The 54961-nt window shown below is 73.6% G+C and carries 57 protein-coding genes (1 of these 57 cut by a window edge); 30 read left to right on the top strand and 27 right to left on the bottom strand.

Annotated elements, in window-relative coordinates:
• The 3 genes from ACFUC1_RS04905 to ACFUC1_RS04895 form a co-directional block, all read left to right on the top strand.
• Positions 1-74 carry the 3' portion of an ATP-binding protein gene (locus tag ACFUC1_RS04905; RefSeq protein WP_379117196.1) on the top strand. The gene continues 1138 nt to the left of window position 1, outside the view, so the window shows 74 of its 1212 coding nt (coding positions 1139-1212); the start codon falls outside the window, past its left edge; its stop codon occupies positions 72-74.
• A gap of 2 nt (positions 75-76) precedes the next feature.
• Positions 77-628 (top strand): sugar O-acetyltransferase, encoded by a 552-nt coding sequence (locus ACFUC1_RS04900; RefSeq protein ID WP_379117194.1) that lies wholly within the window; start codon positions 77-79, stop codon positions 626-628.
• A 63-nt stretch (positions 629-691) separates the two neighbouring features.
• A complete protein-coding gene (locus tag ACFUC1_RS04895) occupies positions 692-1297 on the top strand; it encodes a GNAT family N-acetyltransferase (RefSeq protein ID WP_379117192.1) in 606 nt (201 codons plus the stop codon).
• On the opposite strand, the gene ACFUC1_RS04890 is transcribed toward ACFUC1_RS04895, so the two are convergent.
• From ACFUC1_RS04890 to ACFUC1_RS04880, 3 genes are read right to left on the bottom strand one after another with little or no spacing between them, the layout of a single operon-like run.
• Positions 1266-1892, bottom strand: coding sequence for a DUF664 domain-containing protein (locus tag ACFUC1_RS04890; RefSeq protein ID WP_379117190.1), 627 nt, complete (start codon positions 1890-1892; stop codon positions 1266-1268). The genes ACFUC1_RS04895 and ACFUC1_RS04890 overlap by 32 nt on opposite strands.
• Positions 1889-2758, bottom strand: a complete 870-nt coding sequence (locus ACFUC1_RS04885; protein ID WP_379117188.1) for a DinB family protein — start codon at positions 2756-2758, stop codon at positions 1889-1891. The genes ACFUC1_RS04890 and ACFUC1_RS04885 overlap by 4 nt, the downstream gene beginning before the upstream one ends.
• On the bottom strand, positions 2755-3333 hold the full coding sequence (locus ACFUC1_RS04880; protein ID WP_379117186.1) for a dienelactone hydrolase family protein: 579 nt from the start codon (positions 3331-3333) through the stop codon (positions 2755-2757). Before ACFUC1_RS04880 ends, ACFUC1_RS04885 begins: the two co-directional genes overlap by 4 nt.
• A 57-nt stretch (positions 3334-3390) precedes the next feature.
• Between ACFUC1_RS04880 and ACFUC1_RS04875 the strand changes: the two genes are divergently transcribed.
• Positions 3391-4371: a helix-turn-helix transcriptional regulator gene (locus tag ACFUC1_RS04875; protein ID WP_379117184.1), complete on the top strand. Its 981-nt coding sequence runs from the start codon at positions 3391-3393 to the stop codon at positions 4369-4371.
• Positions 4372-4400: 29 nt separating this feature from the next.
• Here ACFUC1_RS04875 and ACFUC1_RS04870 read toward each other — a convergent pair whose 3' ends face one another.
• Both ACFUC1_RS04870 and ACFUC1_RS04865 read right to left on the bottom strand, forming a co-directional pair.
• Positions 4401-5534 (bottom strand): DNA glycosylase AlkZ-like family protein, encoded by a 1134-nt coding sequence (locus tag ACFUC1_RS04870; RefSeq protein ID WP_379117182.1) that lies wholly within the window; start codon positions 5532-5534, stop codon positions 4401-4403.
• A 1-nt stretch (position 5535) separates the two neighbouring features.
• Positions 5536-5844: a DUF1905 domain-containing protein gene (locus tag ACFUC1_RS04865; RefSeq protein WP_379117180.1), complete on the bottom strand. Its 309-nt coding sequence runs from the start codon at positions 5842-5844 to the stop codon at positions 5536-5538.
• 126 nt (positions 5845-5970) lie between these two features.
• Between ACFUC1_RS04865 and ACFUC1_RS04860 the strand changes: the two genes are divergently transcribed.
• A complete protein-coding gene (locus ACFUC1_RS04860) occupies positions 5971-6606 on the top strand; it encodes a DUF421 domain-containing protein (RefSeq protein WP_379117178.1) in 636 nt (211 codons plus the stop codon).
• Between the two features lie 117 nt (positions 6607-6723).
• Here the strand turns inward: ACFUC1_RS04860 and ACFUC1_RS04855 are convergent, their stop codons facing one another.
• Both ACFUC1_RS04855 and ACFUC1_RS04850 read right to left on the bottom strand, forming a co-directional pair.
• On the bottom strand, positions 6724-7332 hold the full coding sequence (locus ACFUC1_RS04855; protein WP_379117175.1) for a methylated-DNA--[protein]-cysteine S-methyltransferase: 609 nt from the start codon (positions 7330-7332) through the stop codon (positions 6724-6726).
• Positions 7329-7814 carry an RNA polymerase sigma factor gene (locus ACFUC1_RS04850; RefSeq protein ID WP_379117172.1) on the bottom strand — a complete coding sequence of 162 codons (486 nt, stop codon included), beginning with the start codon at positions 7812-7814 and terminating at the stop codon, positions 7329-7331. The genes ACFUC1_RS04855 and ACFUC1_RS04850 overlap by 4 nt, the downstream gene beginning before the upstream one ends.
• 100 nt (positions 7815-7914) lie before the next feature.
• Between ACFUC1_RS04850 and ACFUC1_RS04845 the strand changes: the two genes are divergently transcribed.
• The 5 genes from ACFUC1_RS04845 to ACFUC1_RS04825 all read left to right on the top strand — a co-directional run bounded on the left by ACFUC1_RS04845 (position 7915) and on the right by ACFUC1_RS04825 (position 12471).
• Positions 7915-8757 (top strand): glycerophosphodiester phosphodiesterase family protein, encoded by an 843-nt coding sequence (locus tag ACFUC1_RS04845; RefSeq protein ID WP_379117170.1) that lies wholly within the window; start codon positions 7915-7917, stop codon positions 8755-8757.
• A 37-nt stretch (positions 8758-8794) separates the two neighbouring features.
• Positions 8795-9262: an ATP-binding protein gene (locus tag ACFUC1_RS04840; RefSeq protein WP_379117167.1), complete on the top strand. Its 468-nt coding sequence runs from the start codon at positions 8795-8797 to the stop codon at positions 9260-9262.
• Positions 9263-9331: 69 nt separating this feature from the next.
• Entirely contained in the window at positions 9332-10222 is an 891-nt protein-coding gene (locus ACFUC1_RS04835; RefSeq protein WP_379117164.1) for a DUF5926 family protein, read from the top strand.
• A gap of 1 nt (position 10223) precedes the next feature.
• The gene (locus ACFUC1_RS04830) at positions 10224-10961 is read left to right on the top strand and encodes a glycosyltransferase (RefSeq protein WP_379117163.1); all 738 of its coding nucleotides are present in this window, start codon (positions 10224-10226) and stop codon (positions 10959-10961) included.
• Between the two features lie 13 nt (positions 10962-10974).
• On the top strand, positions 10975-12471 hold the full coding sequence (locus ACFUC1_RS04825; protein ID WP_379117161.1) for a hypothetical protein: 1497 nt from the start codon (positions 10975-10977) through the stop codon (positions 12469-12471).
• On the opposite strand, the gene ACFUC1_RS04820 is transcribed toward ACFUC1_RS04825, so the two are convergent.
• Entirely contained in the window at positions 12395-14629 is a 2235-nt protein-coding gene (locus tag ACFUC1_RS04820) for a hypothetical protein (protein WP_379117158.1), read from the bottom strand. The genes ACFUC1_RS04825 and ACFUC1_RS04820 overlap by 77 nt on opposite strands.
• A gap of 41 nt (positions 14630-14670) precedes the next feature.
• On the opposite strand from ACFUC1_RS04820, the gene ACFUC1_RS04815 reads away from it, so the two are divergent.
• The gene (locus tag ACFUC1_RS04815; protein ID WP_379117156.1) at positions 14671-15957 is read left to right on the top strand and encodes a glycosyltransferase 87 family protein; all 1287 of its coding nucleotides are present in this window, start codon (positions 14671-14673) and stop codon (positions 15955-15957) included.
• Between the two features lie 209 nt (positions 15958-16166).
• Here ACFUC1_RS04815 and ACFUC1_RS04810 read toward each other — a convergent pair whose 3' ends face one another.
• A complete protein-coding gene (locus tag ACFUC1_RS04810) occupies positions 16167-16796 on the bottom strand; it encodes a TMEM165/GDT1 family protein (RefSeq protein ID WP_379117154.1) in 630 nt (209 codons plus the stop codon).
• Between the two features lie 111 nt (positions 16797-16907).
• Here ACFUC1_RS04810 and ACFUC1_RS04805 point away from each other — a divergent pair, with 111 nt between their 5' ends.
• The gene (locus ACFUC1_RS04805) at positions 16908-17924 is read left to right on the top strand and encodes a prephenate dehydratase (RefSeq protein WP_379117151.1); all 1017 of its coding nucleotides are present in this window, start codon (positions 16908-16910) and stop codon (positions 17922-17924) included.
• A 14-nt stretch (positions 17925-17938) separates the two neighbouring features.
• Here the strand turns inward: ACFUC1_RS04805 and zwf are convergent, their stop codons facing one another.
• The 4 genes from zwf to ACFUC1_RS04785 form a co-directional block, all read right to left on the bottom strand.
• Positions 17939-19387, bottom strand: coding sequence for a glucose-6-phosphate dehydrogenase (gene zwf / locus ACFUC1_RS04800; RefSeq protein ID WP_379117213.1), 1449 nt, complete (start codon positions 19385-19387; stop codon positions 17939-17941).
• Between the two features lie 133 nt (positions 19388-19520).
• Complete coding sequence (locus ACFUC1_RS04795; protein ID WP_379117149.1) at positions 19521-20228, bottom strand: phosphatase PAP2 family protein; 708 nt, start codon at positions 20226-20228, stop codon at positions 19521-19523.
• Positions 20165-20872, bottom strand: a complete 708-nt coding sequence (locus ACFUC1_RS04790) for a phosphatase PAP2 family protein (protein WP_379117147.1) — start codon at positions 20870-20872, stop codon at positions 20165-20167. The genes ACFUC1_RS04795 and ACFUC1_RS04790 overlap by 64 nt, the downstream gene beginning before the upstream one ends.
• Entirely contained in the window at positions 20872-21984 is a 1113-nt protein-coding gene (locus ACFUC1_RS04785; protein ID WP_379117145.1) for a diacylglycerol/lipid kinase family protein, read from the bottom strand. Before ACFUC1_RS04785 ends, ACFUC1_RS04790 begins: the two co-directional genes overlap by 1 nt.
• A 51-nt stretch (positions 21985-22035) precedes the next feature.
• On the opposite strand from ACFUC1_RS04785, the gene ACFUC1_RS04780 reads away from it, so the two are divergent.
• Positions 22036-22623: a DinB family protein gene (locus ACFUC1_RS04780; protein WP_379117143.1), complete on the top strand. Its 588-nt coding sequence runs from the start codon at positions 22036-22038 to the stop codon at positions 22621-22623.
• Between the two features lie 27 nt (positions 22624-22650).
• Here ACFUC1_RS04780 and ACFUC1_RS04775 read toward each other — a convergent pair whose 3' ends face one another.
• A complete protein-coding gene (locus ACFUC1_RS04775) occupies positions 22651-23289 on the bottom strand; it encodes a LysE family translocator (protein ID WP_316007071.1) in 639 nt (212 codons plus the stop codon).
• 141 nt (positions 23290-23430) lie between these two features.
• Here ACFUC1_RS04775 and serS point away from each other — a divergent pair, with 141 nt between their 5' ends.
• The 7 genes from serS to ACFUC1_RS04740 all read left to right on the top strand — a co-directional run bounded on the left by serS (position 23431) and on the right by ACFUC1_RS04740 (position 30033).
• On the top strand, positions 23431-24693 hold the full coding sequence (serS, locus tag ACFUC1_RS04770; protein WP_379117141.1) for a serine--tRNA ligase: 1263 nt from the start codon (positions 23431-23433) through the stop codon (positions 24691-24693).
• 150 nt (positions 24694-24843) lie between these two features.
• Entirely contained in the window at positions 24844-26055 is a 1212-nt protein-coding gene (locus ACFUC1_RS04765) for an alpha-hydroxy-acid oxidizing protein (protein ID WP_379117139.1), read from the top strand.
• A gap of 9 nt (positions 26056-26064) precedes the next feature.
• The gene (locus tag ACFUC1_RS04760) at positions 26065-26862 is read left to right on the top strand and encodes an HAD family hydrolase (RefSeq protein WP_379117137.1); all 798 of its coding nucleotides are present in this window, start codon (positions 26065-26067) and stop codon (positions 26860-26862) included.
• Between the two features lie 166 nt (positions 26863-27028).
• Positions 27029-27370 (top strand): thioesterase family protein, encoded by a 342-nt coding sequence (locus ACFUC1_RS04755; protein ID WP_379117135.1) that lies wholly within the window; start codon positions 27029-27031, stop codon positions 27368-27370.
• A gap of 185 nt (positions 27371-27555) precedes the next feature.
• A complete protein-coding gene (locus ACFUC1_RS04750; protein WP_379117133.1) occupies positions 27556-28380 on the top strand; it encodes a TrmH family RNA methyltransferase in 825 nt (274 codons plus the stop codon).
• 48 nt (positions 28381-28428) lie between these two features.
• Complete coding sequence (locus ACFUC1_RS04745) at positions 28429-29064, top strand: VOC family protein (protein WP_379117131.1); 636 nt, start codon at positions 28429-28431, stop codon at positions 29062-29064.
• A gap of 312 nt (positions 29065-29376) precedes the next feature.
• Positions 29377-30033 (top strand): hypothetical protein, encoded by a 657-nt coding sequence (locus ACFUC1_RS04740; RefSeq protein ID WP_379117129.1) that lies wholly within the window; start codon positions 29377-29379, stop codon positions 30031-30033.
• Here ACFUC1_RS04740 and ACFUC1_RS04735 read toward each other — a convergent pair.
• Both ACFUC1_RS04735 and purB read right to left on the bottom strand, forming a co-directional pair.
• Entirely contained in the window at positions 30030-30389 is a 360-nt protein-coding gene (locus ACFUC1_RS04735; protein WP_379117127.1) for a DUF2568 domain-containing protein, read from the bottom strand. The two genes, ACFUC1_RS04740 and ACFUC1_RS04735, sit on opposite strands and share 4 nt — an antisense overlap.
• Before the next feature lie 104 nt (positions 30390-30493).
• On the bottom strand, positions 30494-31909 hold the full coding sequence (purB, locus tag ACFUC1_RS04730; RefSeq protein WP_379117125.1) for an adenylosuccinate lyase: 1416 nt from the start codon (positions 31907-31909) through the stop codon (positions 30494-30496).
• Between the two features lie 145 nt (positions 31910-32054).
• On the opposite strand from purB, the gene ACFUC1_RS04725 reads away from it, so the two are divergent.
• Complete coding sequence (locus ACFUC1_RS04725; RefSeq protein ID WP_379117123.1) at positions 32055-33086, top strand: aldo/keto reductase; 1032 nt, start codon at positions 32055-32057, stop codon at positions 33084-33086.
• A gap of 4 nt (positions 33087-33090) precedes the next feature.
• Here the strand turns inward: ACFUC1_RS04725 and ACFUC1_RS04720 are convergent, their stop codons facing one another.
• The 9 genes from ACFUC1_RS04720 to ACFUC1_RS04680 all read right to left on the bottom strand — a co-directional run bounded on the left by ACFUC1_RS04720 (position 33091) and on the right by ACFUC1_RS04680 (position 43126).
• Positions 33091-34620, bottom strand: coding sequence for an LLM class flavin-dependent oxidoreductase (locus ACFUC1_RS04720; protein WP_379117121.1), 1530 nt, complete (start codon positions 34618-34620; stop codon positions 33091-33093).
• Positions 34621-34664: 44 nt separating this feature from the next.
• Complete coding sequence (locus ACFUC1_RS04715) at positions 34665-35060, bottom strand: tetratricopeptide repeat protein (RefSeq protein ID WP_379117119.1); 396 nt, start codon at positions 35058-35060, stop codon at positions 34665-34667.
• 375 nt (positions 35061-35435) lie between these two features.
• Positions 35436-35957: a low molecular weight protein-tyrosine-phosphatase gene (locus ACFUC1_RS04710; RefSeq protein ID WP_379117117.1), complete on the bottom strand. Its 522-nt coding sequence runs from the start codon at positions 35955-35957 to the stop codon at positions 35436-35438.
• A gap of 48 nt (positions 35958-36005) precedes the next feature.
• The gene (locus tag ACFUC1_RS04705; RefSeq protein ID WP_379117116.1) at positions 36006-36860 is read right to left on the bottom strand and encodes a M56 family metallopeptidase; all 855 of its coding nucleotides are present in this window, start codon (positions 36858-36860) and stop codon (positions 36006-36008) included.
• A gap of 29 nt (positions 36861-36889) precedes the next feature.
• On the bottom strand, positions 36890-37333 hold the full coding sequence (locus tag ACFUC1_RS04700; RefSeq protein WP_379117114.1) for a BlaI/MecI/CopY family transcriptional regulator: 444 nt from the start codon (positions 37331-37333) through the stop codon (positions 36890-36892).
• Between the two features lie 7 nt (positions 37334-37340).
• Entirely contained in the window at positions 37341-38984 is a 1644-nt protein-coding gene (gene cydC / locus ACFUC1_RS04695; RefSeq protein WP_379117112.1) for a thiol reductant ABC exporter subunit CydC, read from the bottom strand.
• A complete protein-coding gene (gene cydD / locus ACFUC1_RS04690) occupies positions 38981-40627 on the bottom strand; it encodes a thiol reductant ABC exporter subunit CydD (RefSeq protein ID WP_379117211.1) in 1647 nt (548 codons plus the stop codon). The genes cydC and cydD overlap by 4 nt, the downstream gene beginning before the upstream one ends.
• A gap of 14 nt (positions 40628-40641) precedes the next feature.
• Entirely contained in the window at positions 40642-41667 is a 1026-nt protein-coding gene (gene cydB / locus ACFUC1_RS04685; RefSeq protein WP_379117110.1) for a cytochrome d ubiquinol oxidase subunit II, read from the bottom strand.
• 28 nt (positions 41668-41695) lie between these two features.
• A complete protein-coding gene (locus ACFUC1_RS04680; protein WP_379117108.1) occupies positions 41696-43126 on the bottom strand; it encodes a cytochrome ubiquinol oxidase subunit I in 1431 nt (476 codons plus the stop codon).
• A gap of 166 nt (positions 43127-43292) precedes the next feature.
• On the opposite strand from ACFUC1_RS04680, the gene ACFUC1_RS04675 reads away from it, so the two are divergent.
• A complete protein-coding gene (locus ACFUC1_RS04675; protein ID WP_379117106.1) occupies positions 43293-44084 on the top strand; it encodes a gamma-glutamyl-gamma-aminobutyrate hydrolase family protein in 792 nt (263 codons plus the stop codon).
• On the opposite strand, the gene galE is transcribed toward ACFUC1_RS04675, so the two are convergent.
• Together galE and paaI are read right to left on the bottom strand one after the other, a co-directional pair.
• Positions 44072-45088, bottom strand: a complete 1017-nt coding sequence (galE, locus tag ACFUC1_RS04670) for a UDP-glucose 4-epimerase GalE (RefSeq protein ID WP_379117104.1) — start codon at positions 45086-45088, stop codon at positions 44072-44074. The genes ACFUC1_RS04675 and galE overlap by 13 nt on opposite strands.
• 103 nt (positions 45089-45191) lie before the next feature.
• Positions 45192-45614 carry a hydroxyphenylacetyl-CoA thioesterase PaaI gene (gene paaI / locus ACFUC1_RS04665; RefSeq protein ID WP_379117102.1) on the bottom strand — a complete coding sequence of 141 codons (423 nt, stop codon included), beginning with the start codon at positions 45612-45614 and terminating at the stop codon, positions 45192-45194.
• 97 nt (positions 45615-45711) lie between these two features.
• On the opposite strand from paaI, the gene ACFUC1_RS04660 reads away from it, so the two are divergent.
• From ACFUC1_RS04660 to ACFUC1_RS04625, 8 genes are all read left to right on the top strand, one after another.
• Positions 45712-46092 carry a phage holin family protein gene (locus ACFUC1_RS04660; RefSeq protein ID WP_310152456.1) on the top strand — a complete coding sequence of 127 codons (381 nt, stop codon included), beginning with the start codon at positions 45712-45714 and terminating at the stop codon, positions 46090-46092.
• A 38-nt stretch (positions 46093-46130) separates the two neighbouring features.
• On the top strand, positions 46131-47240 hold the full coding sequence (hisC, locus tag ACFUC1_RS04655) for a histidinol-phosphate transaminase (RefSeq protein WP_379117100.1): 1110 nt from the start codon (positions 46131-46133) through the stop codon (positions 47238-47240).
• A 10-nt stretch (positions 47241-47250) separates the two neighbouring features.
• A complete protein-coding gene (gene mgrA, locus ACFUC1_RS04650; protein ID WP_379117098.1) occupies positions 47251-48297 on the top strand; it encodes an L-glyceraldehyde 3-phosphate reductase in 1047 nt (348 codons plus the stop codon).
• A gap of 116 nt (positions 48298-48413) precedes the next feature.
• Positions 48414-49892, top strand: coding sequence for a lytic murein transglycosylase (locus tag ACFUC1_RS04645; protein ID WP_379117096.1), 1479 nt, complete (start codon positions 48414-48416; stop codon positions 49890-49892).
• A gap of 207 nt (positions 49893-50099) precedes the next feature.
• Positions 50100-51299, top strand: a complete 1200-nt coding sequence (gene pdhA / locus ACFUC1_RS04640; protein ID WP_379117094.1) for a pyruvate dehydrogenase (acetyl-transferring) E1 component subunit alpha — start codon at positions 50100-50102, stop codon at positions 51297-51299.
• Entirely contained in the window at positions 51299-52273 is a 975-nt protein-coding gene (locus ACFUC1_RS04635) for an alpha-ketoacid dehydrogenase subunit beta (protein ID WP_379117092.1), read from the top strand. The genes pdhA and ACFUC1_RS04635 overlap by 1 nt, the downstream gene beginning before the upstream one ends.
• A gap of 17 nt (positions 52274-52290) precedes the next feature.
• Positions 52291-53865 carry a dihydrolipoamide acetyltransferase family protein gene (locus ACFUC1_RS04630; RefSeq protein ID WP_379117090.1) on the top strand — a complete coding sequence of 525 codons (1575 nt, stop codon included), beginning with the start codon at positions 52291-52293 and terminating at the stop codon, positions 53863-53865.
• A 233-nt stretch (positions 53866-54098) separates the two neighbouring features.
• Complete coding sequence (locus ACFUC1_RS04625; RefSeq protein WP_379117088.1) at positions 54099-54851, top strand: helix-turn-helix transcriptional regulator; 753 nt, start codon at positions 54099-54101, stop codon at positions 54849-54851.
• Positions 54852-54961 lie beyond the last annotated feature (110 nt).

The following is a 54961-nucleotide window of genomic DNA, read 5'->3' as shown; positions in this document are numbered from 1 at the left end:
TCTACTCGGGCGAGCGCGGCCGGATCGCCTTCACCGTGCCGCACTTCGGCCGCTACCTGCGCACGACCGCCTGACCGTGCGCGGGGAACGACGGCTGCCCACCCGGACCCCCGAGTCGCGGGCCTTCGCCGAGCGCGTGGAGGTCGTGATGGGCCTGACCGCACGGCTCAACGCGCTGCGGTTCGACGACCTCGACGGCCGCCGGGCGCTGCTGGCCGAGATCTTCGGCGGCCCGGTCCCGGAGTCGCTCACCGTGCTGCCGCCGTTCCACTGCGACCACGGGCTCGGTGCCTCCTTCGGTGAGCGCGTCTTCATCAACCAGGGCTGCTACTTCCTGGACCTCGGCGGCATCACGATCGGCGACCGCGTCCTCATCGGCCCGCGCGTCACCCTGACCACGGCCGGCCACCCGGTCGAGCCGGCGGAGCGGTTCGACTTCATCACCTCCGCGCCGATCACGATCGAGGACGACGTGTGGATCGGCGCGGCCGCGACCATCTGCCCGGGCGTGACCATCGGCCGCGGCTCGGTCGTCGGTGCGGGCGCGGTGGTGGCGAAGGACGTGCCGCCGATGAGCGTCGTGACGGGTACCAGCGTGGTCGAGCGCCGGCGGCTGACGTCGCCCTGAGGCCGACGGAACTCGTCGGCGTCCAGGACGCCGAACGTCCGCGAACCCTCCTACCGTGACCCCATGACGCGGACGACGAAGGCGCCGGCCGTCGACCCGGGGGCACTGACGGTGAGGCCCCTCGACGCGGCGACCTGGCCGGCATACGCAGCGCTCATGGAGCGGCACAACGGGGTCTTCGGCGGGTGCTGGTGCACGTGGTTCCACACCATGGCCGCGGAGAAGACCCACGACGCGGACAGCAACCGTGCGCTCAAGGAGCGGCTGGTGCGCACCGGCCGCGCGCACGCCGCCGTCGTGCTCGACGGCGACGAGGCGGTGGCGTGGTGCCAGTACGGGCCGCCGTCGGAGCTGCCGAACATCTACCACCGCAAGGAGTACGAGGAGACGGGCGGACGCGAGCCCGACTACCGGATCACGTGCCTGTTCGTCGACAAGCGCTACCGGCGCTCCGGGGTCTCGGCCGTGGCCGTCCAGGGCGTGCTCGACCTCGTGGCCGCCGCGGGCGGTGGGGTCGTGGAGGCGTACCCGCACGCCAATCAGGGGAAGAAGGTCTCCGTGCTGTACAGCGGGACCCGCGCGCTGTTCGAGCGGGCCGGCTTCACCTACGACCGGCCCAAGGGCACGCGGAACTGCGTCATGAGCCGGGTGGTCGGCCCCGCCCGCTGACGGGCCGCCAGCCGGGCGGCGGGTCCTCCCCGACCCGTCCGTCCACCGCCTCGCGCAGGAGGTCGGCGTGGCCGGTGTGGCGGCCGTACTCCTCGACCATGTCGCACAGCAGCCGGCGCAGGTTGGCGTGCACCCCGGTGCCGGTCGCGGCGTGCACCTCCTGGTCCGGGCCGCCCTGCCGGAGGGCCGCCCCGACCCGCTCACGCGACCGGGCGACGGCGTCGTCCCAGTACGCGTACAGCTGCTCCGGCTCGTCCTGGTCGGCCGACGTGATCTCCCAGTCCGGGTCGTCGTCCCAGCCGTTGGCGTCCCACACCGCCGGCAGGGGCGACCCGTCGAGCTTGGTGTGGAACGCGTGGTCCTCCGCGACGGCCAGGTGCTTGAGCAGCCGGCCGATGGTCAGCGTCGACCGCCCGACCCGCTGGCCGAGCCCGGCGGTGTCGAGCTCGTCGGCCTTCCACCGGAAGGTCCACCTCAGCCGGTCGAGTGCCCCCAGCAGCGCCTCGGCCTCGGTCCCGGCCAGGGGTGGCTCCCAGGGCGTCTCGTCCGACCCGGGCACCGGGTCGGCGTGCGGGGTGCCGACGGATTCGGTCATCGGGTCTCCTCCGGGCTCGTGTCGTCCTGGCGGGTCTGCTCCTGCCGGGCTTCGAGCACGGCGAGGTCGCGCTCGGCGAACTGGCGGTGCCACCACTCCTCGTTGATGAGGATGTCGAGACACTGCGTGACGGGGAACCGCGACCCGGCCGGCGGCCAGCCCGTGCCCGTGAGCTCCGGGGTCTGCCCGGCCAGCTGCTCGTCGGTGAGGGTGGCGAGGTGTGCCGCGACCTCGCGGCTGCGGGTGAGGCGCAGCTCCAGCGCCTCGTCGAGCGACGGCCGGACCTCACGGTCGCGCGGCACGCCCGGGGTGTCGGGCATGGTGTCCCAGGGCAGCTCGAGCGGGTCCCACGGCGAGGGGTTGCCGAGGATGGCCCGGTGCAGCCACGAGCTCGTCGCGAAGGCCAGGTGGCGCAGCGTCTCGACGAACGACCACTCGCCGTCGACGCCCTCGTGCAGCAGGTCCGGGTCGACGGACCCCAGGCGCCGGGCCCGGTCGACGGTGTCGGCCCACAGGTCCTCCAGCAGCGCCCAGGCCTCGCGGTATCCGGCGGCGTCGGTGGGGCGCAGCCGGGTCCGCTCGGGGTGGCGGCGGTCCAGCTCGGCCGTGACGAGCGGGCCGATGTCGACGCCGTTGACCCGGACGTTCTCGAGCTCGCCGTTGATCTCGACGTCCTGCAGCTCCACGCCGCGCATCCTGACGTTCCGGAACGCGGTGTCCCGCACCTCCGCGTCGGCGAGGTCGACCATCTGCAGCCTCGCGCCGGTGAGGTCGACCCGGTCGAACCGCGCGCCGGTGAGGTCGACGTGCTCGAACGTCGCCCCCAGCAGCTGCTCGTCCCGGAACGCCCGGGCGACCTCGGTCATCGGCCGACCCGGGCGAGGAGCTCCAGCGACCGCTCGAGCACGAGCTTCGTGGCACCGGCGTCGTAGTCGGCCAGGGTGTTGTCGGCGAAGAGGTGGCCGTCGCCCGGGTACAGGAACAGCTCGACCTCAGCGTGGGCGTCCACGAACGGCCGCGCCGCCTCGAGGTCGCCCTCCTCGACGAAGAACGGGTCCGCGTCCATGGCGTGGATCTGCGCGGGCGTCCCCTCGGGCCAGACGCCGAACCAGGAGGGGTCGGCGAAGCCGTGGTAGAAGAGCCCGGCCAGCGCCCCGGGCCGCCCCTGCACCAGCTTCTGGGCGGCCATGCACCCGAGCGAGAAGCCTGCGTAGACCAGCTCGTGGGGCAGGTCCTGCACGGCGCGCACCCCGCGCTCGCGGACCTCCTCGAAGCCGACCTCCTGGCAGTACGCCTGCCCCGCCTCGATGGACTCGAAGGTACGGCCCTCGAACATGTCCGGCGTGCGGACGGTGTGACCCGCCTCGCGCAGCGCGTCGGCGAACGCGGCGACGCCTGAGGTGAGGCCCTGGATGTGGTGGAAGAGCACGATCTCGGTCATGGCGGACACGCTAGGACCCATTGCGGACGGTTCGCGTCCGCGTCGAGAATTCGTCGCGTGGATCCCGAAGCCGGCCCCACCGCCCGTGCCCTCATCACCCTCGAGCTCGTGCAGAGCTCGCCGGGCATCACGGCCGAGCGGATCGCCGAGCGCCTCGGGGTGACGCCGCGCGCGGCCCGGCGCTACGTCGCCACGCTGCGCGAGGCCGGCATACCCATCACCTCGGTGAGCGGTCCGGCCGGCGGGTACCGGCCCGGGCGAGGGCTGCGGCCGGCGCCGCTGGTCTTCACCCCGGCCGAGACGCTCGGCCTCGTGATGGCGGTGCTCGACGGCCACCACGACGCGGGCGACCCCTCGGACCCGGTCGGTGCCGCACTCGCCAAGATCTTGCGCACGCTGCCGGAATCCGTTGCGGCACAGGCGGAAGCGGTGCGACTTACGACCGCGCCGGCGCCGGACCGCGGCGCCGCCAGGCCGCAGCCCGAGACCACGGTGACCCTCGTGCGCGCGTGTGCCGACCACCGCCGCGTGCAGCTGGCGTACCGCACCGAGTCGGGCCGTGACCTGTCGCTCGAGGTCGAGCCGTGGGCCGTCGTCGTGCGGCACAGCCGCTGGTACCTGCTGTGCCACTCGGTCACCTCCGGTGCACCGCGCACCTACCGGGTCGACCGGGTGCTGGGGGTCGAGGAGCTCGACACGACGTTCGAGCCCCCGGCCGACCTCGACCCCGTGAGCGTCCTCGAGGAGCACCTCGGCGTCGGGTGGGAGTTCGAGGTGGAGGTCGTCGTCGACGCCCCGGCCGAGCGCGCCGCGCGGTGGCTGCCGCGCACGATGGGGCGCGTCGAGCCCGTGGACGAGCAGCGGTGCCGCCTGGTCGGGAGCACGAGCAACCCCGGTGGGTATGCCGCGGACCTGGCGCACCTGCCCGTGCCCTACCGGGTCGTCCGGGGCGAGGAGGTGCGGTCGGCGACCGCCGCGCTGGCCGAGCGCCTGCTCCAGGCGGCCGCACCGGACCGAGGGGCGGCCGCACCGGACTGACGGAGCGGACCGCCGGAGGGCGAGACGGATCAGCGCGCGGGCCCGGCCACCTCGAGGTCGAGCCACCGGGCCAGCTCCTCGACCTCGCGGTCCACCCGCTGCTCCAGCCCGGGGTCGAAGGTCACGTCGCGGTGCAGGGCGTCCACCCTCAGCACGCCGCGCTCGACGTCCGCCGTGCAGTCGAGCTTGCCGACGAACCGGTCGCCGTCGAGCACCGGCAGCGCCCAGTAGCCCCAGCGACGCCTCGCCACCGGCTTGTACATCTCCAGCTGGTACTCCCACCCGAACAGCTCGGCCAGCCGCCTGCGGTCGAACACGAGCCGGTCGAGCGGCGAGAGCAGCACCGTGCGTCCCTCGAACGGCTCGTCCACCCGGTCCAGCAGGTCCGGGTCCGCACGCCATGTCCCCCGCACCCCCTCGACGGCGACCTCCTCGCCGACCGGCCCCACGGCATACGTCTCGCCGGGCACCTCGGCCACGCGGGCGCGCGCGAGCCCCAGGGAGGCCAGCCGCCGGCGGGCCCGCTCCTCGAGCGCCTCGTCGAGGGGGACCACCCGGTCGTCGTCGGGGTGGACCCGCTCGGCGAGGTCCCACATCCGCTCGCGGCCCTCGCGGTGCGACACCGCGACCTCGCCGCGGCGCTCCATCAGGCTGACGAGCATCGTCACGTTGCGGTTGTTGTTCCACCCGCTCGACCGCCAGGGCCGCACGCAGGTGTCGGGCAGGTGCCGGACGGCAGTGGGCCCGCCTGATCGCAGCACGTCGAGGATGTCGAGCCGGCAGCCGTCGTTGTCCTCGACCCACTCCTGGAGCCGGACCTGCCACTCGGTGAGCGGCTCCGCCCCCGGCCACTGCGCCGTCTCCGCGCGGAAGAGGGCGAGGTCCTCCGCCGGCCGCAGCATGCCGTCGACCTCGATGACCTCGTGGGCGTCGAGCAGGTCGTCGAGGTCGTCGGGGTGGAACGCCCCACCCACCCGGCTCCAGCAGACGAGGTCGGCGCTCGGTGCCACCGCCGCCGTCAGGTCGACCTGGACCACGGTGAGGTGCCGCACCACGTCGAGCAGGTCGGTCGGCCGGGGTTCGGCGAGGAGCTGCGCGCGTACGGCGATGCGCCGGGCCTGCTCGCCGGTGAGCACCCGGGGCGACGGCCTGCCGTGCGCCACGTCAGGACTCCCGGATGCGCAGCAGCACCGAGGCCTCGTCGTCCACCTCGAGGTCCTCCGCCCGGCGCACGTGGTCGCGCAGCGGCAGGACGTACCCGCCGTCCTTGGGGAACAGCGACGTCGGCCAGGTCGTCCCGCCGATGCTCGCGGTCACCGGGATCATTCCCCAGCCGTAGCTCACGAACGACCACTCGTGCAGCTCACCGGCGACCCCCTCGGGCACCGTCACGAAGTGGTACGGCGACGGCCCCCGCCAGTACCAGACGGTCCCGCGGAACTCCCACTCGTCGTTCTCCGGCTGCTCCCGCACTGCCGTCCCCTCTCGCGCCGTGTCGCGCCATTGTGCCCGCACCAGTCCCACGGCGAGGCTCCCCGCGAACGTCGCGCCGGCGTGGTGACCTGAGGCATCCGTTCCCCGGAGACCCCAGGAGTCCCCGTGCCGCAGCTCGTCACCACCCTCACCGGTGCGTATGCCGACCTGGCCGCCGTCCACGCCGGCGCGGGCACCGACATGTTCGCGTTCGGGATCCCGCCGTGGGAGAAGGTGGCCCGCACCGTCCTGGTCTACGTCGCGATCCTGCTCATCATCCGGGTGGCGGGCAAGCGGCTCATGGCGCAGATGAACTCCCTCGACCTCGTGGTCGTCCTGCTGCTCTCGAACGTCGTGCAGAACGCGATCATCGGCAACGACAACTCGGTGACGGGCGGCGTGCTCGGGGCCGTGGTGCTCGTGGTGGTCAACACGCTGCTGGACCGCTGGGCCATGGTGAGCCCCCGTGTGTCCTGGCTGGTCGGCGGCCGTCCGACGGTGGTCGTCGCGGAGGGCGTGGCCGACCACCGCGCACTGCGCCGGCTCGGCATGACCGAGGCCGAGCTGCTCAACGCGCTGCAGCAGCAGGGAGCCGACGGGCTGCACGAGGTGCGGTCGGCCTCGATGGAGCCCGGCGGGACGCTGACGCTCCAGCTCGTGCCCGAGGCCCGGGACGCGACGGTCGCGGACCTGCGCCGGGCCGTCGACGCCCTCACCGCCAAGCTCGACACCCTCGGCGGCCCGGCCGGCCCGCGCGGCTGAACCACCCTCGACCCGGACCTTCCCCCCGAACCCGCAAGACAACGGTTGCCCGGCAAGACTCGGGATGTCGGCCCGCGGGAAGCCGCGCAACCGTTGTCTTGCGACGAGGCTGACCGGTCAGGCGGGGTCGGTGGCGTGTTCGGCCTCGAGGTCGAGGAGGTAGCGCTTGGCCGCCAGCCCACCGGCATACCCCGTCAGGGCTCCGGAGGACGCCACGACGCGGTGGCACGGCAGGACCACGCACAGGGGGTTCGAGCCGAGCGCGGCGCCCACGGCCCGTGCTGCGCTGGGCCGCTCGACCGCCCGGGCGAGCTCGCCGTAGGTCGCGCGGTGGCCGTAGCCGACGCTCTGCGCGAGCCGGGGCAGCACCACCCGCTGGAAGTCCGACGCCAGCGCCAGGTCGGTGCGCAGCGAGAACGCGTGCCGCCGCCCGGCGAGGAACTCCTCGAGCTCGCGGCGGGCCTCGTCCAGCTCGCGCGGCTGGCGCAGGATCCGCGGCGACACCCGCGCGCTGATCCGCGTCAGCACGCGGTCCTCGGTCACTGCGTCGGGCACGAACGACGAGGCCAGGAGGGCGCCGGAGTCGTTGCGCGCCAACAGCATCCGGCCGACGGCGGTGTCCTCGACGACGTAGGAGACGTCGGTGGGCGCGAGCCGCGGCGGCCGCACGTCGGGCCGGAACTCGGTGAGCAGGCGGGTGAGGTCCCTCAGGGTGGGGTCGGTCATGGCAGGTCCTTGCGCAGGGTGGCGAGCGCGTCGCTCACGAGCCGCCGGCTCATGGCTGGCGAGCAGCCGAGGGCGGCGGCGATGGTCGGGTGGTCGAGGTCGGCGACGTACTTGAGCACCACCGCCTCGCGCTGGCGCTCGGGCAGCGCGCCGACGCGGTGCCACAGGTCGGTGTCGGGCAGCGCCGCGTCCGCGGCGGCAGCGGTGGGCACCTCGCCCAACCGCCCGGGGTCGTCGTGGGGCACCGCGCGGCGGGCCCGGTGGCGGTGCGCGTCCATGGCACACCGGTGCGTGATCGTGAGCAGCCACCCGCGCAGGTTGGTGGTCGAGCGCAGCCGCGGGTATGCCGCGAGCGCCTGGGTCCACGCCTGCTGCGCCACGTCGTCGCCGTCCACGGGTCCGGCGAGCGCGTGCGCCAGCCGCGCGACGTCACGCCAGTGCGCGTCGACGAGGTGCTGGAAGGGAGGCAGGGTCACACCCATCGAACGCCGCACCTCCCGCACGTGTGAGCGCCACGGCGCCACCTCGGCGCCACGACCCGGTGGGCCCACTGTGCCAGCCGCCGTGTGGAAGCATGGTTGCGTGCCCGACGCCGTCGTCCCCGCGCAGCCCCCCGGCGACCGCGCCCGCACCCGCACCCCCCTCGTCGTCGCCCACCGCGGCAGCAGCTCGGCCGAGCCGGAGCACACGCTCAAGGCGTACACACGGGCGATCGACGAGGGCGCCGACGCGCTCGAGTGCGACGTCCGGCTGACCGCGGACTCCCACCTCGTGTGCGTGCACGACCGCAGGGTCAACCGCACCAGCAACGGGCGCGGCATCGTGTCCACCCTGGAGCTGGCCGAGCTCGAGGGCCTGGACTGGGGCTCCTGGAAGGCCCAGCACGGCGGCGAGGACGAGGTGCCCGACCGCAACCGCAACCAGCTGCTCACCCTGCGCGCCCTGCTGACGACGGTGACCCAGAGCGAGCGCCCCATCGGTCTGGCGATCGAGACCAAGCACCCGACGAGGTACGCCGGCCTGGTGGAGCGGCAGCTGGCGAAGGTGCTGGCCGAGTTCGGGCTCGACGGACCGCAGCGTCCCGGCCACCACTGGGTGCGCGTGATGTCGTTCTCCCAGATGGCGGTCCAGCGGATGCGCCAGCTGTGCCCCGACGTCGCGTCGGTCTACCTCGTCGAGGACTCGGTGCCGCTGCGGTTCCGCGACGGCTCCCTGCCGAGGGGCGTCCACACCGTCGGGCTCGACCTCAAGATCGTCCGGAAGTACCCCGAGACCGTGGGGCGACAGCACCGCCGCGGCCACGAGGTGTACGTGTGGACCGTGGACGAGCCGCAGGACGTCCAGCTGTGCATCGACCTCGGTGTGGACGCGATCATCACCAACCGCCCGAGCGCGGTCCTCGACGCTGTGCACGCCAGCAGGTAACCTCCGTCGCGTTCCCCAAGAACGGACAGAGCACGGCATGACAGCAGCACCCCAGTCGAACCGGCGCCTCCGGACGGCCACCGCGGCCCCCGTCCGCGACGCGTCGCGCACCATCCGCGTGCCCTGGCGCGCCGCCTCCGTCGCCCAGGTGCGCCGCGCGGTCGTCGAGGACCTCGAGGGCCGCGACGTCTCCGCCACCGTCGTCGACGAGGCCGAGATCGTCGCCTCCGAGCTGGTGTCCAATGCCATCCGGCACGCCCGACCCCTCTCCGACGGGATGCTGCGCGTGCACTGGAAGGTCAAGGCCGGCGTCGTCGAGGTCGAGGTGACCGACGGCGGCAGCGACACCACCCCGCGACCGGCGCCGCGCACCGTGTGGGCGCCGTCGGGCCGCGGGCTGCGGATCGTGCGCAGCCTCGCGCACGAGTGGGGCGTGACCGAGGACCGCACGGGCTCGACCGTCTGGGCCTCGCTCGGCGGCCCGTCCCGGCGCCGCAGCCACTGACGCCTGCCGACCCAGCGCGTCCCGCACGCCCGCCGCGGCAACCCGGCCCGACCCCCTAGGGTTTGCGGCATGGGTAAGGCATCACGGCGCCGCAAGGGCGCAGACACCGGCTCGCGTCCCGCTCGCGTCGAGCCCGCCCCGTTCGTCGCGCGTCCCTTCGAGGGGCTGCCGAACGAGACCGACTGGGTGGCCATGCGCGAGATCCTGCCGGCGGCGACCGCGACGGTCCGGTTCGCGAAGGGCAAGGCGCCCGAGGGCGCGCCCGAGGAGGTCACCGTGGCGACGGTGCTGCCGATGGCGTGGCCGGGCCTGCACCGGGCCGACGGCGCCGTGCTGTTCAGCACCCAGTCCGGTTCGGTCTCCGGCGACGCCTCCCGCGACCTGGCGACCTCCCTGCTCGCCGCCGCCGAGGCCGAGCAGGGGGTCCCCGTGGTGCACACGCCCGGCTCCACGGCCGACTCGCCGCGCCTGCAGGACCTGCTCGACACCACCGCCGAGCTGGAGGTGACGGTCCACGACGGCTTCGAGTTCTGGGTCGGCGACAGCGAGCTCGACGAGGCCGCGCAGGAGTCGCTCGACCGCGCCAACGAGTCCGTCATCCCCACGGTGCGCATGGCCGGCACCCCCTCGGCCTACTGGTGCCGGATCGGGGAGCGCACCCACATCCGCCTCGTCCTGCCCGACGACGAGGACGTCGCGACCGACGCCCTCGCGCGGCTGCGCGCCGCCGGCGACGACGCCGTCGGCGCCGGCACCCGGCTGCTGGGCGCGTTCCGCGCCTGCGGCCTACTCGTGCCCGTCTGGGACCTCGACCCCGACAAGGAGGCCGCGGACTACGAGGACGAGCTCGCCCGGTTCATGGAGCGGTATGCCGCGGTGCTCGGCTCCGACACGCCCCTCACCCCCGAGGAGCGCCGGGCCCGGTCCGGGCTGCTGAGCCGCCAGGTCACCCTGCGCTGACATGACCTCCCCCTCCGCCGGCGTCGCCGCCGTCATCCCGGCCAAGGACGAGGCCGACCGCGTGGCCGCCACCGTGCGGGCGGTCCGGGCCCTGCCGGGCGTGGACCTCGTCGTGGTCGTCGACGACGGCAGCTCGGACGCGACGGCCGAGGTGGCGCGGGAGGCCGGGGCCGAGGTCGTGCGCCACGCCCGCAACCGGGGGAAGGCGGCCGCGATGACGACCGGCGCCGGGTGGGTCGCCCGGCACGAGGCGGTCGAGGGACGCGTCGGCGGGTCGGACGAGCGGCGGCCGCTGCTCTTCGTCGACGCCGACCTCGAGGACTCCGCCGCGAACCTCGGGGTGCTGGTCACCCCCGTGCTCGAGGGTGCGGTCGACATGACCATCGCGACCCTGCCCCCGCAGCGGACCCCCGGCGGCGGCCGCGGCTTCGTCGTGCGCCTCGCCCGCGGCGGGATCGAGGAGCTCACCGGGTTCGTGGCGGCGCAGCCGCTGTCGGGCATGCGGTGCCTGACGCGGGCCGCGTTCGACGCGGCCAGCCCGCTCGCCCGCGGGTGGGGCGTGGAGGTCGGCCTCACCGTCGACGTCCTGCTCGCCGGCATGCAGGTGCGCGAGGTGCCGTGCGAGCTGCACCACCGCGTCACCGGCACGGACCTGCGCTCCCAGCTGCACCGTGCCGCGCAGTACCGCGACGTGGGACTGGCCCTCGCCCGGCGCCGGGCGCGGCGCCGGTTCCGGTAGGGCCGTACCTCCCGTGGCGGCACGGCTCCGGCGGGGCGAGGGCTCCCCCGCGGACGCGGACGTCCCGTGGACGCCCAGGCGGGCGCTCGCGGCCGGCCTGCTCCTGTCGGCGGTCCTGCTGCTCCTGCTCGTCGGCATCGCCGGTCCCAGCGCGGCGAAGCCCCCGCTCGGCCCGGGCGGCCACGAGCTGCCGTGGGCCCCCGGGCCCTGGCTCGTCACGGTCCTGCTGTGGACGGCATACGTCCTCGGGACGCTCGGCGTGCACCTGCACCTGCGCTGGGGGCTGCCGACGCGCGGGCCGTGGACCTGGGTGCTCGCGCTGCCGGTCCTCGCGGTCGGCACGGGCTGGGTCACCGCGTTCGGGTCGGCCGACCACACGAACTACGCGGCCTACGGCCGGATCGCCGTCCTCGGCGGCGACCCGTACCTCACGCCGCCCAACGCCTGGCCCGGACACGACCCGGTCATCTCGGCCGTCCGACCCCCGTGGGACGGCACGCCGAGCATCTACGGCCCCTTCGCGACCCTGCTCCAGGAGGCCGCCTCCTGGGCGGGTGGCCCGCACCTGCGGGCCACGGTCGGCTGGTGGCAGGCCCTCTGCCTCCTGGCCTTCCTCGCCGTCGCTGCGCTGCTCGAGCAGTCCGGGGCGAGCCGCCCACGGGTGCTCGCCCTGTGGCTCGCCAACCCGCTGGTGCTCGGGCTCGCGGTGTTCGGGGCGCACGTCGACGTCGTCGCAGCGGCCCTCGTCGTCCTGACGCTGTGGGCGGCGCCCCGCAGCGCCGTGGTGGCCGGGCTCTTCGCCGGCATCGCCGTGTCGACCAAGGTGACGGCCGCCGTCGTGGTCGTCGGCGTGCTGGTCGCGTGGTGGGTGCACGAACGCCGCGGCTGGGGGTCGCGCTCGGCGCGGTTCGCCGGGGGCGTCCTCGTCACCGCGGTGCCGCTGCACTGGTGGGCCGGGCCGCACGTCTTCGACCAGCTCGAACGGGCCCGGCGCTCGATCTCGCTGGCGACCCCGTGGCGGCTGGTCTACCAGCTCGTCGACGGCCCCCTGGGCGGGTCGGCGGCACGCACCCTCGTGACGGTCCTGTCCGTCGTCGTGGCGCTGCTCCTCGTCGTCGTCCTCGGTCGGCTCACCCGTGGGCTGGCTCCCGCCACGGTGCTGGGCACGGCGACGCGCTGGACGTTCGTCCTGTCGACGGCATACGCCCTCTCCGCCGCCTACTCGCTGCCCTGGTACCTGCTGCTCACGTGGGCGACCCTGCCGCTGCTCGGAGCGAGCGTCCTCGACCGGGCGCTGCTCGTGCACCTGCTCGCGGCGACCCTCGCCTACGTGCCAGGGCGGGTCGAGGGAATGACCGCGACGGTCCAGCGCGTGACGCTGTGGGTGCGCCGGGTGCCCGTGCCGTATGCCGTGCTGCTCGTGTGGGCGTGGCTCACACGCGCCGCATGGAGCGGGTCGTCGCGGTCGAGCGCGCCTCGTCCTCCAGCGTCCGCACCGCCACGGCGATGATGAGCGGCACCGCGATGATCGCGCCGTTGGCCGGGATCGCGACTCCGGAGTCGTTGATGGCGAACCCGATCGTGAGCGTCACGAGCAGCGCGATCAGGCCCGGCCGCAGCGTCGGCAGCGCGTCGTAGGAGCGCTGCAGGGCCCGGGACCCCCACGAGGTCGGGCGGGCGAGGATGTAGATGACGAAGACCAGCGCGATGGGCACGAGCAGGGCGAGCCGGTAGTTGCCGAAGAGGATGCCGATGTTCTGGTCGAGCTTGCGCATCACGATGTCGCCGGCGGTGCCGTTGCCCAGCGCCTCGAAGAACTGGCCGAGGTGCGACTGCTTGTCAGCGGGCCTCAGCGAGTCGAGGAAGGCGACGAGCAGGAAGAGCCCGACGGTCACGCCGCCGACGAGCAGTGCCCGGCGCCACGTCATCCGGATCCCCAGGATGGCCAGGACGAGGTAGGCGAGCCCGGGCAGCAGGGCGGGCGGGCCGCCGCCGTCGGCGCCCCAGGCGGGCAGCCCGTCGACGACCACGGCGACGAGGCCGATCGCGGCCGCCGCGACAGCGGCGAGCCTGGTGTGGCCGCGGCGGACCAGCGAGCTGGAGGCTGCGGTGGCGAGAAGGAGCGCGGCCGTCGCGAAGAGCGCGAACGTCACGTTCCCCATGCCGTAGAAGCGGCCGCCGACCACGGGCTGCAGGCCCATCAGCGAGGAGTTCTGCAGCCTCGACCCGGTCATGACGTCGATCCCGAGCACGAGCATCGTCGCCAGCGTCACGACGGAGAGCGGCCCGGTGAGCCGACGCGACCAGGGACCGAGCAGGGCGACGGCTGAGATGGCGGCCGTGAAGACGCCGACGGCCGCCACCACCCCGACCATCGGCACCGGGAAGCGCCACCACGGGACGAGGTTGGCCAGGAAGGTCGAGGCCGGGACCGCCGCGGCCACGACGGCCACGCGACGGGTGATCCGCAGCAGCTTCAGTCGCAGCCCGATGGCCCCGAAGTCCCGCCGCCAGACGATCGCTGCGAGCAGGTAGATCGCGATCTGGGTGTAGACGACCGCGTTGAAGAACGGCGGCACGAGCGAATGCACCTCGTGGCTCGCGGCGTCGAAGTCGACGAGGTGCCGCAGCCGGTCGCGGGCGGCGGACTCGGAGTTCGACCCCTCCTCGCCACGGCTCAGGGCCTTGCCGCCGAGCCCGCTGGGGGTGTCCACCCCCGCTGCGGAGAGCAGGGTCACGGTGAGGTCGGCCGACTGGACCAGGCCGTTCTGGCGCGTCGACGGCGAGTACAGGGTGCCCGAGCCGTAGTGCGGGCCCTTGGCTGCGACGAGCCGCAGCCGTTCCTGCGACCCGGCGTCGGACAGGCTCGCCACGATGACGTCGGAGCCGTTCGGGGCCGCCTTGAGCACCTGGCTGATCCGGTCGTCGACCGCCTTCGCCTGCTGGGCCCGGTTCCCCGGCGTGCCCGGCGACTCGCCCTTCGGCAGCTCGGCGGGGTCCCGGACCGCGCCGACGTCGACGAGGGTCACCCGGCAGCGGGAGAGCAGGCCGGTGAGCTGCCCGGCGTCGTACGCGGCATACCGGGGCACGGATCCGGACGTGTAGGCGGCGCCGACCCCGGCGCCCGGCCCGATCGCCTGGACGCACTGGCCGCTCGTGGCGAGCGTCTCGCCCAGGGTCCCCAGGGTGCTGTCGAACTTGCGGGCGTCCGCTTCTCGCACGTACGAGTCCCAGCCCGGGACGACACCGCTGTCGACCTCCGGGATCGCCGGGCACGGGTCGGAGGTGCCGCGGTCGGCGCCCTTGGGCCCGGGTGCGGCGGCGCGGTTGCCGGCGGAGAGGCTGAGCCAGCCGTCGACCGGGCACGTGTTGGTGAAGACCGAGCGCACCGACAGGGCGGCCGTCGAGCCGTCGCGGAGCATCGACCACAGGGCCGGGGTGTTCTGCTGGTCGACGTCGGTCCAGGTCAGGCCGCCCGTGCCGACGAGGATGACCGGGCCGGTGGGGGTGCTGTCGGCGGAGGGCGTGGCTGCCGGTGAGGCGGAGGGTGAGGTGGCCGGCGCCGCCGGTGCGGCGGCTGGTGCGGCGCTCGCGGCCGACGCCGTGCCCGCGCCCACGACGAGCACCGTGAAGAGGCCGGCGAGCAGGGTCAGGGCGCGGCGGGTCACCCGTACAGGCTACGGGTCCGGTCACACGACAGAATGCGGGTGTGACTCCCCTGCGCCGCATCGCCGCCTGGCCCGCCCGAGCCCGGTGGGCGCTGGCCGTCGTGCTGGTGCTCCTCGCGGCGTCCATCCCGGTCCTGCGCTACCTCGTGTACTGGCCGGTCGACCAGTGGCAGGTCGACGTCGAGGTCTACCGCGAGGCGGGCGTCTCCATCCTCACCGGCCGGCCGGTCTACTCGGCGATGACCGAGTCGCCGCAGCTGCTGCCCTTCACCTACCCGCCGTTCGCGGCGGTGCTCGCGATCCCGCTGGCCTTCATCCCGTTCGGCGCGGTGGGCTGGCTGTGGACCCTCGCGCAGGTGGCCGCCACCACCGCGATCGTCTGGTATGCCGGGTGGCGCCTGCTGCACCGCACGGGTCCGTGGATGCCGATCGCCCTGGCGCTGCTCACCGCCCCGATGATCTGGCTGCACCCGGTGTCCGACGGCATCCGGTTCGGGCAGGTCAACGCGTTCATGGTGCTGGCCTGCCTGATGGACCTGCGCCAGCCGCGGCCGGGGGTGCTGCGACGGGTCCCGCCGGGCGTGCTCGTCGGCCTCGCGATGTCGATCAAGCTCACCCCCGGCGTCTTCGTCGTGCACTACCTGGTCAACCGGCGCTGGCGCGAGGCGATCACCGCGGTCGTCACCGCGGTCGTCGTGACCCTGGGGTCGTGGGTGCTGCTGCCCGAGGCGTCGTTCGCCTTCTGGGGCGGGGCGCTGCAGGACCCGACCCGGCTGGGCCCCAACGCCGGCACGTCGAACCAGTCGATCCGGGGCTTCCTGCTGCGGGTGGGCCCGGAGGGCCTCGCCGGCAACGTGCTGTGGCTCGTCCTCGTCGCCGTCGTGGGGACCATCGGCTACCGGCTGGCCCGTCGCGCCTACCGGGCCGGGGACTCGATCAGCGAGGTCGCGGCCGTCGGCCTGATGGCCGTGCTGCTGTCGCCCGTCGCGTGGATCCACCACCTGCACTGGATGGTGGTCGTCGTCTTCGCCGTGCTCGGGGCGAACCCGCTGCGCGACCGCCGCCGGATCTGGGCCGCCGGTGCGATCACCGGGTTCTTCCTGTGCCGGATGCCGTGGTGGGGCATCTCGTGGCTCAACCACCCCGACTGGCCGCGCTGGATCGGCCGGGTCCTGCAGAACGCCGACACCTTCGGCTCGCTCATGGCGCTGGGCCTGCTGTGGTGGGCGCTGCACCTGCGCGAGCCGGGGACGACCGGCGGCGACGAGGGCGACCCGGGCCGCGGGGCCGACGTCAGCGAGCACGAGGTCCTCACCGCCCGCACCTGAGACACGCTCGTCTGCGCACAGACCAGCGTGTCACTGCGCTCTGATCCGCTCCGCGCGCACTGCCACGCCCATGTGTGCACAGACGAGCGGGTGTGCCCCGGTGGCAGGGACGCTCGTGCGTGCGCAGACGAGCGGGTGTGCCCCGGTGGCAGGGACGCTCGTGCGTGCGCAGACGAGCGGGTATGCCGCGGCGCGGCCGAGCGGGCCCGTCAGGCGTGCGGGGCGGACACGACGCCGAGGATCTCCAGCGTGGTCAGGGCTGCGAGCAGGAGGCAGACGACACCGCCCACCCGGCGGATCGTCGTCAGGTGGACCCGCGCCAGCAGCGCCCGGCCGATCACGGCACCGAGCGCGGACACCGTGGCCAGGGCGAGGAACGCGCCGAGGAAGACCGACAGCGGCTGGTGGAACCGCAGCACCATGTTCGCGGTGAGGAGCTGGGACAGGTCGCCCCACTCGGCGAGGAACAGCACCGAGAACGAGACCGCGATCGCCTTGAGCCCGACGGCCGTCGCGGCGCCCTTGTGCGCGAACTCCTCCTCGGTCTCCTTCTCCTCCTCGTCGGCCTTCTTCGCGCCGCGCAGCAGGATCACGCCACCGGCGAGGAACATCAGGGCCGCGAAGACCTCGACCGGCCGCTTGGGGAGGTTCGCGAGCAGCCCGCCGATGACGACGGCCACCAGGGTCTGCACGAGGAAGGCCAGCGACACCCCGATCCACACGAACAGCGGGCGGAACCGAGTCGCGAGCACGAGCGTGGCGATGAACGTCTTGTCCGGCAGCTCCACGACGAAGATGGCGGCGAAGACGATGGCGATGGTGGCGAGGTCGAGGTCCATGGCGCGTCGACCCTATCCGGGTGGCGCCCCTACGCTGGCCGGTGTCCGCCGCACCGTCCGCGAGGTGGCCACGCCCGACGGCCACCCCACCGGATCCGAGAGGGTCGCCCCATGACGACGTACGCGTACCTCGGCCCCGAGGGCACGTTCACCCAGATGGCCCTGGCCGCGTGGGGGCCGTCGCAGGGGGCCACGCACCGGCCCTGCGGGTCGGTGGACCAGGCACTCGCCCTGCTGCGCTCCGGCGAGGTGGACGGGGCAATGGTGCCGATCGAGAACTCCGTCGAGGGCGGGGTCAGCGCGACCCTCGACGCCCTGGCAAGTGGCGACCCGCTCGTCGTCACCGCCGAGGTGCTCGTGCCGATCACGTTCGTGCTGGCCGCCCGACCGGGCACGCCGCTCTCGGCGGTGCGCGCCGTCGGCACCCACAGCCACGCGTGGGCGCAGGTCCGCGGCTGGATGGGCGAGCACCTGCCGGATGCCGCGTACGTGCCGACGCTCTCGACCGCCTCCGCCGCGGAGGGCCTGGCGCTGCACGGCGACCGGGACGGCGGACGGGGTAGCAGGGTCGGCCTTCGGGACGGCGGTCCGGACTCGGACACGGACCACGGCCCCACCGCCGGCGAGCGGCCGGCATACGACGCGGCGGTCTGTGCCCCCGTGGCGGCGAGCAACCACGGCCTGGAGGTGCTCGCGGAGGGGATCGGCGACAACGCCGCGGCGGTGACGCGGTTCGTCATGGTGGCGCGTCCGGGGCGGTTGCCCGAGCGCACCGGCGCCGACAAGACGACCCTCGTGCTGTTCCAGCGCGAGGACCACGCGGGTGGCCTGCTCGAGCTGCTCGAGCAGTTCGCCGTGCGCGGGATCAACATGTCGCGGCTGGAGTCGCGGCCGACCAAGGCGTCGATGGGCTCGTACTGCTTCTCGATCGACATCGAGGGACACGTGCTCGACGAGCGGGTCGGCGAGGCCCTGCTCGGGCTCAAGCGGGTCTGCGCGGAGGTGCGGTTCCTCGGCAGCTACCCGGCGGCGCACGGCACTGCGGTGCAGGTCAGCCCGCAGACGACCGACGAGGCGTTCGGCAGCGCCCGCGCCTGGCTCCGGTCCCTGCGCACCGGCGACGCGTGACCCCGACTTCCCGGCTACTTCTTCTGGCGCCAGGCGCGCTCGAAGGGAAGCCGCCACGCGTGCGGCGCGATGAGCTGGTGGATGGCGTTGGGACCCCACGAGTCGACCGGGTACGGCTTGGACTCCGGCGGGTCGTCGAGCAGCGGCTGCGACCGCTCCCACAGCGACTCGATGCCCTCGGCGGTCGTGAACAGGGTGTGGTCACCGCGCATCGCGTCGAGCATGAGCCGTTCGTACGCCTCGAGCACGTCGGCCGCACGGTCGGTCTCCTCGGTGGAGAACTGCATCGACAGCTTCTCCAGCCGCATGCCGGGGCCGGGACGCTTGCCGTAGAACGACAGCGACACCTTGGACTCGTCGGCCAGGTCGAAGGTGAGGTGGTCCGGCCCGGCCGAGCCGACCCCGGAGTTGTGCGGGAACATCGACCGCGGCGCCTCGCGGAACGCGATCGAGATGATCCGGGCGCCCTCGGCCATCCGCTTGCCGGTGCGCAGGTAGAACGGCACACCGGCCCAGCGCCAGTTGTCGAGGCCGACCTTGAGCGCGATGAACGTCTCGGTGTCGGAGTCCGGGGCCACCCCGTCGAGGCTGGTGTACCCGGCGAACTGGCCGCGCACGACCTGGTCGGGGTCGATCGGCAGCAGGGACCGGAAGACCTTGTTCTTCTCCTCCGAGATCGCCCGCGGCTCGAGGGCGGTCGGCGGCTCCATCGCGACGAACGCCATCACCTGGAACAGGTGGGTGACGACCATGTCCTTGTAGGCGCCCGTCGACTCGTAGAAGCCGGCCCGCTGGTCGAGCCCGAGGGTCTCGGGGATGTCGATCTGCACGTGGTCGATGAAGTTGCGGTTCCAGATCGGCTCGAACAGGCCGTTCGCAAAGCGGAACGCCAGGATGTTCTGCGCGGCCTCCTTGCCCAGGAAGTGGTCGATCCGGAAGACCTGCTCCTCGGCGAAGGTCTCGTGCACGGTGTTGTTGAGCGCGATCGCGCTGGCGAGGTCGGTGCCGAACGGCTTCTCCATGACGACGCGGGCGCGGTCGACGAGGTCGGCCTCCCGCAGCATCTGCAGCACGGCGACCGCGGCCTTGGGCGGCACCGACAGGTAGTGCAGCCGCAGCGTCTGCGGGCCGAGCTGCTGCTCGGCCTCCTTCACCGCCTGCGCCAGCCGGTCCGGGCCCGCGCCCTGCGGCACGTAGACGAGGCGGTCGTCGAACGCGTCCCACTGCTCCGCCGACAGCTTGTGCGAGCCGAACTCGTCGATCGCCTGCCGGGCGAAGGCGCGGAAGCTCGCGTCGTCGAAGTCCTCCAGGGAGGTGCCGACGACGCGGATGTCGGGAGCGAGGTCGCTCGTGACGAGGTAGGCCAGGCCCGGCAGCAGCTTGCGCCGCGCCAGGTCGCCGGTCGCCCCGAACAGGACGATGACATGCGGGTCGACGGGCTCCAGCGGGCTGCGGCTCGTCACCCGTTCCGTGGCCGGGTAGGAGATCGTCTGTGGGCGGGGCGGCGTGGCTTGCGGCACGCTGTCGATTCTGGCACCGCGCCCCCAGACGCGCAGGAGGGAGAGGGGGCGGTCAGGAGGCCGTGGAGCGGCTCCGTCAGGAGGTCACGGAGCGGGCGGCGTCGCGCACCCGCGCGCCGGCGCCGTCACGCTCCCGGGCTCGGTGGCGGTACCAGGCGTACGCGAGGAGGGCGCAGACGATGCCGTTGAGCATGCCGACGCTGACGTCGGTGACGTGGTGCATGCCGCGGTAGAGGCGGGCGTAGGTGACCAGCAGCGGCAGCAGCAGGCACACGACCGTGGTCAGCACCCGCAGCCAGGTACGCTCGATGCGCTGCGCCAGCAGCGCGAAGGTGAGGTACAGCGCGGTCGAGGCGCCCACGTGGCCGCTCGGGTAGCTCGACGTCGGGGGTGCCGGGTCGAGGTGGCTGACCTTGGGCCGGGGCCGGCCGATGACCAGGGTCGCGAGCACGAAGATGGTGGCCTGCAACGAGATCGCGATGACCGGGACGAGGCTGAACAGCAGGTCCTTGGTGCGCCACAGCAGGATCAGCGACACGAGGATGCACACCGCGATGACGTACTCGGTGTTCCCGATGTGGGACCAGAACATCGTGATGGTGTTCCACGTCGGCGTGCGGTCCGAGGCGAGGGTCTTGTTGACCGACTCCTCGCTCTTCGACAGCCCGGTCAGCGGGCCGGTGATCAGCAGGCCGAAGCCGACGATCGCCGCCCAGACGACTACGCCGGGTGCGACGGCCCGGGTGACGAGCTGGGTGAGGTCCTGCCGAGAAATCCGAGCCATGAGGAGAAGGTAGTGCCCACGCCCAGAATCCACCCGGCGACCACGTCCGAGGCGAAGTGGACCCCGAGGAAGATGCGGTCCAGCCCGACCACCAGCACCACGACGACGGCCACCGTGGTCAGGACCCGCCGCCCCGCCTCCGACAGCAGCGGCCACAGCAGGAACACCATGGCGGTCGCGATGATCGCGACGTTGGCGGCGTGTCCCGAGGGGAACGAGTACCCGGGGGCGTGCGAGATCGGGTCGTCGACGACCGGCCGCGCCCGTTGCACGACGAGCTTGGCGTCGAGGGCGAGGTTCCAGCCCACCATCATCGTGACGAACGCCCACAGCGCGCGGTTGCGCAGCTGCCGGGCCAGCCACGCCCAGAGGCAGACCAGCGTCGCCACGATGTAGAGGACCCACGGCTGGCTCACGGTCTGGAGGACGACCAGGGCACTGCCGGCACCAGCGGCCCGGGTCGCGTCGGTCGCGCGGTCGGCGATCGCGTTGTCGAGGTGCACCAGGGGGTCGAACTTCTGCCGCACGGCATACCCGAGCAGCACGAAGGGCACCGCGAACAGGACCATCGCCAGCGCGCCCCGGCCGAGGCGCACCGCCCGTGAGCGGCCGGCGGAGGCGGGGGCCCCGGTGGCGGTCGGCATCAGTCCGCCGAACCGACCCGGACGACCAGGGCGCCGGGCACGACCTCGGCAAAGATGGCGCGGACCTTGCCGATGGTGTCGCCGTCGACCTGGGCCTCCTGGGGCCGGTCCGCGCGCACGCGGATCTCGCGGCAGGTGTGGTGGTCGACGCGCTCGTGGCCCTTGCGGCGCTGGGTGAGGACCCGCCCGGCCACGGCCGCCCACCCGACGATCCCCTTGGGCGACAGGATGACCACGTCGAGGTGGCCGTCGTCGGCCTCGGCGTCCGGCAGCAGGACCAGGCCGCCGAGGAGCTTGCCGACGTTGCCCACCACCACGGTGCGGGTGCGGCGGGTGAACTCCTCGTTGTCGTCGACCTTGACGCGGACCTTGAACTGCGGCCCGCGCAGGTTGCGGGTGCCCGAGACCATGTATGCCGCGGGGCCGACCTTGGCCTTCAGCTTCTCCGGTGCGTCGGCCATGATCGCCGCGTCGAAGCCGAAGCCGGCCATGACGAGGAACACGTGGGTCTCGGGCCGCTGGTCCTCGCCGCTGGAGTCGACCGTCAGGCGGCCGACGTCGATCCGCTTGTTCTGGCCGGTGAGCGCGACCCGCAGCGCGTCGTCGAGGTCGTCGACCGGCAGGTCGAGGTTGCGGGCCAGCAGGTTGCCGGTGCCGCCCGGCAGGAGGCCCAGGGGGGTGTCCGTGCCGACGAGCGCCTCGGCCACCGCGCGGACCGTGCCGTCGCCGCCGAGCGGGCAGACGAGGTCGACGTCCTCACGCAGGGCCTGCTCGGCCTGGCCGCGGCCGGTGTCCTTGGCCGTCGTCTCGATGAAGAGGGGCTCGGCCCAGCCGTGGTTGACGACCTCGCGGGTGACGCGCTCCTTGACCGAGTCGAGGTCGTCGAACTTCGTCGGGTTGACGATGATCGCCACGCGACGACGGGGTGCCTCGGTCACGGTGCCCTCCGGCCGGAACTCGTTGCGGTGCGGCCGGCGGTCCCAGCGCCGGGCCCGGTGAGCTCCGCGTCGGCGACTGCTGCGCTCCCTCGACCAGGCGGCGATGCCGAGGGCTGCGAGGAGCACGACGGCGATCGCGCCGACCACCACCCACCCGGCATGTTGTTGGAGCACGGGCAGACGCTACCCCAGGGTAGGAGGGGGTGCTGCCATACCGTGGCGGTCATGGACGCCTCCCCCGACCAGCCCCAGGACGGCCTGCCCGATGTGTCCGGTCCGGTGCCGCCCGACACCAAGGACTGGACCTGGACGCTGGAGCACCCGTGCCCGGAGTGCGGATTCGAGGCGGCCGGCGTCACCGCCCCGCAGGTGGCCGAGCAGGTGCTGTCGCTGACCGCCCCGTGGCGCTCGGTGCTGGAGCGCCAGGACGTGCGGGACCGCCCCCGGCCCGACGTGTGGTCGCCGCTGGAGTACGCCTGCCACGTCCGGGACGTCTGCCGCGTCTTCGAGGGCCGGGTGCGCCAGATGCTCGCCGAGGACGGCGCCGGGTTCGCCAACTGGGACCAGGACCGCGCCGCCCTCGACGGCCGCTACGGCGAGCAGGACCCCGCGGTCGTCGCCGAGGAGCTCGTCGAGGCGGCCGTCGCCGCGTGCCGGGCCTTCGAGGAGGTCGAGGGCGACGACTGGCAGCGGACGGGGCTGCGCAGCAACGGCTCGCACTTCACCGTGCTGACCCTGGGCCAGTACATGCTGCACGACCTGGCCCACCACCTCGTCGACGTGGGGGTCGTCCCCAGCGCCGCGGACCGCTGAGCGGGGAGCCGGCGCCGGGCGCGGGTCTCAGGCCTTCTGCGGGTGCCCGGTCAGGGCGGCCGCGCCACCCATCACGAGGAAGATCGAGCCGGAGACGTACTTCTGCCGCTCCACCGCACGCGGGTGGCGGGCAAGCCACTGGCCGATGCCGCCGGCGCTGAGCGCGTAGACGCTGTCGAAGACGGCGCCGATGACGACGAAGATCGCCCCGAGGACGAGGACCTGCGACCACACCGGGCCCGACTCCCGGTGCAGGAACTGCGGGAAGAACGCCACGAAGAAGACGGCCGTCTTGGGGTTGGTGATGCCGACGAGGAACGCGTCGGCGAACGCCCGCCGGGGGTTCGTCACCGGGACGCGGTCGAGGGCGAAGTGGCCGCGGCTGCGGAACTCGCGGACCGCCAGCCAGAGCAGGTATGCCGCGCCGGCGTACTTCACGACGGAGAACGCGACGACCGAGGCGCTGATGACCGCCGACAGCCCGAACGCGGTCGCGACCACCATGAGGGCCGTCGCGGTCTCGATCCCGGCCATCGACGCCAGCGCCAGCCGGCGGCTGCCCTGCCCGATCCCGCGCGAGATGAGGAACAGCATCGCGGGGCCGGGCAGGAGGATCAGCGCGGTGGCGGCGAGGGCGAACGTGCCCAGGGTGGCGGCGGACGGCATACCCCACAGGATCGGACCCCACGCGCACGCGCGGCAACGGGGAATCACGGGGCGGACGCCGGATCGGGGGCGGACGCCGGATCGGGGGCGGACGCCGAATCACGTGGCGGACGCGGCCGACCCCCTCGCTAGGCTGACCCGGTGATCGACATCAAGCTCCTGCGCGAGGACCCCGACCGGGTCCGCGCGAGCCAGCGCGCCCGTGGCGAGGACGAAGGGGTCGTCGACGCGGTGCTGTCCGCGGACGACCGCCGGCGGGCCAGCCTCACCGAGTTCGAGCGGCTGCGCGCCGAGCAGAAGTCGATGGGCAAGCAGGTCGCGCAGGCGCAGGGCGAGGAGAAGCACGCCCTCCTGGCGAAGACCAAGCACCTCGCCGCGCAGGTGAAGTCGCTGCAGGCCGACGCGGACGCCGCCGAGGCGGAGCTCGGCACCCTCATCCGGCAGATCGGCAACGTCGTCGAGCCGGGCGTCCCGGTCGGCGGCGAGGACGACTACGAGGTGCTCGAGACGGTCGGCGAGGTGCCGACGTTCGACTTCGAGCCCCGCGACCACCTCGAGCTCGGCGAGATGCTCGGCGCCGTCGACATGGAGCGCGGCGCCAAGGTCTCGGGCTCGCGGTTCTACTTCCTCACCGGCGTCGGCGCGCGACTGGAGCTGGCGCTGCTGAACATGGGCATCGCCCAGGCGGTCGAGCACGGCTTCACCCCCGTCATCACCCCGACGCTGGTCAAGACCGACGTCATGGCGGGTGCGGGGTTCATCGACAAGCACTCCGAGGAGGTCTACCGGCTCGCCGACGACGACCTCTGGCTCACCGGCACCTCCGAGGTCGCCCTCGCCGGCTTCCACGCCGACGAGATCCTCGACCTGTCGAACGGCCCGAAGCGGTATGCCGGGTGGTCGGCCTGCTACCGCCGCGAGGCCGGGTCGTACGGCAAGGACACCCGCGGCATCATCCGGGTCCACCAGTTCCACAAGGTCGAGATGTTCACCTACTGCCGGGTCGAGGACGCCGCCGCGGAGCACCAGCGGCTGCTCGGCTGGGAGAAGGAGATGCTCGCCAAGATCGAGGTCCCGTACCGCGTCATCGACACGGCGGCGGGCGACCTCGGCGGCCCGGCGGCGCGCAAGTTCGACTGCGAGGCCTGGGTGCCGACCCAGGGCCGCTACCGCGAGCTGACGTCGACCTCGAACTGCACCACCTACCAGGCGCGGCGCCTCAACACCCGTGAGCGCGACCCGAACGGCCAGGGCACGCGAGCAGTCGCCACGCTCAACGGCACGCTCGCCACGACCCGGTGGATGGTCGCGATCCTGGAGAACCACCAGCAGGCCGACGGCTCGGTCGTCGTCCCCAAGGCGCTCCAGCCGTTCCTCGGCCTCGAGGTCCTCCGGCCCGCCTGACCCTCCCGCCGCTTGACCTCCCGCCGCTTGACCTCCCGGCGCTTCCCCGCAAGACGGCAGTTGCTGACGTGAAACGGGACTCCTGAACTGCCGTTTCGTGCCAGCAACTGCCGTGTTGCCCCTTTGTGGCGCGCGGCTAGGTTGGGTGGCGTGACGCAACGACAGCTGCCGAAGTGGTCCGAGCTCAAGCCGTTGCTGCGGCCCAAGCCGCTGCAGCTCGACCCCACGCGGCGACGGCTCGACTCGGCGCTGACCATCGCCGACCTGCGCGCGGTCGCCAAGCGGCGCACCCCGCGCTCGGTCTTCGACTACACCGACGGCGCCGCCGAGGGCGAGATCAGCCTGCGCCGCGCGCGGGGCACGTTCGCGAACCTCGAGTTCCGGCCGGCGATCCTGCACGACGTCTCGGCGATCGACACGACGACGTCCTTCCTCGGGCAGCCGTCCGCCCTGCCGTTCTCGTTCGCGCCGACCGGCTTCACCCGGATGATGCAGCACGAGGGTGAACGCGCCGTGGCCCGCGTCGCCCAGCGCACCGGCATCCCGTACACGCTCTCCACCATGGGCACGACGTCGATCGAGGACGTCGCAGCCGCCGCCCCGCAGGCCCGCAAGTGGTTCCAGCTCTACGTCTGGCGCGACCGCAGCGCCGGCGAGGACCTCATGCGCCGCGCGCGGCAGGCCGGGTACGAGGCGCTCGTCCTCACCGTCGACGTGCCGGTCGCCGGCGCCCGCCTGCGCGACGCCCGCAACGGCTTCTCGATCCCGCCCGCCCTGACGGTGCGCACCGTGGCCGACGCCGCGATGCACCCGGCGTGGTGGCTCAACCTGCTGACGACCGAGCCGCTGACCTTCGCGAGCCTGAGCTCGTGGGACGGCACCATCGCCGAGCTGCTCGACGCGCTGTTCGACCCGACGATGACCTTGGCCGACCTGGAGTGGGTGCGCTCGCAGTGGGACGGCCCGCTGGTCATCAAGGGCATCCAGACGGTCGACGACGCGCGCACCGTCTTCGACGCCGGCGTCGACGCGATCGTCCTGTCCAACCACGGCGGCCGCCAGCTCGACCGCGCGCCCGTCCCGCTGCGGCTGCTGCCCGAGGTGCGCGAGGCGCTCGGCCCCGACAAGGAGGTCATGCTCGACACCGGCGTCATGTCCGGTGCCGACGTCGTGGCAGCGGTGGCCCTCGGCGCGAGCAGCGTCATGGTCGGCCGCGCCTACCTCTACGGGCTCATGGCCGGTGGCGAGGCCGGCGTCCAGCGCGCGGTCGACATCCTCACCGCCGAGGTCCGCCGCACGATGGCGCTGCTCGGCGTCCCCACGGTCGCGGACCTGCGCCCGCACCACGTCCGCCTCCCGTAGGTTCGGGGCATGAAGCCCCACCTCGTCGCGCTCGACGTCGACGGCACCACCATCGACCACGCCGGCGTCCTGTCGCCGGCCGTCCGCGCCGCGGTCCGCGACGTCGTGGCCGCCGGCCACCACGTCATCGTCTCGACCGGCCGCTCGATCGTGGCGACCACCCCGATCCTCGAGGAGCTCGGGATCACGACGGGGTATGCCGTGTGCTCCAACGGCGCAGTGACGATCGAGCTGGATCCCGCCGAGGACAGGGGGTTCCGGGTGTTGGAGGCCGTCACGTTCGACCCGGCGCCGGCGCTCAACCTGCTGCGGGTCGAGTGGCCCGACGCGGTGGTCGCAGTCGAGGAGCTGGGTGTCGGGTTCAAGCTGAGCGCGCCGTTCCCCGACGGCGAGCTCCAGGGCGAGCTGCGCGTCGTGCCGTGGGACGAGCTGGTCGCTGACCCGGTGACCCGCGTGACCTTCCGTGCGCCCGAGGGCACGGCCGAGGACTTCCTCGCCCTCACCGAGCGGATCGGCCTGCACGGGGTCAACTACGCGGTCGGCTTCTCGGCCTGGCTCGACCTCAACCCCGAGGGCGTGTCGAAGGGCTCGGCGCTGGAGATCCTGCGTCGCCGCCTCGACGTCGAGCCGCGGTACACCGTCGCGGTCGGCGACCAGCGCAACGACGTCGAGATGCTCCACTGGGCGGCGCGTGGTGTGGCCATGGGCAACGCCCCCGACGAGGTCAAGGCGGTCGCCGACGAGGTGACCGGCCACGTCGACGACGACGGCCTCCTGCCGGTGCTCCTCTCCCTGCTCGAGGGGTAGCGCGCGAGCGCCGCACCCCCTGCGCCCCCCTGCACGGAGGTCTGCGAGCAGACGCGCGTCCTGCTGCGCGCAGAGCGGATCCGTGCGCAGTGACACGGAGGTGTGCGAGCAGACCCGCGCCCGGGTGACCGTGCCGCGCCGACCGCGCACTGGGTAGCGTGCCGGTATGCGCCACGTGGTGACGGCCGAGGACACGGCCCGGGCCCTCGGCAGCGGCGACGTCGAGGTCCTCGGGACGCCCCGGCTCCTGGCGTGGATCGAGGCGGCGACCGTCGAGGCGGCCGCGCCGCACGTGCCGCAGGGCTCGACGAGCGTGGGCCGGTCGGTCGAGCTCGCGCACCGCAGGCCCACCGCCGTGGGCGCCGCGGTCGAGGTCGTGGCCGACGACCCGGTGGTCGAGGGCCACAGCCTCGTGTTCGACGTCCGGGCGGTGGACGACGATGACCGGCTCGTGGCCGACGGCCGGGTCACGCGCGTCGTCGTCGACCGGGCCCGCTTCGACGCCTGACCCGGCCAGCCACCCGCCCCCGACGCCGACCCGGCAGCCCCCGGCATACGTGCACGCTCGTCTGCGCACAGACTCCCGTGTCTCTGCGCAGTGAGCGGATCCCTGCGCAGTGACACGCGGGTCTGTGCACAGACCCGGGGAGCGGCCACCCCGACCGGCGCGCACCTGACACACTGGGGCGCGCCATGGCTGACCTGCACCTCACCTCGCCCGCCAACCCGCGTCTGAAGTCCCTCGCCGCGCTGCGCCGTCGCCGCGGCCGCGAGGAGTCCGGCCGCACGCTCGTCGAGGGGTACGAGGAGCTGTCCCTCGCCCTCGACGCCGGTGTCCTGCCCGAGTCGCTGTACTACTGCCCCGAGCTGATGCTCGACCCGGCGAGGCAGACCCGCGTGGTCGACGAGGTTCGGGCCCGGGGCGTCGACACCGTGCAGGTGTCGCGGGCCGCGTTCGAGAAGGTCGCCTACCGCGAGGGGCCGGACGGGTTCCTCGCCGTGGTGCCGGCCGTGACCCGCACCTGCGCCGACCTCGAGCTCGGGCCGAGCCCCCTGGTCGTGCTCTGCCAGGGCGTGGAGAAGCCCGGCAACCTCGGCGCGATGCTGCGCACCGCTGACGCCGCCGGGGCCGACGCGGTCGTGGCGGCCGACCCGGTGACGGACTGGGGCAACCCCAACCTGGTGCGGGCGTCCAAGGGCACCGTCTTCAGCGTCCCGGTCGCCAGCGACAGCACCGGGGACACCCTCGCCTGGCTGGAGGCCCACGGCATCGCCCTCGTCGCGACGACGCCGGACACCGACCTGCTGCACACGGACGTCGACTACACCGGGCCGGTCGCGATCGCCGTCGGCGCCGAGAAGTACGGCCTCACCGACGAGGTGCTGGAGCGCGCGACGCACCGGGTCCGGATCCCGATGGCGGGCAAGGCGAACTCGCTCAACGTGGCGACATCGGCCGCCATCGTCATCTACGAGGCGGTGCGCCAGCGCGGCCTCGAGGGGGCCGCGTCACAGTAACCCCACCCGTGTCAGGAGCACTCCTGGGCGTGTGTCACGATGTCGGGTATGCGAGTTGACCACGTGTCGTATGCGGCGGAGCACGACGGTCTGCAGGCGACCGCGGAACGCCTGTCGAAGCTGATCGGCGTCGAGCCGGTCGACGGCGGCATCCACCCGCGGTTCGGCACTCGCAACGTGATCCTCCCGCTGGCGCACGACCGCTACGTCGAGGTCGTCGAGGTGCTCGACCACCCCGCCTCCGACAAGGCGCCGTTCGGCCAGGCCGTGCGTGCCCGGTCCGAGAACGGGGGCGGCTGGCTCGGCTGGGTCGTCGCCGTCGACGACATCGCGCCGGTGGAGAAGCGGATCGGCCGCCAGTCGGTCGAGGGCAACCGGCACCGCCCCGACGGCGTCGAGCTGCGCTGGCGCCAGCTGGGGGTCAAGGGCCTCATCTCCGACCCGCAGCTGCCGTTCTTCGTGCAGTGGCAGGACAAGTCCCTGCACCCGTCGGTCGGCGCCCACACCGACGTGACGATCGAGGGCCTGCAGATCGCTGGCGACCCGGCCCGCGTCCGCGAGTGGCTGGACCTGCCGCCTGAGGGCACCTCGACCGTCATCGACTTCACCTTCGTGGCACCGCACGGCACCCCCGGGCTGCTCGCCGTCACCTTCGCGACCCCGACGGGCCCCGTCACCGTCTGACGCGCACCCCTCCCGACGCCCCGCCCGGCTCGACCGGCGCGGGGCGTCGTCGTCTCCGGGGGCCGCCGACGCCCCTGATCGGACGTCTGCGCACAGACCAGCGTGTCATTGCGCATGGATCTGCTCAGCGCGCAGTGGTACGGACGTCTGTGCACAGACCAGCGTGTCCGGAAGGGACAGGCGCCGGCGACCGTGGCCTTGAGCCCCGCCTCTCTACGACGAACGCGCGACCCGGGGCGGTCCCCGTCGCCCTAGCGTGGGGAGGCCGGTCACGTGCCCCTGGCCGGCGCCAGCGCCCGAGCAGGAGGGGCCGTGGACGAGACACCCGCACACCCCGTCCCGCCGTCGGTGCGCGCCCAGGTCCTCGCCACCGAGCACTGGTCCCTGCTCGCGACCCGCAGCATGACGTGGTCGGAGGTCATGAGCCGCATCACGATCCACCTCACCGTGACCTCGGCCTCGCTCGTCGTCCTGGCCCTCGTCGCTCAGGCGACCGGGTTCGGGACCGGCTTCCGGGTCATGGCGATCGGGCTGGCGGCATACTCGCTCGTCCTCGGCACCCTCACCGCCGTCAGGGTCCACAACGCCAGCCACGACGACGCGGCCATGGTCATCGGGATGAACCTCCTCCGTGCCGCCTACCTCGAGCTGGACCCCGGCATCGCCCCCTTCCTCGTCGCCGGCACCACGGGGGACCGCGCGGGCCTCATGCGCACCTACCTCATGGGGTCGCGGCGCTCGACGTTCAGCCACGTCGTGGCGAGCACCGTGATGTTCATGAATGCCGTGAACACCATGGTCGCGGGCACGCTCGGGGCGCTCGTGGCGTATGCCGTCGGGGCCGGCACCGTCGGCACGACCGTGGCCGGGGTGCTCGCCGCCGTGGCCCACCTCGGCGCCATGGTGGAGTGGGGCCGCCGCACGTTCGGGGTGGACCCGCCCCGTGCCGGACCGGGCGGGGTCCCCTAGCTCGCGGGCGGCCGCTCCTGCTCGGCCACCAGCCCGCGGATCGAGGGCAGCTGCGCGAGCCCGTTGACGACCACGGAGAAGACGAGCAGTGCCAGCGCCCACCCGTGGTGGCCGGCCACCCACAGGCCCACTGACGCGAGGCCGAACACGAGCACCTTCACCACGCGGCGCACGACCGGGCCGCCCCACCGCGCGCGGGGCGACGCGAACGCCCACCACACCGCGACCACCACCACCGGTGCGAGGACGGCCAGCGGCCAGCCCCCGGCATGCGAGCCCCAGACCCCGGCGGCCACCGCGGCCAGGACCTCGTCGAGGAAGACGAGCGCCAGCACCATCCATCCCAGTGCGGCCACGCGCGTCCTCCTTCGTCCACCCGGCCCCGTCAGCCGATTCGTCCGGTCGTCCGGCCGGTACGTCGACCCGGCCCCTGGGCCGGCTCGTCGACCGGCTCCTGCGGTCAGTCGACGTCGAGCAGGTCGACCAGCTGCGGCGCCACGCCGACGTACGTCTGCGGGGTCATCGCCGAGAGCCTCGCGGCCACGTCGTCGGGCAGGCCGAGGCCGGCCACGAACGCGCGCAGGTCGTCGCCGGTGATGCGCCGGCCACGGGTCAGCTCCTTGAGCCGCTCGTACGGGTTCTCCATGCCCGGGACCCCTTGCGCCCCCAGGGCCCGCATGGCCGACTGCACCGGCTCCCCGAGCACCTCCCAGTTGGCGTCGAGGTCGGCGGCCATGGCGGCGGGCACGGCGTCGAGCCCGGCCAGGCCGCGCAGCACGTTGTCGAGCGCGAGCAGCGAGTGGCCGAACGCCGTCCCGATGTTGCGCTGCATCGAGGAGTCGGTGAGGTCGCGCTGCAGCCGCGACTGCACCAGCGTCGAGCCGAGCACGTCGAGCAGCGCGTTGCTGACCTCGAGGTTGGCCTCGGCGTTCTCGAACCGGATCGGGTTGACCTTGTGCGGCATCGTCGAGGACCCGACGGTGCCCTGGCCGCGCACCTGGGCGAAGTAGCCCATCGAGATGTAGGTCCAGACGTCGGTGCACAGGTTGTGCAGGACCCGGTTGAACCGGGCGACGTCGGCGTACAGCTCCGCCTGCCAGTCGTGGCTCTCGATCTGCGTCGTCAGCGGGTTCCAGCGGAGCCCGAGGGACTCGACGAACTCGCGGCTCAGCGCCGGCCAGTCCGCCCCGGGCACGGCGGCGAGGTGGGCCCCGAAGGTGCCGGTGGCGCCGTTGAGCTTGCCGAGGTACTCCGCGCCGCGGATCCGCCGCAGCTGCCGGCCGAGCCGGTGCGCGAGGACGGCGAGCTCCTTGCCCATGGTGGTCGGCGTCGCCGGCTGCCCGTGGGTGTGCGCCAGCAGCGGCACGTCGCGCAGGTCGGACGCCATCGTCGCGACGGCCTCGACGAGCTCCGTCGCCCGCGGGAGCCAGACCTGCTCGACCGCGCCCTTGACCATGAGGGCGTAGGAGAGGTTGTTGACGTCCTCGCTGGTGCAGCAGAAGTGGATCAGCTCGGCCAGGCCGCGGTCCTCCGGGGCGGGAGCGATCGCGGTCAGCCGCCTCTTGAGGAAGTACTCGACCGCCTTGACGTCGTGCTGGGTCTCGCGCTCGATCTCGGCCATTTCCGCGATCTCGGCCGCCCCGAAACCGTCGACGACCCCCCGCAGCGCGGCCTTCTCGTCGGCGGTGAGCGCCCGAACGCCCGGCACGACCCCGTGGTCGGTGAGGAACACCAGCCACTCCACCTCGACCCGCACGCGCTCGCGGTTGAGCGCCGGCTCCGAGAGGTGGTCGACGAGGGGTGCCACCGCGCCGCGGTAGCGGCCGTCGAGGGCGCCGAGGGCGATGGGCGGGGTCGCGTCAGCAAGCGAGGCCATGGCCCACAGTGTCCCAGAGCGCCGGAGCGCGTATGCCGCGAGGTGCCGGCTGTGGGACGGCCCGGTCCCGTCGTCGTCGACGGGCGTCTCGCGCCGCGGTCCGCTGGGGGTGCCGCGGGCGGGCACGCGGCATACGGTCGGGACCATGCGCTACACGACCCTCGGCAACTCAGGCACCGTCGTCTCCACCCAGTGCCTCGGCACCATGACCTTCGGGGCGGAGGCGGACGAGCAGACCTCGGGCCAGATCATGGACGCCTTCGCCGAGGCGGGCGGGACGTTCCTCGACACCGCCGACGTCTACAGCTCGGGCACGTCCGAGGAGATCATCGGCCGCTGGCTGAAGGCCCACCCGACCGAGGCCGGACAGGCCGTCATCGCGACCAAGGGCCGCTTCCCCATGGGCGACGGCCCGAACGACCTGGGCCTGTCGCGCCGCCACCTGCGCCGGGCCCTCGACGACTCGCTGCGCCGGCTCGGGGTCGAGCACATCGACCTCTACCAGATGCACGCGTGGGACGCGGTGACCCCGCTGGAGGAGACGCTGCGCTTCCTCGACGACGCCGTGGCCGCCGGCAAGATCGGCTACTACGGGTTCTCCAACTACCTCGGCTGGCAGGTCACCAAGGCGGTCCACGTCGCCCGCGCCCACGGCTGGGCTCAGCCGGTGACGCTGCAGCCGCAGTACAACCTGCTCGTGCGCGACATTGAGCACGAGGTCGTCCCCGCGTGCCTCGACGCGGGCATCGGACTGCTGCCGTGGTCGCCGCTCGCGGGTGGCTGGCTGACGGGCAAGTACCGGCGCGACCAGCAGCCCGAGGGTGCGTCCCGCCTCGGCGAGGACCCCGAGCGCGGGATGGAGGCGTGGGGTCCGCGCAACGAGCAGGAGCGCACATGGGCCGTGGTCGACGCGGTGCGCGAGGTCGCCGACGCGGTGGGGGCCACCCCGGCGCAGGTCGCGCTCGCGTGGGTCGGCGCCCAGCCGGCTGTCACCTCGGTCATCCTCGGCGCGCGGTCGGTCGAGCAGCTGCGCGACAACCTCGCCGCGGCCGACCTCGACGTGCCGAAGGAGCACCTCGACCGGCTGACCGACGTCAGTGCGCCGCGGGCCGACGACTACCCCTACGGCACCGCCGGCGTCGCCCAGCGCGAGCGGAAGCTCACCGGCGGGCGCTGATCCCTCAGTAGAAGCCGTACCGGTCCAGGGCCGGGACGAGCTCGTCCTCCTCGAAGGACAGGTGCTCGAGCAGGGTCTGCGACAGCCGGTCGACGACGCGCTGCAGCTCGGGGGTGCCGGACGCGCCCGACACCAACCCGACCAGGGCGTCGTCGAGCTGCTCGAGCACGTCGTGGATGACGAGGTGCTCCTGCTCGAGCCGGTCGAGCACCGGGGTGAGGGCGGGGTCGCTGCGCCGCAGATGCGGGAAGATCGACCGGTCCTCGAGGCCGTGGTGGCCGGTGACGAAGCGGCAGTACTGCTGGCAGTACGCGCCCAGCGTCCAGTTGTTCTGCCGCATGGTGAGCTCGTTGATGGCGTTGCGGGCCCGGTGGGCCTGCTCCTCGCCGGCCACGACCTGCTCGACGATGTCGCGCAGCCGTGCCAGCTCGGCGCGCAGCCCGTCGTGGACCTCGACGAGGTGGGCGCCCGCGCCCTCGTGCGCCGTGGCGTCGACCGTGGACCGGGACGGGGGCGCGTCGGGAGCCTGGTGTTCGCCGGACGCCCGGGCCGCGCCGGCCGCCGTGGCGGTCGTCGCCAGCGACTCTCGTGCCCCGGGGCCGACGTCGGCGGCCCCGCCTGCGTCGCCGCGCTCCGAAGCGTCCGCGCGGCCGGTGTCGGTCACCACGGGCCCGGCGGGCGCCGCGTCCCGCCGGGTGCGCTCGTCCTCGACGAGCTCACGGGTCGCCGGGGCCACCTCGGCGGCGAACCGCTGCACGTCCCGCACGGAGGCCACGGGGACGATGAAGGTGGACATCCCGTGCTCGAGCGCGAGCTCCGCCAGCTGCTCGGGCGAGGTGCCGGGGTCGACGTTGTAGAGCCGCCGGACGGCCACCGGGTCGCGGCCAGCGGCGCGCGCCGCCTCGTCGATCGTCGCGTTCATCGCCGGGAGCTCCGCGGGCCCGGCATACCCCATCGACGGGAGCCAGCCGTCCGCGAGCCGGCCGGTGAGGCGGAGCATCCGCGGCTTGTACGCCCCGAGCCAGATGCCGACGGGGTGGGCGGGCGCCGGGCCGGAGTGCAGGCCCTTCACGCGGTAGTGCTCCCCGTCGACGGACACCGCGCCCCGGCCGGACCACACGCCGCGGATGACGGCGATGGCCTCCTCGAGGGCGGTCGTGGCCTCACCCGGCGTGCGCCGCGGGCCGCCGGCGGCCGCGATCGCGTCCCAGAAGGCGCCCGTGCCCAGCCCGAGCTCGACACGCCCGCCTGACAGCAGGTCGAGCGTCGCGGCGCTGCGGGCCAGGACCACCGGCGGACGCAGGGGCAGGTTGGCGACGTTGAGGGCCACCCGCACCGTGGTGGTTCGCGCGGCGACGACTGACAGCAGGGTCCAGGCGTCGAGGTGCCGGGCGTTGTAGGGGTGGTCCTGCACGGTCACGAGGTCCAGGCCGCTGACGTCGGCGGCCTCGCTCATCTCCAGGACGAGGTCGGCCGCCGAGGCGTCAGGGGTCGGGAAGATGCCGAACTCCAGCTGGTGTCCGTAGTCCGTCACGAGGTCCTCCGCGTCGTCGCCGTCGGTCCGGGTGCGGGCCGGCGTCAGTCCGAGGTCGACGCCGGGGCCGTGGGCTCACCGTAGGCGCTGGGGCGCTCGTAGTCCCCCAGCACCTCGGCCAGGGCCAGGTGGCGGCGGGCGTCGTCGTGGCGCTGCTGGCGCTGCAGGGTGCGGCCGAGCAGGAGGTGCAGGTAGCCGTCCGCGGGGCGCTCCTCCACGAGCTCACGGAGCACTGCCTCGGCGCGGCCGAGCTGGGCGGAGCCGAAGTAGGCGCGGGCCAGCAGGACCCGCAGCTCGGTGGTGTCGTGCAGGACGTCGGCGTCGCGGGTCTCGGCGACGAGGTCGGCGAGCGCGCCGGCAGCGGCGATGTGGTCGCCGCGGTCGAACAGGCTGCGCGCCCAGGTGAGGCGGAGGGCGAACGGGCTGGTCGTGGTGGTCATACCCTCACAACATAGTTGCTAATTCAACTATTCCCATCACGGACCGGGCGGGACTGGCCCCCGAGGGTCCTCCGCCCGGCGGGTGCGGGCGTCGCACGGCTCAGGCCGGCGTGGCTCCGCTGCCGGACATCCGCCAGCCGCCGCGCAGGATGAGGTCGACGAGTTCCTGGCGCTGCTCCTGGGTGAGGACGCGCTCGTCGGTGGCGTGGGGCTCGTGCATGACCACGAGGGTACGAAGACCCCCGCCGACGACACGAACCGAGGAGGGGTGGGACGAGGGACTCCCGACCGAAGGGAGGAGGACGAGAGCGTCCGAACGTGGCCGAACCGGGCCGAACGGGCGGATTGCCGCCCCCGTCCCTCAGGACCCGGTGGTCAGGAGCGCCGCTCGAGCTCCCGGCGGACGTGCTCGACGACCCCGTCCGCCGCCGCGGTGACCTCGGCATACGTCTGGTCGAAGGCGGACTCGTCCTCGCCGTACCAGGGGTCGTCCATGTCCAGGGTCCCGGCACGCTCGGACTCGGGGTCGAACGAGCGGAGCATGTGGATCTTGTCGCGGTGCGCGTCGGTGCGTGCGAGCCGGCGCAGCTCGCGCGCGTGGCCGGAGTCGGCGGCGAGCACGAGGTCGACCTCGTCGAACCACGGCCGCTCGAACTTGCGGGCCACGTGGTCGGCCCCGCCGAAGTCCTCGTGGCCGTTGCGTGCGAGGACGGCGAGGGTGCGCGGGTCGGCCGGGTTGCCGACCTCCCAGGAGTGCGTGCCGGCCGAGTCGACCACCACCCGGTCGCCCAGGCCCGCCTCGGTGAACCGCTCGCGCAGGACGAACTCGGCCATCGGCGAGCGGCAGATGTTCCCGGTGCAGACGACGGTCACGCGGTAGGGGCGGGAGGCGGTCATGTCCCCATTCAACAGGGCGAGGGTGCGGCGCCGACGGGCCGCCCGGGGTCAGCGCAGCGCGAGCAGCAGCAGCGCGACCGGAGTGGCGAGGACGGCGAGCGCGAAGGCGGTCATGAGGGCGCGCAGCCACCGCGGCGCCTCCTGCTGGGTGAGCAGCTCCATCCGCGCCCGCGTCGCCGACGTGCTGGCCGGGTCGGCGGCCCCGAGCGCAGCGGAGGGGTGGTGCCCGCTGGCGAGCGTGACCAGCGCGCGGGCCAGCGGCACCTCCCCGACAGCCCGACGGGCGGCCCGGTCGGCGAGCACCTCGACGAGCAGGCGCACCTCCCGCAGTGCCTCGGGAGCCCGCAGCCGTTCCGGGGCCGAGCGGTGCAGCACCGTGAAGAACTCCAGCACGAGGTCGTGCCGGGCGCGCAGGTGGGCCTGCTCGTGCGCGAGCACGGCGGCCAGCTCCTCGGGTGGCAGCGCCTGCAGCGCCCCCTCGCTGAGCACCACCCGCCTGCGCAGCCCGGGCAGGCAGTATGCCGTGGGCGTGGGGTGCGCCAGCACGCGCAGCTCGCCGACGTGGCCGCCGGCCCGCACGGCGGCGCCGGTGCGCGGCGGCTCGGTGCCCAGCACGTCGACGAGCTGGCGGTGGCGCCGCCGGTCGGCCCGGATGCCGGTGCCGACCCGGTGGCCGGACCAGAGCAGCCGCGCCAGCACCGCGACCCCGATGAGGGTGGCGACGGGTCCCCACCACGACGGCCCGCCGGTCGCCCACGCCGCGGGCGCGACGGCGAGCGCGGACACCACCGCGGCGAGCGAGACCGCCTGCCACACGAGCAGCGCCTCGAGCGGGGCGCGCCGGAAGCGCACGAGCGGCGCCATCACCCGCGGGGCGGGTCCGGCCAGCAGGACGGCCAGCACGGCCAGGGCTGCCGGGACCAGGGCGTGGCTCAGCGCGACGCCCCCGCGCCTCGCCCCGGCGCGCCCGAGCCGGTGCCCGCGTGCCGGGCCTCGACCTGGGCGAGGGCCACCTTGAGGTCCGCGATCTCGTCCGCGGTGGCGTCGTCGAGGAAGTGCAGCATCGCGGCACGGCGGTCCTCGCCGGCCATGCCCTGGAGCTGCTCGCGCATGGTCGCCGCGGTGAGGGCCTCGCGGCTGCTCGCCGGGGCGTACCGGTACGCGCGCCCGCTGCGCTCCTGGGTGAGCAGGCCGGCGTCCGCGAGCCGTCCCATCACGGTCATGACGGTCGTGTACGCGATCCGGCGACGGGCGACGATCGCCTCGTGGACCTCGCGGACGGACACGGAGGGGTGGCCGGCGTCGACCGCGGACCAGATGGCGTCCATGACGGCGCGCTCGAGGTCCCCAAGCTGGTTGATGGCCTTGTGGGGCATGGCTACCTCATCCTCCGGTGACCGCAGGGACGCGGGCACCCAGGTCAATGATGCCGTCCGCACCCGAGAGGCCCTCGGGCCGGTGGCTCACCACGACGACGGTGCGGGTGCCGCGGGCGCGCAGGAGGTCCTCGAGCACCGCGACGGCGGTGGGGTGGTCGAGGTGCGCAACCGGCTCGTCGAGCAGCAGCACGGGCCGCGCGGACAGCAGCGCGCGGGCGATCGACAGCCGGGCGCGCTCGCCGCCGCTCAGGCCCCGACCCCCCGAGCCGAGCTGCGTGTCGAGGCCCTTGGGCAGTCCCGCGCGCCACTCGCGCAGGCCTGCCGCGTCGAGGGCCGAGTCCACCTCCGCGTCGGTGGCGCCGGGACGGGCGAGCCGCAGGTTCTCGCGCAGGCTGGTGGCGAAGACGTGCGGCTCGTCGTCGACGACGGCGAACAGCGACCGGACGTCGGCCAGCGGCAGGGCCAGGGCGTCGGCGCCGTCGACGGTGTAGCTGCCCGTCTGCGGGTCGAGCTGGCGGGCCAGCACCGCCAGCACGGTCGACTTGCCGCAGCCCGACGAGCCGGTGAGGGCGACGACCGATCCGGGTGCGAGGTCGAGGTCGACCGGGCCGGCCGCGCGGCGGTGCCCGTCCCACGAGGCGGTGACCCCGCGCAGCTGTAGGCGGGGCGGGGCCGGGGGCGCCGCTGCGGACGGGCTCCGATCGGTGGCGTCGCCGGTCGCGAGGGCGGCGGCCACGGCCGGTGCCTCGGCGGTCAGGGCGTCGAGCCGACGTCCCGCGGCACGCGCGCTCGCCAGGGCGCGGGCTGCGTCCGGCAGCGGGCTGAGCACCTCGGCGAGGGCGAACGGCGCCAGCACCACGAGGGCCAGCACCGGGGTGGGCCGGTCGCTGCCGGTGGCGACGAGGGCGGCCACGAGCGTCGCGACCGCGGTGGCGACGGGGATCGCCGCGGCGGCGCCGGCCCGGCCACGGCTCTGCCGCCGAACCGCGGCGGCGAGCGACTCGTGCGCCTCGCCCAGCCAGCGAAGCGCCGACGGCCCGGCGCCGACCGCGGCCAGGTCGAGGGCCTGGCTCGCGGTGAGCTCCGCGGTCGCCGTCGCCGTGGCGCGCGCCCGGACCAGGTCGTTGTGGCCCCGCTCCTCGACCCGCCAGGCGAGCCCGGTCGTGGCGGCGGCGACCACGAGCAGCCCGGCCACCGCGACCCCGGCCCAGGGCTCGACCACGGAGCAGAGCACCGCGGTGAGGACGCCGGTGACGGCCGTGGCGACGAACGGCACGGCCACCCGCACCTGGGCCTCGACGCGGTCGGTCAGGTCGTCGACGACCCCCGACAGCATGGCCGCCCGCCCGTGCCGCACCAGCCGGGCGGGCGTCAGCGGCACCAGCGCGGCATACAGGCGGGTGCGCTCGGTGGCCAGCTCCTCGAGCGCGGCGTCGTGCGAGCGGAGGCGCTCGGCATACCGGAAGACCGGGCGTGCGATGCCGAAGGTGCGCACCGCCACGATGGCGGTGAGCAGGGTGAGGATGACCGGTCGCTCGCTGGCCCGCACGATGAGCCAGCCCGAGGTGGCGGTCAGGGCCACCCCGGACGACAGGGCCGCGGCGCCGAGCACCCCGGCCACGACGGTGCGGGGGGTGAAGAGCCTCATCGGACGAGCACCGCGTGGGCCTCGGGGCGCTCCGCGCCGAGGTGGACGTGGGCGTCGGCGAGGGCCACGAGCTCGGGCCGGTGGGTCACGGCGACGACGCAGCGTGAGTCGGCCAGTGCGCGGATCGCGTTGTGCGCCAGAGCCATCGAGTCGTCGTCGAGGTGTGCCGTCGGCTCGTCGAGGAGCACGACCGGCGCGTCGCCGAGCGCCGCCCTGGCCAGGACGAGGCGGGCTCGCTGGCCTGCGGACAGGCCGCGCCCGTCGTCGCCGAGGCGGGTGTCGAGGCCCTGCGGGAGGGCGGCGACGACCCCGTCGAGGCCGACCGCCCGCAGCGCCGACCAGACGGCGTCGGCCGCGGTCTCGGGGCCGGTCCCGAGCGTGAGGTTCTCGCGCACGGTGCCCGCGGTGAGGAAGGGCCGCTGCGTGACGAGGTGCGTCGCGGGCGCCCGGACGACCCCGGCGTCCGGCGTGCGCAGCCCGGCGAGCAGCTCGAGCAGCGTCGTCTTGCCGATGCCCGAGGGCCCGGTGACCGCGGTGAGGCCGGGTCCGGCGTCGAGGTCCAGCCCGGTGAGGGTCGGGCGGTCCGCGCCCGGGTGGGTGTAGGTGAGGCCGCGCACCGAGATGCCCGGCACCGTGGGAGCGGTCGGCGGCGTGGCCGCCGCGGGGCGTGCGCGGCCGGACGTCGCCGCAGGGACGGCCTGCGGGTCGTCGCCGGCGAGCTCGCGGGTCGCGTCTGCGAGGGCCTGCGCACCGTCGGCGGCGTTGTGGAACTCGGCGCCCACCCGGCGCACCGGCCAGTACGCCTCGGGGGCGAGGAGGATCGCGAGCAGGCCGGTGGGCAGGTCGACCGTGCCGTGGGTCAGCCGGATTCCGACGAACACCGCCACGATCGCCACGCAGATGCTGGCGAGCAGCTCGAGCGCGGCCGAGCTGAGGAACGCGAGCCGCAGCGTCGCCATCGTGGCGACACGGTGCCGCCGGCTGACCTCGCCGACGACCTCCACCTGGCGCTCGGCCCGGCCGTAGGACACCAGGGTCGGCAGGCCGCGCACGACGTCGAGGAAGTGCCCGCTCAGCCCGGCGAGGGCCTGCCACCGCCGCCGGGTCGCGTCCTGCGTCGTCGCGCCGATGAGGGCGGCGAACACCGGCAGCAGCGGCAGCGTCAGCACCACGACGAGCGCGCTGAGCGGGTCGACCAACACCATGACCACGACCGCGAGGGCCGGGACCACCGCGGCGGTGACGAGCGCGGGGAGGAAGCGCGCGACATACGGCTCCACGCTCGCCGACCCCGACGTGGCGAGGGTGACGGCGGTGGCGGGGTCCGGTCGTGCCTCGACCGGCGCCCCGAGCCAGCGCGCGACGAGCCGGTGCCGCAGGGCCGAGCTCACCGTCGTGCCGGCACGGGCCGCGACCCGCTCACCGGCGTGGGCGAGCAGGCCGCGGACCACGAACAGGCCCACGAGGTATGCCGCGGGCTCCGCCAGGGAGGTGCCCCTCACCACCGCGACGACGACGGCGGTCAGGGCGAACGCGGTGGCCACGGTGGCCACGCCCGAGGCGATGCCGACCGCCGCGAGGACGGCGAGGGGCCGCCGGGCCTCGGGGACCGTGCGCAGGAGCTGGGGGTCGAACGGACGCATCGACACCCGGGCCTTCAGTGCATCGCCGGCGCTGGGATGTGCTGGGTGCCGATCCGCTTGCGGAAGACCCAGTACGTCCACGCCTGGTAGGCGACGACGAGCGGCGTGAAGACCACCGCGACCCACGTCATGATCGTCAGCGTCCGGTCGGTGCTCGAGGCGTTGGCGGTCGTCAGGGACCACGCGGCGTTCGTCGTGCTCGGCATGACGTCGGGGAACAGCAGGAGGAAGTACGTCGCCACGGCCATCGCGATGGTGACGAACGTGCCGGTGAACGCCCACCCCTCACGGCCCCGGGCGCCGGCTGCCAGCGCACCCAGGAGCGCGCCTGCTGCCAGCACGGTGGTCGCCCACGACCAGCCGTCGCCCTGCTGGACCCCGAGCACCCCGAGCAGCGCCACGGCGAGGACCGCGGTCACGGCGCCGGTGCGGATCGCGATGCGCCTGGCGTCCTGGCGGATGTCGCCGGCCGTCTTCAGCGCGGTGAAGAAGGCGCCGTGGGTGAGGAAGAGGCCGAGCGTCACCAGGCCGCCGAGCAGCGACAGCGGGTTGAGCAGGGTGAACAGGTTGCCCGTGAACTCCTTGTTCGCCGCGATCGGCAGGCCGCGCACGACGTTGGTCAGGGCGACACCCCAGAGCAGGGCAGGCACGACCGACCCGGCCACGATGGCGATGTCCCAGCGGCGGCGCCACTGCGCGTCGTCGCGCTTGCCCCGGTAGTCGAACCCGAGGTTGCGGACGATGAGCGCCACGAGGATGAGCAGCAGCGGCAGGTAGAACGCGCTGAACATCGTGGCGTACCAGTGCGGGAAGGCCGCGAAGGTCGCGCCACCGGCCGTGAGGACCCACACCTCGTTGCCGTCCCAGACCGGGCCGATCGTGTTGACCAGGACGCGGCGGCGCTTCTCGGTGTCCTCGGCGTCGCGGCCGCGGCCGAGGACCGGCAGCAGCATGCCGACACCGAAGTCGAAGCCCTCGAGGACGAAGTAGCCGGTCCACAGGACGGCGATGAGGATGAACCAGACGGTGCTGAGCTCCATGACGGATTCCGTTCTCTGCGTTGGGGTCTCAGTACGCGAACGCCAGCGGGGCGTCCTCGTCGGTGGACTCGGGCGTGGCGGGCTCCTCGAACGGCGGCGCGCCGGCCCGCAGGTAGGTGAGGAAGAGCTTGACCTCGACGACGGCCAGCACCCCGTAGAGCAGCGTGTAGACGACCATCGACGTGACGACCTCACCGGCCGACACCGACGGGGACACGCCCGTCGCGGTCGTCATCACGCCGAAGACGAGCCAGGGCTGGCGGCCGACCTCGGTGAAGATCCAGCCGAAGCTGTTGCCCAGCACCGGGAGCAGCGGCGCGGCGAGGACGAGCCAGTGCCACCAGCGGGCCCGCGGCACGCGGTCGCGCCGGGTGGTCCACAGCGTGGCGACGGCGATGAGCGCCGCCAGGACGCCGACGCCGATCATGAGCCGGAACGCCCAGTACGACAGGGGGATGTTCGGGGCGTAGGTCGCGTCCACGGTGAGCGGGTTGCCGGCGAACTGCGTCGCGTACTGCGCCTTGAGGTCGTTGATGCCCTGGACGCTGCCGTCGAAGCGGCCGGTGGCCAGGAAGCTCAGCAGTCCGGGGACGGTGATCGAGAACTTCTCCTGGCTGCCGTCGAGCGACCCGACGGTGAAGAGGCTGAACGGGGCGTTGCCGGAGGAGGAGGTGTAGAGCGCCTCGGCGGCAGCCATCTTCATGGGCTGGACCTCGGTCATGATCTTGCCCTGGATGTCACCGGTGACCGAGACCGCGAGGCCGGCGACCAGGGTCACCCAGGCGCCGAGGCGGGTCGAGCGTCGGTACATCGGGGCGTCCTCGCCGACGTCCGCCCGTCGCAGGTGCCACAGGGACACGGCCATCACCATCGCGCCGCCGACCATGTACGCCGCGGTGACGACGTGCGGGAACGTCACGAGCTGCACCTTGTTCGTCAGGACCGCGACGAAGTCGGTGAGCTCGGCCCGGTGGGTCTGCGGGTTGTACCGGTAGCCGACCGGGTGCTGCATGAACGAGTTGGCGGCGAGGATGAAGTACGCCGACAGCAGCGTGCCCACGTGCACGATCCACATCGTCGCGGCGTGCAGCTTCTCGGGGATCCGGCCCCAGCCGAAGATCCACAGCCCGAGGAAGGTCGACTCGAGGAAGAACGCGAGCAGGGCCTCGATGGCCAGCGGCGCCCCGAAGATGTCGCCGACGAAGCGGCTGTAGTCCGACCAGTTCATGCCGAACTGGAACTCCTGCACGATGCCGGTGACCAGCCCGAGCGCGAAGTTGATCGTGAAGAGCTTGCCGAACAGCTTGGCCAGCCTCAGGTCGTCCGGGCGGTGCCTGCGGACCCACGCCGTGTGGTACCACGCCACGAGGGCGGAGAGCCCGATCGTGATGGGCACGAACAGGAAGTGGTAGACGGTCGTGATGGCGAACTGCCACCGCGCCAGGTCGAGGTTGTCCATCGGACTCTCCGGAGGTCGTGGGGTCGGAAGCGACTGCGCTGGAGCCGTGCTACTACGCTCCGTAGTAAATACTACGCCTCGTCGTAGATGCTTCGGCAGGGCCGAAGGTCCCGGGCGGCTGTGACCTGCGGCACCGCCGGTGCCGCGGCTGGCTAGGGTCGCCGGTATGCCGCGTGCCCGCCGCCCGCTCGTCCTCGTCCCCGCCCGGTGGGCGGGCGTCATCGACGGCCGCGAGCGGCCCGGTGTCTTCGCGCCCCGGACGCTCGTGGACGCGATCGCCCGCGCCGGCGGCGAGCCGGTGCTGGCGTGGCCCGACACGACCGAGCGGGCCGAGGCGCTCGTGGCAGTGTCGGACGCCGTCGTCCTGCAGGGCGGGGACGACCTCGACCTGAGGCCGTTCGGGGTGACCGAGGTGCACCCGCGCGAGGTGCACCCGGTGCCGGAGCAGGACGCCGCGGACGTCACGGTCACGCGGGCCGCGCTCGCCGCCGGCCTGCCGGTGCTGGCGATCTGCCGCGGCATGCAGGTCCTCAACGTCGTGCTGGGCGGCACGATCCACCAGCACTACGACGAGACGTCGGTGGCGCACGCCAACAACCCGCACGACGTCGACGTCGTCCCGGGCACCCTGCTCGAGTCGGTCGTCGGCCCCGGCGCCCGCGCCGGCTGGTCGAACCACCACCAGGCCTGCGACCGGCTCGCCGACGGCATGGTCCTGTCGGCGACCACGCCTGACGGCTGTGTCGAGGCGTTCGAGTCGGCCGACGGGACGGTCCTCGCGGTGCAGTGGCACCCCGAGGTGGACGCCGACCGCGTCCCGCACCAGCAGGCGCTGTTCGACTGGGTCGTGCGCGCCACGCGCCAGGGGCCGACCGGCCGGTCGGGCCGACCCGCCCGACCCGTCAGCCGGGGCGGCGCGACGTCACGGCTCCGCCCGGGGCCCGGTCAGTCGGGGTAGCCGAGGGGGTTCTCCCGCTGCCAGTGCCACTGGTCGGCGCACATGTCCTCGATCGTCCGCGTCGCCTTCCAGCCCAGCTCGGCCTCGGCGCGGGAGGGGTCGGCGAACGAGGCGGCGATGTCGCCCGCCCGGCGGCCGACGACCTCGTGCGGCAGCTCGTGGCCGCAGGCCTTCTCGAAGGCGTGCAGCACCTCCAGGACGCTCGTGCCGTGGCCGGTGCCGAGGTTCCAGGTGCAGACCCGCTCGTCGGTGGCGCCCAGCCGGGTGAGGGCGGAGATGTGCCCGGCCGCGAGGTCCTCGACGTGGATGTAGTCGCGCAGCGCGGTGCCGTCAGGGGTCGGGTAGTCGTCGCCGAACACCCGCAGCTTCTCGAGCTTCCCGACCGCGACCTGGGCGATGTAGGGCATGAGGTTGTTGGGGATACCGGACGGGTCCTCGCCGATCGTGCCCGAGGCGTGCGCGCCGACCGGGTTGAAGTAGCGCAGCAGGGCGATCCGCCAGCGCTCGTCGGTGCGGGCGACGTCGCGCAGGATCTGCTCCTGCATGACCTTGGTCCAGCCGTACGGGTTGGTCGCCGCGGTCGGCAGGTCCTCGGTGAACGGCGGCTCGGCCTTGTCGCCGTAGACGGTCGCCGAGGAGGAGAAGACGAGCTTGAAGCACCCGTGCCGCTGCATGGCGCGGACGAGGGCGAAGGTCGAGTCGAGGTTGTTCTGGTAGTACTCCAGCGGCACCTCGACGCTCTCACCGACGGCCTTCAGCCCGGCGAAGTGGATCACCGCGTCGAACTGCCGCTCGGCGAACAGCGACTCGGTCTTGTCCCGGTCGGTCAGGTCGAACGCGTGCACCTCGAGCGGGCCGCCGATGAGCGCCTCGAGCCGCGGCACGACCGTCGGCTTGGAGTTCGCGAAGCTGTCGACGACGACCACCTCGTGGCCGGCGGCGGCGAGCTGGACGACGGTGTGGGAGCCGATGTAGCCGGAACCGCCGGTGACGAGGACGCGCATGGCCCAACCGTATGCCGCGCGGCCCGTGCAGGGCCACGCGGCATACGCGAGCGTGCCGGTCGACCACGGGCCCCGACGACGGTCCGGGCCCGGCGCAGCGCTGTCAGCCCCGCAGCGAGCGGGACCGGCCGCGGAACTCGGCCACGACCGCGCCGTCGGACTCGCGGGTCACCGTCACGTCGGTGAGCCCGCTGCGGCCGTAGGCGGCCCGGGTGCGGCCCTCGGCCACGAGGACGTCACCGAGCCGGGCAGAGGTGACGAAGGTGATGTCGGCGCCGGCCGCGACGGTCAGCCGGCCGCCGGAGTTGCAGACGAGGGCGAACGTCGAGTCGGCCAGGGTGAAGATGAAGCCGCCGTGCGCGATGTCGTGGCCGTTGACCATCGCCTCGGTCACGGCCATGGAGACGACGGCGTGGTCGGGCTCGATCGTGAGGGCCTGCATGCCCAGGCCGCGGCTGGCGCGGTCGTCCGCCCACATGCGGCGGACGTGGGTGAGGTCGGGCCCGGTCGGTGCGCCATCGGTCATGTCGCCATCGTCGCGCACGCGTCGGGCGCCGACCCGCCGCCGCGCGGTCAGCAGGCGGGGACCTCCCTCCGTCGCCTCCCTCTGGCACGATCGGCCCATGAACTTCCTGATCAAGATCGCGGTGAACGCCGTCGCGCTGTGGGTCGCCGCGTGGCTCGTGCCGGGCATCTCGTTCGGCGAGGGCAAGTTCGGGTCCAAGTTCGCGACCGTCCTGCTGGTCGCGCTCGTCTTCGGCCTCATCAACGCCATCGTCAAGCCGGTCGCCAAGTTCTTCAGCTTCCCCCTCATCGTGCTGACGCTGGGGCTGTTCACCTTCGTCGTGAACGCGTTCATGCTGCAGCTCACCGAGTGGGTCTCCGGGCCGCTGGGGCTGTCGTTCGTCATCGACCACTTCTGGTGGGACGCGATCCTCGGCGCCCTGGTCATCACCATCGTCTCGATGGTCCTCGGCTGGGTCCTCCCCGACGACGACGACTGACCCCCTCCTCCCGGCGCCGCGCCGCATACAGTGACGCCATGACCTCCAGCTCCTCGGCCGCAGACGGCGGCGTCCGCCTTCGCGACGCCCTCGACCAGGTGCCCGCGTACGTCCCCGGCAAGCCGGCCGCCGCCCGCGAGGGCGTCACGGCATACAAGATCTCGTCCAACGAGAACCCGTACCCGCCGCTGCCGTCGGTCCTCGAGGTCGTGCGCGAGGCAGCTGGCTCGATCAACCGGTACCCCGACATGGCTGTCGGCGAGCTCTCCCAGGCGATCGCCGACCGGCTCGGCGTCCCGGTCGAGCACGTCGCCACCGGCACCGGCTCGGTCGGCGTCCTCGGCCAGGTCATCCAGGCCACCTGCGACCCCGGCGACGAGGTCGTCTACGCCTGGCGCTCGTTCGAGGCCTACCCCATCGTCACCGCGCTCGCCGGCGCGAAGTCGGTCCAGGTGGGCCTGGACGACCACGCCCGCCACCGGCTCGACGCGATGCGCGCGGCGATCACGGACCGCACCAAGGTCGTCATCGTCTGCACCCCGAACAACCCCACCGGCACGATGGTCACGCACACCGAGCTGGCGGCGTTCGTCGAGTCCGTGCCGCGCACCGTCCTCGTCGTCATCGACGAGGCCTACGTCGAGTTCGTCACGGGCGAGGACGCGCCCCGCAGCCTCGAGCTCTACCGCGACCACCCCAACGTCATGGTCCTGCGCACGTTCTCCAAGGCGTACGGCCTGGCCGGCCTGCGCGTCGGGTATGCCGTGGCGCACGAGCCGGTGGCGGGCGCGCTGCGCAAGACGGCCGTGCCGTTCGGCGTGAACTCCCTCGCCCAGGCGGCGGCCGTCGCCTCCCTCGGCGCGTTCGACGAGCTCAAGGAGCGGGTCGACGCGCTCGTCGCCGAGCGCACCCGGGTCGTCGCGGCGCTGCGCGGTCAGGGCTGGTTCATCCCCGACACCGAGGCCAACTTCGTCTGGTTCGCCCTCGGCGACCGCTCGGCCGACTTCGCCCAGGCCGCCCAGGAGGCCGGGCTCACCGTCCGCCCGTACGGCACCGACGGCGTGCGCGCCACCATCGGCGAGACCGAGGCCAACGACGCCCTCATCGAGGTCGCGGGCCAGTTCCTCACGGACCACCCCGCCTCCTAGGGTGGGGGCCATGGTCGACACCTGGCTCCCCCCGTACCTCGCCTCCCCCGACCGCTACGGCCCCATGCCGTACCGCAAGGTCGGCCAGTCGGGCCTGCGGCTGCCCGCGGTCAGCCTCGGCCTGTGGCACAACTTCGGCGACGACAAGCCGTTCGAGACCCAGCGCGCCATCCTGCGCCGGGCCTTCGACATCGGGATCACCCACTTCGACCTGGCCAACAACTACGGGCCGCCCTACGGCGCCGCCGAGACCAACTTCGGCCGCCACCTGCGCGACGACTTCCGCCCGTACCGCGACGAGCTGGTCATCTCCTCCAAGGCCGGCTGGGACATGTGGCCCGGCCCCTACGGCGACGGCGGCTCGCGCAAGTACCTCGTCGCCAGCCTCGACCAGACCCTCAAGCGCACCGGCCTCGACTACGTCGACATCTTCTACAGCCACCGCCCCGACCCCGACACCCCGCTCGAGGAGACGATGGGGGCGCTCGCCTCGATCGTCCAGCAGGGCAAGGCGCTGTATGCCGGCATCTCCAGCTACGGCCCGGAGCTCACCGCCCAGGCGGCGGACCTGCTGCGCGACATGGGCGTCCCGCTGACCATCCACCAGCCCAGCTACTCGATGCTCAACCGCTGGGTCGAGGGCGGCCTGCTCGACACCCTCGGCGAGCGCGGGGTCGGCTGCATCGCGTTCAGCCCGCTGGCGCAGGGCATGCTCACGGACAAGTACCTCGGCGGCATCCCCGAGGGGTCCCGCGCCAGCCAGGGCAAGTCGCTGTCGCCCGACCTGCTCAGCGACGAGGCGCTGGCCCACGTCCGCAGGCTCAACGACCTCGCCCAGGAGCGCGGGCAGTCCCTCGCGCAGATGGCGCTGTCGTGGGTGCTGCGCGACGAGCGGGTCACCTCGGTGCTCATCGGCGCGTCCAGCGTGGCCCAGCTCGAGGACTCGGCCGCGGCCGTGGCGAACCTACGGTTCAGCGACGCCGAGCTCGAGGAGATCGACCGCGACGCCGTCGAGGCGGGCATCGACCTCTGGCGCACCCAGTCCCAGCTCAGCTGACCGGGCCGGGCTGCCCGCACGCCTCGTCTACGTCATCGGCGGGTGTCTGACCCGCGCCGCCCCGGGGCATGGTCGAACGACGACCGTGGTCAGTTTCGACGGCGTGGGAGTGTGACGTGACCTCGACGCAGGACGTGCAGCAGCTCGGCGGACCGGCTGCCCCCCGCGTGCTGAGCGTGCCCTCGCTGCGCAGGCTGCTGCGCCCCGGGCCCACGCTCGTGCTGCTGGCCCTCCTGGTGGGGGCGGCCTCGGCCCCGACCGGCCGGGAGGCCGGTGCGGCGGGCTCGTCCGGCGACCCGGGCAGGTCAGGCGCCGCGTCCGCACGCCAGGTCCCCGGCTGGCAGCAGGAGACAGGCCCACGCCCTGCCGTGGCAGTCGGCCCGGGCACGGCACTCCCGGTCGCTCCCTCACCGGTCGTGCTGCCTCTCTCCCCGGTCGTGCTGGTGGAGCCGTCCGGGGGTCAGGGAACTGCCGTCGGCGTCGGCGCAGACCTGTGGGCCGCCTACCGCTCGGCGGCCGGCGCCGTCCCGGTGTCGTGCCACCTCGACCCCAGGCTCCTGGCAGCCATCGGCCAGGTCGAGTCCGGCTCCTTGGCCGGACGCACCCTCGACTCCCACCACCGCGCCGTGCCGCCCGTCCTCGGTCCCGTGCTCGACGGCAACGGGTACGCGCGCATCCCCGACACCGACCACGGGCGGTGGGACGGAGACCCGGTGTGGGACCGCGCCGTCGGCCCGATGCAGTTCATCCCCTCCACGTGGGCCCGCTGGGGCGTCGACGCGAACGGTGACGGCGTGGCCGACCCGCAGGAGATCGAGGACGCCTCGCTCTCCGCCGCCGACTACCTGTGCGCCGGCGGCCGGGACCTCTCGCAGCCGGCGGACCTGCAGGCCGCGATCCTGTCCTACAACCACTCGGCCTCCTACCTGGCCACCGTCCTGGCCCTCGTGCCCCGCATGACCCCGGACGCGCTCGGCACGACGCTGGTCGGGACCGGCACGGCCGTGCCCGCGGCGCTCGTCGTGGGTCCCCCGTCCGTCCCGGCGACGACGGCCGCCCCGGCGTCCGCGTCGACGGCCGTGCGGCCGGCCACGACCTCCCGCCCGGCGACCAGCCCGACCACGGTGGCCGGCAGCGCGGCGGCGGCCGGCACGCCGGCGGCGACCCGCACCGGGACCGGCAGCCCGACGACCACGGCCACCTCCACGACCGCGGGCTCCCCGCCGACGGCGGGCTCCTCGCCGACCACGGGCACCTCGACGACCACCACCGCGACGACGCCCGCGGGTACCGGCCCGACGACGGCCCCCACGACCTCGACGACCCCCACGACCTCGACGAGCGGGACCACCGGGACGACCGGGACGAGCAGCCCGTCCGCGACCACACCGGCGTGCCCGTCCGGGTCGGCCACCGGCACGGCCACCTCGGGCACGCCCAGCCCGACGTCCCCCTCGGGGACCACGTCGACGACCCCGACCGCCTCGTGCACCACGACGGCCGACACCGCGCCGACGCCGGTCCCGTCGACCTCGTCCGCCACCGCCGCCGAGGCGACCCTGCTGGGCCGGGCGGGCGCCTCGTCAGCAGGCTGACCGGCGGGCCGACCGCCCCCTCCGGCCCGCAGTCACCTCCCATGGGCGGCGCCGAAGCGCTGTCCCGTCCCGGATTCTGAGATTCTCTGCTGCTGCGGATATCTTGGCCCGTGCAAGGGCCACATGTGAGCGCCGCCACAAGCAGTGCCACACCACCATGCCGCCAGACACCGGCGGGGACCCCGCCAGGGTGAAGAAGGAGTGCCTGTGAGCGACAACGCTGTCGCCGACGCCACCAGCGTCGACCATGAGGGCGACGTGATCGCCGAGCTGACCGCACCCGTGCCCGAGGTGGGTGACGGCGGGCCCGAGATGGTCCAGCTGCTCACCCCCGAGGGGCAGCGCGTGGAGAACACCGAGTACGACGAGTACGTCAAGGACCTCGGCGAGGAGGAGCTGCGCGGCTTCTACCGTGACCTGGTCCTCATCCGCCGGGTCGACGCCGAGGCGACCGCGCTCCAGCGCCAGGGCGAGCTGGGCATCTGGGCCTCGCTGCTCGGCCAGGAGGCCGCCCAGGTCGGCTCCGGTCGCGCCCTGCGCCCGCAGGACTACGCCTTCCCGACCTACCGCGAGCACGGCGTCGCCTGGTGCCGCGGGGTCGACCCGCTCAACCTCCTCGGCCTCTTCCGCGGCGTCAACCACGGCGGCTGGGACCCGAACGAGAAGAACTTCCACCTCTACACGATCGTCATCGGCGCGCAGACCCTGCACGCGACCGGGTACGCCATGGGCATCCAGCGCGACGGCGCGGTCGGCACCGGTGACGAGGACCGCGACGCGGCCGTGATCGCCTACTTCGGCGACGGCGCGACCGCGCAGGGCGACGTCAACGAGTCGTTCGTCTACGCGGCCGTCAACAACGCTCCGGTGGTCTTCTTCTGCCAGAACAACCAGTGGGCCATCTCCGAGCCGAACGAGCGCCAGACCCGCATCCCGCTCTACCAGCGGGCGCGCGGCTTCGGCTTCCCCGGCGTCCGGGTGGACGGCAACGACGTGCTCGCCGTGTATGCCGTGACCAAGCAGGCGCTCAACGCCGCCCGCACCGGCCAGGGCCCCACCTTCATCGAGGCGTTCACGTACCGCATGGGGGCCCACACGACCTCGGACGACCCCACCAAGTACCGCGTCTCCGCCGAGGTCGAGGTGTGGAAGCACCGTGACCCGATCGAGCGGCTCAAGTCCTACCTCGTGCACGAGAAGAAGGCCGACCAGGCGTTCTTCGACGAGGTCGACCGCGAGGCCGACGAGCTCGCCGCCCACGTCCGCGAGGGCTGCCTGTCGATGCCCGACCCCACCGGCGACTCGATGTTCGACCACATCTACGTCGAGCCGCACCCGGTCGTCGAGGCCGAGCGCAAGGAGTTCGCCGCCTACCACGCCGGCTTCGCCGAGGAGGGAGGTCACTGATGGGGACCATGACCATCGCCAAGGGCATCAACTCGGGCCTGCGCGCTGCCATGGAGCGCGACCCCAAGGTCGTCCTCATGGGAGAGGACATCGGCAAGCTCGGCGGCGTCTTCCGCGTCACCGAGGGCCTGCAGAAGGACTTCGGCGAGGACCGGGTCATCGACACCCCGCTCGCCGAGGCCGGCATCGTCGGCACCGCGATCGGCATGGCGCTGCGCGGCTACCGGCCCGTCGTGGAGATCCAGTTCGACGGCTTCGTCTACCCGGCGTTCGACCACATCGTCAGCCAGGTCGCCAAGATGCGCGCCCGCTCGCTGGGCAAGGTCAAGCTGCCGATGGTCATCCGCATCCCCGTCGGCGGCGGCATCGGTGCCGTCGAGCACCACTCCGAGTCCAACGAGGCGTACTTCGCGCACACCGCGGGCCTGAAGGTCGTCTGCTGCTCGAACGCCGAGGACGCCTACTGGATGATCCAGCAGGCGATCGAGACCGACGACCCGGTGCTCTTCTACGAGCCCAAGCGCCGGTACTGGGACAAGGGCGAGGTGGCCGAGGACGGCGCGCCCCGCGACCTGCTGCGCGCCAACGTCGTCCGCGAGGGCACCGACGCGACGCTCATCGCGTACGGCCCCATGGTCAAGACCTGCCTGCAGGCCGCCGAGGCCGCCGCGGCGGAGGGCAAGGACCTCGAGGTCATCGACCTGCGCTCCCTGTCGCCGCTGGACGTCCCCGCGCTGACCGAGTCGGTCCGCAAGACCGGCCGGGCCGTCGTCGTGCACGAGGCGTCGACCTTCCTCGGCATGGGCGCGGAGATCGCCGCGACCCTGCAGCAGGAGTGCTTCTACTCCCTCGAGGCCCCGGTGATGCGGGTGGGCGGCTACAACCTGCCGTACCCGCCCAGCAAGCTCGAGGAGGAGTTCCTCCCCGACCTCGACCGGGTGCTCGACGCCGTCGACCGCTCGCTGGCCTTCTGAGAGGGGCGCGCACACCCATGTCCGTTCGTGAGTTCAAGCTTCCCGACCCGGGTGAGGGCCTGACCGAGGCCGAGATCGTCACCTGGAACGTCAAGGTCGGCGACACGGTCAAGGTCAACGACATCGTCGTCGAGATCGAGACCGCCAAGTCCCTGGTCGAGCTGCCCGTGCCGTTCGCCGGCACGGTCACCGCCCTGCTCGTCGACGAGGGGTCGACCGTCGAGGTCGGCACGCCGATCATCGCCGTCGACACCGCCGGCGGCGCCGGTGCCGGTGCCCCGACGTCGGTGCATGACGCACCCGCCGAGGGCCCGGTCGAGCCGGGCCTCGAGGGCAGCCCCGCCCCGAAGCTCGCCGCCGAGGTCGCCGCCACGCACGCCGAGGAGGAGCAGATCGAGGAGGGCAAGATCGGCGGGACGACGTCCACCGGTCGCACGGCCGTCCTCGTCGGCTACGGCGTCAAGCAGACCGAGGCCAAGCGTCGCCCGCGCAAGCCGGGCGCAGGCGCTCCCGCGCCGGCCGACGGCACGACCGCCCCTGCGGCGGCCGTGCCCACCGCGTCCCCGGCCGCCCCGGCTGCCGCGGTCTCGACGGCTGCGGTGCCCGCTGCCCGGGCGGGTGGCGCCCGCGCGCTCGCCAAGCCGCCGGTGCGCAAGTACGCCAAGGACCTCGGCGTCGACCTGGCCTCCGTCATGGGGTCGGGCGACGGGGGGATCATCACCCGCGCCGACGTCGAGGCGCACGCCTCGGGCGCCGCGACCGGTGTCCCGGCCACGGGCGCCGCTCCCGCTGCAGGTGGCGGCAGCGAGGCCGGCGCGGCAGCGGCGGAAGCCGGCCGGGCGGCATACACGGCTCCGGTGTTCGCCCGCACGGGCGAGCGGGAGACGCGCATCCCGATCAAGGGCGTCCGCAAGATGACCGCGCAGGCCATGGTGGGTAGCGCGTTCACCGCGCCGCACGTCACCGAGTGGGTCACCGTCGACGCGACCGCCACGATGGAGCTCGTCGAGCGGCTCAAGAAGGACCGCGAGTTCAAGGACGTCAAGGTCACGCCGCTGCTGGTGCTGGCCAAGGCGATGGCGATCGCGATCCGGCGCCACCCGGAGATCAACGCGACGTGGGACGAGGCCGCGCAGGAGATCGTGGTCAAGCACTACGTCAACCTGGGCATCGCCGCCGCGACGCCGCGGGGCCTGATCGTCCCGAACATCAAGGACGCCGACCAGATGTCGATGCGGCAGCTGGCCGAGGCGATCGGTGCCCTCACCGCCACCGCGCGCGAGGGACGCACCCAGCCGGCCGAGATGTCGGGCGGGACGATCACGATCACGAACGTCGGCGTCTTCGGCGTCGACACCGGCACGCCGATCATCAACCCCGGGGAGTCCGCGATCCTGGCGTTCGGCGCCATCCGCCGCCAGCCGTGGGTCGTCACGGCCAAGGACGGCACAGAGACGATCGAGCCGCGCTGGGTCACCCAGCTGGCCCTGTCGTTCGACCACCGGCTCGTCGACGGCGAGCTCGGCAGCAAGTTCCTCGCCGACGTCGGCGCGATCCTCGCCGACCCGGCCCGCGGGCTCGTCTGGGGCTGACGCCAGGGGGCGACCCGCCCACCCTCCGCAGGCTCCGCGCACCTCCGGGTGCGCGGAGCCTGCGCGTTCGGTGGCCCCGGGGCGCCGGAGACGGTCGAGGGCGTCCCACGGGCCCGTCCCACGGCGCGGCGTATGCGGTTGCCCAAGATTCGTCCAAGCCTGCGGCCCGCTGCGGGCTTGGGGCCGCGCGGGGCAGGTACGGTCGGCTGGTCGTCGACACAGGGGGGACCGAGATGACGATGCCAGTGCTGCCGGTGACCCCGCGGCCGTTCAGCGCCGACCAGCAGCAGGCCGTGCTCGACGCCGCCGCCCGGCTGCAGACGTGTCGTGGCGACTGGGCGCGGCGGCTGTCGGGGGGCCCGTGTGATGGCGGCCGGATCATCGCCCACGGGGACCTCGATGCGGGTCTCTACGGCGACTCCACGCGGTGGACGGTCCTGCTGAGCGCCACCTGCGCCGTGAGCGCACCCTTCCTGCGTGCCTCGCTGCCGCACCAGCGGCACCTGGTTTCCCAGGGCCTGCGAGCCGAGACCCTCTTCGACCACGACCGCGTGGGCGAGCAGACCCTGGACGTCCTGCGGTCCGAGCAGGACCCCTCGTACCGGCTCGCGTTCGTCCCCCTGCAGATGAAGATCGTCGACGGGAGCGAGGTCGTGCTGCAGGGACCCACCCTCGGTGGCCGGCCGACCCTGATGGCGGTCGACGAGCCCCGGACGGTGACGGCTGCCTGGGCCTACTGGCGCGCGGTGCGGGAGACCTCGGTGCCCGTGCCCCCGGCGCCCGGGGGCGGTGACGGCCTGACGGTGCGCCAGCAGCGCATCGTGACGCTCCTGCGCCAGGACCTCACCGACGAGGCCGTCGCCCGGCACCTGGGGTGCAGCGTCCGGACCGTGCGCGGCGACGTCGCCCAGATCATGGAGCGGGTGGGGGCGCACTCGCGCTTCGCCGTGGCCCACCGCCTGGCCACCGCGGTGCGCAGGGGCTGACCCCCGGACGTCCGGAGCCGCGTCGACCGTCCCGCTTGCAGGTTCCTGCAGGGCGGGCGACGTCGAGGCGGGCCGCCGGTTCACTTCGTCGAGCGGGGCCGGCAGGGGCC

Origin of the sequence: Pedococcus sp. NPDC057267, from assembly GCF_042668795.1 — a bacterium.
Classification (GTDB): Bacteria; Actinomycetota; Actinomycetes; order Actinomycetales; family Dermatophilaceae; genus Pedococcus.
Note: the sequence above shows the minus strand (reverse complement) of the source record. Positions and strands in the feature narration are given on the sequence as shown.

What these genes read in the sequence shown, in the direction of transcription:
- ACFUC1_RS04895 (WP_379117192.1), top strand. Translation starts at nt 692, where the DNA reads ATGACGCGGACGACGAAGGCGCCGGCCGTCGACCCGGGGGCACTGACG.
- ACFUC1_RS04890 (WP_379117190.1), bottom strand. Translation starts at nt 1,892, where the DNA reads ATGACCGAATCCGTCGGCACCCCGCACGCCGACCCGGTGCCCGGGTCG.
- ACFUC1_RS04885 (WP_379117188.1), bottom strand. Translation starts at nt 2,758, where the DNA reads ATGACCGAGGTCGCCCGGGCGTTCCGGGACGAGCAGCTGCTGGGGGCG.
- ACFUC1_RS04880 (WP_379117186.1), bottom strand. Translation starts at nt 3,333, where the DNA reads ATGACCGAGATCGTGCTCTTCCACCACATCCAGGGCCTCACCTCAGGC.
- ACFUC1_RS04855 (WP_379117175.1), bottom strand. Translation starts at nt 7,332, where the DNA reads ATGACCGACCCCACCCTGAGGGACCTCACCCGCCTGCTCACCGAGTTC.
- ACFUC1_RS04850 (WP_379117172.1), bottom strand. Translation starts at nt 7,814, where the DNA reads ATGGGTGTGACCCTGCCTCCCTTCCAGCACCTCGTCGACGCGCACTGG.
- ACFUC1_RS04840 (WP_379117167.1), top strand. Translation starts at nt 8,795, where the DNA reads ATGACAGCAGCACCCCAGTCGAACCGGCGCCTCCGGACGGCCACCGCG.
- ACFUC1_RS04835 (WP_379117164.1), top strand. Translation starts at nt 9,332, where the DNA reads ATGGGTAAGGCATCACGGCGCCGCAAGGGCGCAGACACCGGCTCGCGT.
- ACFUC1_RS04830 (WP_379117163.1), top strand. Translation starts at nt 10,224, where the DNA reads ATGACCTCCCCCTCCGCCGGCGTCGCCGCCGTCATCCCGGCCAAGGAC.
- ACFUC1_RS04810 (WP_379117154.1), bottom strand. Translation starts at nt 16,796, where the DNA reads ATGGACCTCGACCTCGCCACCATCGCCATCGTCTTCGCCGCCATCTTC.
- ACFUC1_RS04805 (WP_379117151.1), top strand. Translation starts at nt 16,908, where the DNA reads ATGACGACGTACGCGTACCTCGGCCCCGAGGGCACGTTCACCCAGATG.
- ACFUC1_RS04795 (WP_379117149.1), bottom strand. Translation starts at nt 20,228, where the DNA reads ATGGCTCGGATTTCTCGGCAGGACCTCACCCAGCTCGTCACCCGGGCC.
- ACFUC1_RS04790 (WP_379117147.1), bottom strand. Translation starts at nt 20,872, where the DNA reads ATGCCGACCGCCACCGGGGCCCCCGCCTCCGCCGGCCGCTCACGGGCG.
- ACFUC1_RS04780 (WP_379117143.1), top strand. Translation starts at nt 22,036, where the DNA reads ATGGACGCCTCCCCCGACCAGCCCCAGGACGGCCTGCCCGATGTGTCC.
- ACFUC1_RS04775 (WP_316007071.1), bottom strand. Translation starts at nt 23,289, where the DNA reads ATGCCGTCCGCCGCCACCCTGGGCACGTTCGCCCTCGCCGCCACCGCG.
- ACFUC1_RS04760 (WP_379117137.1), top strand. Translation starts at nt 26,065, where the DNA reads ATGAAGCCCCACCTCGTCGCGCTCGACGTCGACGGCACCACCATCGAC.
- ACFUC1_RS04755 (WP_379117135.1), top strand. Translation starts at nt 27,029, where the DNA reads ATGCGCCACGTGGTGACGGCCGAGGACACGGCCCGGGCCCTCGGCAGC.
- ACFUC1_RS04750 (WP_379117133.1), top strand. Translation starts at nt 27,556, where the DNA reads ATGGCTGACCTGCACCTCACCTCGCCCGCCAACCCGCGTCTGAAGTCC.
- ACFUC1_RS04745 (WP_379117131.1), top strand. Translation starts at nt 28,429, where the DNA reads ATGCGAGTTGACCACGTGTCGTATGCGGCGGAGCACGACGGTCTGCAG.
- purB (WP_379117125.1), bottom strand. Translation starts at nt 31,909, where the DNA reads ATGGCCTCGCTTGCTGACGCGACCCCGCCCATCGCCCTCGGCGCCCTC.
- ACFUC1_RS04725 (WP_379117123.1), top strand. Translation starts at nt 32,055, where the DNA reads ATGCGCTACACGACCCTCGGCAACTCAGGCACCGTCGTCTCCACCCAG.
- ACFUC1_RS04715 (WP_379117119.1), bottom strand. Translation starts at nt 35,060, where the DNA reads ATGACCACCACGACCAGCCCGTTCGCCCTCCGCCTCACCTGGGCGCGC.
- ACFUC1_RS04710 (WP_379117117.1), bottom strand. Translation starts at nt 35,957, where the DNA reads ATGACCGCCTCCCGCCCCTACCGCGTGACCGTCGTCTGCACCGGGAAC.
- ACFUC1_RS04700 (WP_379117114.1), bottom strand. Translation starts at nt 37,333, where the DNA reads ATGCCCCACAAGGCCATCAACCAGCTTGGGGACCTCGAGCGCGCCGTC.
- cydC (WP_379117112.1), bottom strand. Translation starts at nt 38,984, where the DNA reads ATGAGGCTCTTCACCCCCCGCACCGTCGTGGCCGGGGTGCTCGGCGCC.
- cydD (WP_379117211.1), bottom strand. Translation starts at nt 40,627, where the DNA reads ATGCGTCCGTTCGACCCCCAGCTCCTGCGCACGGTCCCCGAGGCCCGG.
- cydB (WP_379117110.1), bottom strand. Translation starts at nt 41,667, where the DNA reads ATGGAGCTCAGCACCGTCTGGTTCATCCTCATCGCCGTCCTGTGGACC.
- ACFUC1_RS04680 (WP_379117108.1), bottom strand. Translation starts at nt 43,126, where the DNA reads ATGGACAACCTCGACCTGGCGCGGTGGCAGTTCGCCATCACGACCGTC.
- ACFUC1_RS04675 (WP_379117106.1), top strand. Translation starts at nt 43,293, where the DNA reads ATGCCGCGTGCCCGCCGCCCGCTCGTCCTCGTCCCCGCCCGGTGGGCG.
- galE (WP_379117104.1), bottom strand. Translation starts at nt 45,088, where the DNA reads ATGCGCGTCCTCGTCACCGGCGGTTCCGGCTACATCGGCTCCCACACC.
- paaI (WP_379117102.1), bottom strand. Translation starts at nt 45,614, where the DNA reads ATGACCGATGGCGCACCGACCGGGCCCGACCTCACCCACGTCCGCCGC.
- ACFUC1_RS04660 (WP_310152456.1), top strand. Translation starts at nt 45,712, where the DNA reads ATGAACTTCCTGATCAAGATCGCGGTGAACGCCGTCGCGCTGTGGGTC.
- hisC (WP_379117100.1), top strand. Translation starts at nt 46,131, where the DNA reads ATGACCTCCAGCTCCTCGGCCGCAGACGGCGGCGTCCGCCTTCGCGAC.
- mgrA (WP_379117098.1), top strand. Translation starts at nt 47,251, where the DNA reads ATGGTCGACACCTGGCTCCCCCCGTACCTCGCCTCCCCCGACCGCTAC.
- ACFUC1_RS04635 (WP_379117092.1), top strand. Translation starts at nt 51,299, where the DNA reads ATGGGGACCATGACCATCGCCAAGGGCATCAACTCGGGCCTGCGCGCT.
- ACFUC1_RS04630 (WP_379117090.1), top strand. Translation starts at nt 52,291, where the DNA reads ATGTCCGTTCGTGAGTTCAAGCTTCCCGACCCGGGTGAGGGCCTGACC.
- ACFUC1_RS04625 (WP_379117088.1), top strand. Translation starts at nt 54,099, where the DNA reads ATGACGATGCCAGTGCTGCCGGTGACCCCGCGGCCGTTCAGCGCCGAC.